The organism is Priestia sp. TRM10, from assembly GCF_057808375.1.
This window is the reverse complement of the sequence record NZ_JBJZOT010000013.1, coordinates 863018-920688: the sequence shown is the minus strand read 5'-3', so window position 1 is coordinate 920688 and position 57671 is coordinate 863018. Positions and strand designations below refer to the sequence as shown.

The following is a 57671-nucleotide window of genomic DNA, read 5'->3' as shown; positions in this document are numbered from 1 at the left end:
GCTGAAACTGGATACCAACATGGTTACAAAGTACATCGATCCTTCCATATTCTTCAATTGTTTCTTTCACGATATTAACGCACTGCTGTTTCTCTCTTAAGTCTCCTGGTAATAACAAACAACGCCTTCCAAGCTCTTCGATTCTGCTCTTTGTTCTGTTCGCATCCTCATGTTCGTCTAAATATGAAAGAGCTACATTAGCTCCTTCTTTAGCAAAAGCGATAGCAACCGCTGCCCCAATTCCACTGTCCCCTCCTGTAATCAAGGCAACCTTTTTTCTTAATTTTCCGCTTCCTTTATAATTTGGATTTTCAATGATTGGACGTGGAACCATCAGCTTTTCTACACCAGGTTGGCGAAGTTGACGTTGTTCTGGTACTGTAATTGGAATCTCTTCATAGCGTGTTATTTTCCCATAATTAGGGTGCATTGGATAACCTTCTTGTTCATCATGTGACATAAGCAATCCTCCTAATCAACAATCTTGTGGTTACTTTATGTTACAGAAGCCCAGATAGTGCAAGATTCTTATTTTTAAAATATGTAAGCTTAGTACGGGCTCAATGCTGGAAAAATTGAATATGGTAAAGGGAAGTAATGCTTTAAGGAGGTTCTGTATGCTATATTATGAATACAATCCCGAAGTAAAATTATTGTTAGTTAACCATTCAGATGAGAGAGTTCAACTGTTATATAATACAAATCCATATACTTGGTCAATGCCCAAAATAGGACCTAGACCTCCCTATTATTGTAATCCAAGGTATGAGCAATATTATCCTACTATTTAGTAAGTTCATTACATCAAAATCATTGAAAAAGCACCGTAGAAAACAATCCTACAGTGCTTTTTCCTATTGTTCTTCTATAACTCTTCCGTCACTATACACATAGTAGAAACCTACTGTTCCTGTGCCACCTTCATCAATAAACTCCTGACTTGCTACGTGAACACGATAATATGTTTGTCCATTTTGATCCCCTTTCGGTTTCCAATCTGAGCTAAAAACAAATCCTTCTCCAAATTCCGCTTTTGCATATGATATTGCTTGTTCTTTTGTGAAAGAGTAATCGATCGTTGCTTCATCTTGAGCAAGCATGTTCCATGTTTCTTCACCAACAATGCCATTAACCTTTAGACCGTGGCTCGCTTGAAACACTTCAACAGCTTGTTTTGTTCCGGCTTCAAACTCCCCGCTTACAACTGTTGGATATCCTACACGTGTTAATGTTTCTTGAAGTGTTTGAACCTCTTTTGAATGTGAAAGAATACCTTCATAAAGGACAGTGTTTGTAGTATTTTCTGTTGATGCTTTTATATTTGTAGTATGAGCTTCTGCGCTCGTTGCAAACGGAGCTGCAAATAGAGCTATTGCAGGTACAACGGCTAACCATTTCTTTTTCATTGTGAAACGTCTCCTTTATTTTCCGTCTTATATGTTACGTTACCTAATCGAAAGGATTTTAAACCTATTTAAAAAAAGAGAATCCTTAAAAATTAGGATTCTCTTCCTTATCTTATACTCATTCGTTTAGCCGTAAATCCACAGGACTCTCTTACAATAAGCTCATCTGTTAATACAAATTTTTTTCTCTTTAAAGGCTCGCCTTTCATTTGATGAACAAGAAGCTCCATTGCTTTTTTACCAATCTCATATTTTGGCTGATCAATCGTTGTAATGTGAGGTTCAATAATGGAGGACATTTGAAGATTATCAAAACCTACGATAGCTATGTCTTGAGGAACAGATAATCCGCTGTCTTTTGCCGCTTTGATAGCACCAATAGCCATTTCATCATTAAATACAAACACAGCTGTTGGAGGATCTGCAAGGGACAGGAGGCGGATCATTTGATGGTATCCCGACTCAAGATTTGATTCTCCTTCTTGAATATAAGAAGAGTGAATTTCTAAATCGTGACTTATCATAGCTTGTTTATAACCTTTTAAACGGTCACGACTCAAAATAACGTTCATTGCTCCTGCAATATGAGCAATTTTCGTATGTCCTAACTGAATTAAATGCTCCGTGACTTTTCGTGCCCCACCAATGTTATCAATAGACACTGTTGATACATCTAATCCATCAATATACTCACAGGCAAGAACAATAGGAAATTGTTTTGAAAGCTCTTCAATTTTCTCTTCTTCCATTCGAGCCGTTAATAAAATCATTCCATCGGCTTGTCTTTGGAACATAAGATCCACAAGTTCTCTTTCTTGTTCAACATCGTTTTCTGTATCTCCTAAAAGAACCCTGTACCCATGCTCTGCAGCTGTATGCTGAATCCCTTTTAAAACTTGGGAGAAAAAGGGTTGTGTAATATCTGGTACAACAACAAGAATTGTTTTTGTTTCTTTTGTTCTAAACTGTCTTGCAATCATATTTGGCTTATAGTTTAGCTCGTGGATTGCCTTTTGAACTTTCTCTCTTGTTTCATCACTCACTAAATGTGGGTGTCTTAAAACGCGGGAAACAGTCGCAGGCGCTACTTTAGCTAGCTTGGCCACATCACTCATTTTCGTCATACGTTCACTCACCTTTGTATTTGTAGCACATAGTTTTTTATAATGTTCACGTTCACTTTCAGCTATTCTATTTTAGCACGTTCATCAAGGACAAAAAACAAGGAAAGCTTTCTTTTCCCCAAAGATGCATGACGGATTAATGGCTTTTGGCTCTATATCCCTCTTCTTATTTTCAACAGAGAAAGCTATTTTGATATAAAAATTGGTGTGAAACATTATTCAAAAAAACGTTTCACACCAGTTGCTTTTAAAGATTAACTTTTTGAACTAAACGCTAGCTTTCCTGAAGCTCTTTCAAGCATATAGCGACTAGATCCATCTGCTCGATCTTCTTCAATATGGCTACTGTTGTGATTCCGTCAAACTCCATTTCACGAACCTTTGAGAAAAGAATGTTCTCATAGATCTCTTCTTTGCCAATTTTCATACGCTGACGAAAGTATTAGCAACAGAATATGTGTAAGCTTTCATTTTATAGTAGAAATATCTAATAAGATCTTTACAAGGATCATTTTAAGTTACCATATCATTTTTACACTATTAAACATAGCCTCGTTATTTTAGCTTTCTTCAAAACAGGTTGATGATACGCATACAAATCTAGCACATATTATATGCTTATGCTTCTCCTACGATGCTTAAATTACCCTTATAAAATTCAGGAATATCACCTGTTGCAATTGAAACAATTTCTCCTGAATTTCTTGCTTCAACACAAGCATCTGATACAACTGCGACAACATAACCATCCCATGCTGTTGGACCACTTACAATGCCTTTTTTCGTAGAATTAATCCAATCTTGAAGCTCTATGTCATAAGACTCAATGAAGCGATCTTTCCAGTCTACTAAGATTTCCGTTGAAAGCTTAGCTTCGCTTCGCATAATGACGCTAGAAGGCTCGGGTAAATTAGCTGTACCTGTTTCTCCCACAACTTGGCACTGAATATCGTAACCAAATTGGCAATTTACAAATACTTCAACATCAATTCGAATCCCTTTTTTCGTTTCTAATAGAACCATAATAGGATCTTTTAATCCGTTTTTAGCAAGAGACGAAGTTCTTGGGGTAACAATTTGCACAGAAGCGTAGTCGTCATTTAGCAACCAGCGTAGAACATCGATTTCATGAACAAGCGTATCTGTAATCGCCATGTCACCGATGTATGTATCAGGAACCGTTGGATTGCGGTGTGCGCAGTGAACCATTAGCGGTTCTCCAATTTTTTGATAATCAAGTACATTTTTTAGCGCCTGATACCCTTTGTCATAGCGACGCATATACCCAACTTGAACAAGTGGTTTTCCATAAGCCATTTCTGCATCTACAATCTTTTTGCATCCGTCTGCTGTTGTGGCAAGAGGTTTTTCACAGAAAACCGGCTTTCCTGCCTTAATCGCAGCAAGCACGAACTCTTCATGTGTTGGTCCCCATGATGTTACAATGATAGCGTCAACATCTTCTGATTGAATAAGCGCATGACCGTTCTCGTATACTTTAGCATTTAACTTTTCTACTTCTACAATTTGTTTCGCTTGTTCTTGATTTACATCTGTTACAGCAACAATTTCTCCCCCTGATAAAACATTCGTAATTCTGCGAATATGATCTTGTCCAATTGCTCCTGTACCAATTACACCAATTTTCAACGTCATATTTTTTCCTCCTTTAAGATAAAGCGCCCTTTGCTTTATTTAGCTCTAGAAACTTCATACGAAGATGTTTTCTTTCTCCATAAAACAACAGCTAATGTAGCCACTATCCCTAAACTTCCTGCAAAGTAAAACCCTGCTTCAATTCCTAGATATGAATTTAACAAGCCTGCAAAAAATGGACCGGCAAAGATCCCTATTGCATATAGAGCTTGATACGCTCCCATTGCTGTTGCTTTTTTCTGTTCTGGAATAGACTTAACACTCATTCCAAGCATAAGTGGAAAAATGATTCCTAATGAAAAGCCGTTAACACTTTGAATAATACACAACAAAAGCTTCGTATCAGTGAACGGAATAAAACATGTAAAGCATCCAGCGGTAAGGAAAGCTAGCTTTAAAACTGTCCATTCTCTAAACTTTGAAAGAAATACCTTTTCAATAACAAGCGGCGCAATAGCATGTGGAATCATAAAAGAAAAAACAATAAAAGTGAGTTCGTTTTCTGTTAGACCTATATTCAGCGCATAGTTTGGAGTAAAACCAAACATAGTTGAAAAGATAATGCTATGTGCCAAAATTGATAAAAATGATATTTTCAACAAAGTAGGATTTCGCATAACTGAAAGAAGTTCTTTCATTTTAATTGGTTCTCTTTCACTGCCCTGTTTATCTTCAAAAAGCATGAAAGACAATAGAAGTCCAATCAAACTTGAAACACTTCCAATCCAAAATGGTCCATGCCAGCCTAAATGACTTACAATATAGCCACTCAGCATCATTCCTAACAGCTGTGCTAGCACAACGATAAAGGAAATACTGTTCATTGCTCTATTTGATTTTTCTCCTTTAAAGTAGCTCCCGTAGAGAATTGTAAATGTCACCCACGTTGCAGCACCGAATCCAGCTAAACAGCGTGAAATGAAAACGAAAGTTAAGCTATCTGTAAAAGTGAACAAAAGGCAGCTTGTTGAACTTGCCAACATTCCCAAAATAATAAATGGTTTTCTTACACGCGTAAGATCTGAAAAAATTCCAAGCGGAAGCCGGAAAAACAGCTGCATCAGACCATAACTACTTAAAACAAGCCCAATAAAAGCGTAGTTGCCACCTAATGAACTCATATAAGGTGAAAATGTAGGAACATAGATAAACTGTGAAAACCAAAAAAGAAAAGATACAACAGAAAAAATGCCGATATCTCTGACACTATGAAAAGCCTTCAATCAATCACTTCCAATTATCTATTCACAGGTTTTATAAAGGTAAATTATATTTGTAATCGATTTCATTTTAATTTTTATTAAACCAGGAAAGGTTTCCCCTTCCTGGCTTTTATTTTAGTAGCGAGCTGTAACCATTTTCTTTCTTGTATAGAACTCGACGCCATCTGTACCATTTGCATGTAGATCACCATAGAAAGAGTCTTTCCAGCCAGAGAATGGGAAGAATGCCATTGGAGCTGGAACTCCTACATTAATACCTAACATGCCTGATTCAATCGTTTCGCGGAATGTACGAACGCTTGATGCACTGTCTGTGTATAGGCAAGCACCGTTTGCAAAGCGAGAGTTGTTTGCAATTTTAATTCCTTCTTCAAGCGTTTTAACACGAATGATAGAAAGTACAGGAGCAAAAATTTCATCCTGCCAAATTTTCATTTCTTGTGTTACGTTATCAAAGATTGTAGGTCCAACAAAATATCCGTTGCCTTCTACAGCTTCATCATTACGACCATCACGAACAAGTTTCGCACCTTCTTCAACGCCGTTTTGGATGTAGCCAAGCGTACGCTCTTTATGGTTTTCACGGATTACTGGTCCTAGGAATACATTTTCATCTAGTCCATTTCCAATAACCATGTTATTAGATTCTTCTACAAGTTTAGCGATAAGCTCGTCTGCTACGTCTTCTTGAACCGTTACAACAGATGCAGCCATACAACGCTCGCCAGCAGAACCAAAAGCAGCACCAATGATTTGTTTTGTTGCACCATCAAGATCTGCGTCATTTAACACGATAGAGTGGTTTTTCGCACCAGCTAGTGCTTGAACGCGTTTTAAGTTTTCAGTTCCTTTTTTGTATACATATTCAGCAACTGGCTGAGAACCTACGAATGAAATAGCTTTTACATCTTTATGCTCAAGAAGTCCGTTTACAACATCATGTGCACCGTTTACGATATTTAAAACGCCTTTTGGAAGACCAGCTTCTTCAAATAGCTCTACAAGACGAGCTGCTAAAAGCGGTGTTCTTTCAGATGGTTTTAACACGAATGTATTTCCGCAAGCAATGGCAAGTGGGAACATCCAGCATGGTACCATCATTGGGAAGTTAAACGGTGTAATTCCGCCAATAACTCCGATTGGATAACGATACATACCAGATTCAATATTTGTTGCGATATCTGGAAGTTGTTTTCCCATCATAAGTGTTGGAGCGCCTGCAGCAAACTCTACGCATTCGATTCCGCGCTGTACTTCACCACGAGCTTCGTTAAAGCTTTTTCCGTTTTCAATTGTAACAAGCTTTGCAAGCTCATCCCAGTTATCAACAAGAAGCTGCTGATATTTAAATAGAATACGAGCGCGTTTTGGAACCGCTGTTTTTGACCATGTTTTGAAAGCTTCGTTTGCTACTTGAACCGCTTGATCAACGTCTGATTTTGTAGAAAGAGGTACTTCTGCGATTACTTCGCCTGTTGCTGGATTGTAAACAGATTCTGTAAGTGTTGTAGATGATGCTACCCATTGTCCACCAATATAGTTTTGAACTTCTTTTACTGTTGTTTGTGCCATGAATATTCTCTCCTTTTGGTTGTTTTATACTTCGTGATTTTTATGCTTTTTGCAATACTTCTTCAGCCGTCTCCATAAATCCTTTAATTTCTTCTACGGTTGGCATTGCATCTGAACTACTGTGCTTAGAAATTACAATAGATGCGGAAGCTCCTCCAAAGCGCATCGCTTCTGCAACAGAGTAATCATGCATGAGTCCATAAATGAAAGCTGAAGCATATGAGTCACCAGCACCGAATGTTTTCAGCACTTTTGTTTTAAAGATGCCGCCGCGGTGAGATTTCCCGTCATTTGTATACGCAATAGATCCATCTCCACCATGTTTAATTACGACAATTTTGGCATTGTGGGAGAACCAACGCTCTGCTGTTACTTGATCATTTGACTCTTCTAGATTTAACAGTTTTTCCATCATGTCAAATTCTTCTCGTGTTCCAATAATTACATCTGATTTTTCCGCAGCTAAGTTGTAGTAAACAGCTGTTTCGGCTTCAGATGTCCATGTATATGGACGATAGTCAATATCAAAGAAAACTGGAACATTATTTTTTTGTGCATATTCAAGTGCCATAAACACTGCTTCACGCGAAGGACTTTTAGCAAGTGCTGTTCCAGAGATTAGAAGAGATTTTGATTGTTTAATATACTCTTCAGATACTTCTGTTGGTTCTAATTTTAAATCTGCTACATTGTCTCGATACATTAGGATACTGCACTCTTCAGGACTTTTGATTTCTGTAAAAGCAAGACCTGTTACAGCTCCCGTTTTATCTGTAATGACGCTATCTGTATTAATCTCGTGCTTTTCTAGGTAGCTTGTAATAAAGCGGCCCATTTGGTCATCGGCAATTTTACCAATAAAACCTGTTTTCATTCCTAAACGAGATAAGCCGATCGCGATATTTGCAGGAGAACCTCCAACATATTTTGTAAACGTCATTGTTTCTTCCATTGGACGATTGATTTCATTTGCATTCAAGTCGACACAAAGTCTGCCAATAGCCACTAAATCAAATTTCTTTTCAGAATCGAATGTTAAATAGCTCATGTTATCCTCCCTTTACTTTAGCGCTAGCTTATCTTCCATAATCCACTCATGGTCTTTGCTATTGTTAAATTTCCATGTGCGAACAGGTCCAGCCATAACGTTTAAATAATATACTTCATATCCTGGAGGAGCTGATACAGGATGATAGCCTTTTGGAACTAATACAGCATCTCCATCTTTAATAACCATTGTTTCATCAAGCGATTTGTCGTCTGTGTATACGCGCTGTACGGCAAATCCATGACCAGGATTCACGCGGTGGTAGTATGTTTCTTCCAAATATGACTCGTGCGGCAAGTTATTTTGATCATGCTTGTGAGGAGGATAGCTTGACCAGTTTCCTTCAGGTGTAAAAACTTCTACAACAAGAAGGCTATCAGCTGGCTTTTGTTCTGGAAGAATGTTTTGCACTTTTCTTGAAATATTGCCAGCTCCTCTATCTTCAACACCTACGTCCTCTGGGCCGATTAGACGAGCTTCGTATGTACCTTTACCAGGCGCTGCACATACGGCAATTTCTAAATCTGTTAGAGCCTCAACTTCGTACTCATCCTCATTTGGAATGTAAACAGAGTATGGAGGAATTTTTTCAAAAACACTCATTCTCTCTCCGATATTTTCAAATGTTTCTTTTTTAGTAGACACGTTCGCTTTACCTGTTAGTAACACAACGCATACTTCTTGATTTCCTGTTTCTTTTTTAAGTTTTTTTCCTTTTTCTAAAGCGAACACTTCAAATCCGATATATTCCCATCCTGCTGATTCTGGTGTAATACTTAATACTTTTCCTTCTTCATCAGGTGTTTGACTTGGTACAATTAAATCTGCCATACTTTGTCACGCTCCTAGTTAAGAATTTTAACGATATGCTTAATACTTTCTAGCCGTTTGTAATACGCTTTCTTTTCTTTCATAAGCATCTTGAATTGATTGCTTTTTAGACGTTTCTGCAACGCCAATGTTCCACCATGATTCAAAATCTCTTGTCATTGTTTTTGGCAATACTTTAATATCTAAAAGCGTTGAAACTTCCTGTTTTTTAGAATCTTCAAGCGCTTCTTTCAACTGTTCCATTGTTGTTACTTGATACGTTTTCACTCCGTATCCTTCAGCACTTTTTGCAAAATCAATTTTGATAAGATCGCCATCCATCTTGCCTGTTTCTTCATTGCGGTAGCGGAACTCTGTACCAAAGCTTCCCATTCCATTATTCATTTGTAAGTTATTAATGCATCCAAATGCCGCATTGTCGATAAGAACAATATTGATTTTTTTGCGTTCTTGAATACTTGTCACAAGTTCAGAGTGAAGCATAAGGTAACTTCCGTCTCCCGTCATTACATATACTTCTTTTTCAGGCTCAGCCAGCTTAACACCAAGCGCTCCTGAAACTTCATAACCCATACAAGAATAGCCATACTCCATGTGATACGTATTTGGTGTACGCGACTTCCACATTCTTTGTAAGTCACTTGGAAGACTTCCCGCAGCACCTACAACAATTGCATCATCTGCTACATGTTCATTTATAAATTCAAGCACTTCTGTTTGTGTAATCGTTGAGCCAAATTGCTCAGCAAACTCAGGTAATACGTGTGGAAGATGATCTCCTGCTTCCGGAATAAATTGATTTTCATCATATCGAATGCTGTATAAACGATCCACTTCTTTGTTCCATGCTTCTTTCGCTTTTTGAATTTCATCGCTATAGATTGACTTGTAGTTGATGTTTGAAAGTTCTTCTTCAAGTTTTTGTAGAGCTAACTTCGCATCACCTACAACTTTTGTTGCATCAAGTTTGTAAGCATGATATTCAGATGTATTAATAGATAAGAACTGAACATTTTCATTTTGGAAAAGCTGCTTAGACCCTGTTGTGAAATCTGAATAGCGAGTCCCAACACCAATCACAAGGTCAGCTTCTTTTGCCATTAAGTTAGAAGCGAGTGTTCCCGTAATTCCAACGCCTCCTAAGTTATGAGAGTGAGAGCTTTCAACGGCGCTTTTTCCAGCTTGTGTTTCTCCATAAGGGATATTAAATTTCTCTGAGAAGCTTTTAAGAGCTTCAGCAGCTTCTGAGTAACGTACCCCACCGCCACAAACGATGATCGGCTTTTTCTTTTCTTTAATAAGAGCCACCGCTTCTTTGATATCACTTTCTGTTGGAACACGGCGATCAATACGATGAACACGTTTCTTAAAGAAGTATTCTGGAAATTCATATGCTTCACCTTGCACATCTTGTGGAAGACAAACCGTAACAGCTCCAGTATTTGCAGGGTCTGTTAATACACGCATCGCGTTAATCATCGCTGTCATTAAATGTTCTGGACGAGTTACGCGGTCCCAATATTTACTTACTGCACGAAACGCGTCATTTGTTGTTACCGTTAAGTTATGATAGTGCTCAACTTGCTGCAGAACTGGATCTGGTTGACGTGTCGCAAATGTGTCTCCCGGAAGAAGCAAAAGCGGAATATTGTTTGCTGAAGCTGTTCCAGCTGCTGTTACCATATTCGCTGCTCCTGGCCCTACTGATGATGTACAAGCAATGATTTTTCTACGATGATTTTGCTTGGCATAAGCTGTTGCAGCAAGAGCCATTCCTTGTTCATTTCTCCCTTGATAAACTCTTAGATCGCCAGCATCTTCTTCAAGTGCTTGTCCTAGACCTAACACGTTTCCATGACCGAAGATTGTAAAAACTCCTTGTACAAACTTCTCTTCTTTACCATCGAACTCTACATATTGTTGATTCAAAAACTTTACTAATGCTTGAGCTGTTGTTAAACGTATTGTTTTCATAGCATTCCTACCTTATCTTTGTAGATTGCTGATCCCATTCTATACAAAATCTAATGGAATCGATTTCATTTAAAATTAAAAAATATAAATCTCTTTTCTTTTAATATACTATAAACCTTTACTATTAAGCTCTTTTTCATTTAAAAAGAAAACTAACAGATGAACTATTATCCTCTTTTTAAGAAATCGATTTCATTTAATGCTTCTTTTGTTCTCTATTCTACTCTTAACCTATCACTTTTCAGCATTTTTTGTTGAATGTTGTCGTATAAGTAACTTCACAACTTATAGAAAACTTGAAGGCTTCAGAGATAAAGTAGAAATTCTTTGAAATCGATTTCATTCACTTAATAATAAAACGCTTTCTTCTATGGTCTTAGTGTATAATATGAAAACGCTTTTGTAAACCTTTTTTTAAAAATTTTTAATATTAAAACATACTTTTTATGATCGAGCATCCATAAGAAATGGATGCCCTTTTTTCCTATCATTCTCTAATCATTTTGAGCAATTACAATATTTATGTTATTTCTTTCTGCGTAGTTTCCATAGCTTTCATTTGGTGAAGCATCTGTAATTAAATAATCTAGCTCCGCTAATTCACAATACGTAATAAGCGCATACTTATCAAACTTTGTCTGATCAATAAGTAAAAACACTTCAACACTTCTCCTTACAACAGCTTGTTTAATTTCACTTTCAACAGGAGAAGAGTTTGTAACCCCGTTGGAAATAGAAACACCTGTTGAAGCCATGAAAGCTTTGTTCACGTTATACGTTTTTAATAAGTCCATGTTCTTAAAACTTGAAAATGATTTTGTTTCACGTTCAAGTGCCCCACCCGTTGAAATGACTTTTAAATTTTCATAAGGAAGAGCATATACAATGAAATCCAGATTGTTTGTAATAACGGTTATACTTTTACTTTTCACAAACTCTAACATCTCAAGCGTTGTTGTACCTGAGTCGATGAAAATAACGTCTCCGTCCTCTACATAATTTGCCGCTTCTTTAGCAATTGTTTGCTTTGCAAGCTGGTTGCGAGTTTTTCGATCGTTAAATGATTCAAGCTGAGCATGATCAACCGCAACTCCACCATATACTTTTTTTACTACCCCTTGATCAACGAGCATTTGTACATCTCTTCGAATAGTATTTTTAGAAACGTCAAATACGGTTACAAGCTCATCTAAAGAGACGGACTGATGTTCAAGAACGTAGTCTTGAATTTGTTGAATTCGTTTAGCTTTTAACATTTCTATCTTCCTATTCTTTTATAATATTGAGTTCATAAACGTACACTTTCCCTTTTATGCTTTGCCGCTTGTTTTAAATTCTCTCATTTTTTCTTTTACTGTATTCATAACAGCTTCTTTTCCAGGAATTAAGAAATCATGTGGATTATACGTTTCTGTATTTTGTTCAAGAGCATTACGAACGGCTTTTGTCCATGACATGAGACATTCTGTATTTACATTGATTTTAGCATGGCCATAGTCAATAGCCTTTTGAATTTGATAATTTGGAATTCCAGAACCGCCATGTAATACGAGAGGAACGTTCGTTAAGTTTGAAATGATCTTCATTTCTTCAAACCCAAGCTTTGGCTCTCCTTTATATTGACCATGAACAGAGCCAAGCGCAGCAGCCAATGCATCTACTCCTGTCTCTTGTACAAGACACAAACATTCTTGAGGGTCTGCATACACTATATTACCAAAAAGTCCATCTTCCATACCACCAACAGTGCCCACTTCTGCTTCAACCGAAACCCCTCTTGCATGAGCATACTCGACTACTTTTTTAGTAACTGCAATATTTTCATCAATTGGAGAATGAGAACCATCAAACATAACAGAGCTAAATCCTGCATCAATAGCTTCTTTACACCGTTCAAAACTGCTTCCATGATCAAGATGTAAAACAACAGGAACAGTAATATTCATCTCTTCGACAAGGGCTCTCACCATTGCTGAGATTGTTTTAAATCCACCGAGATAATCTACAAGACGATCTGATGCAGCCGCAATAACAGGAGCTTGCTCTTCCTCTGCTGCCTGTAAAATAGCTTGGATCCATTGCAAACTATTAATGTTATATTGTCCAACTGCATATTTTTCTTCTTTTGCTTTTACTAGTATTTCTTTCATTGAAATTAGTTTTGTTTGCACTACCGTCATTATACAGCACCTCTTCTATTAAAGTATCAGATTTAAACCCATTTAAAAACAAATAATTTGTAAGCACTTTCATTGAAACTTTTAAAAATAAGAATTAATTTTTAAGATTATCACTTTATTATTAATTCTTGGTTATGTTTTGGTTATATCTATTCTTATCATAAGTATAAAAGCGTTATCAGTCAATATTTTTTTCCTTTCGAACAAAGAACTATCTTCTTTTGGTTAAGTTTATAGGAAGAAAATAAACAAAAAGAAAACTTTCTCTTCTTCGAAAAGAAAGTTCTCTTTTTATCCCTTTTTAGTTTCTGTTGATGTTCCATAGCCTTCAACTTCTACGTCAACCTTATAACGTACAGAACTTTCACTAAAGGTCTCATCCCAATTGTCTTTTACCTTATTCCATGTTTTAGGGGAGTGAATTCTTAACTGCTCCCCGAATCCCGCAATATCAACTTTATATTTCCCCTGCATCTTTTCAACAGATTTTTTTATTTTTTTTTCAATTTCTTTTTCAGTTAACGTTTCTACCTTTTTTAGAGCGTTCTTGGTAGAGACCGTATCAGATTTTGTCCATCTTTCAGACATCCGACCTTTAGAACTTACTTCAACATCGAAAGATATTTTTCCACCTTTGACATGCGGTTTAATTTTACTTTTCAGAGAGATAACCTCATATACAACTAGCTCTTCCCCTTTTTTATGAACGCTTTCAACTGTTCCTCCTTTTCCTTTTCCAGTCATCCATGTAATTCCTTCAAGGTCCTGTTCATCTAATATTCCTATCACTTTTTTTGTTTTGCCATCTACAATAGCTGCTCCTCCAAATTTCACTTTTCCTTTTTCTGCTTGAACATTTTGAAGCAGGAAACTACTGTTTGATTGCAGCTTACTTTCAATTTTCACAAGAGTCACAGGCGCCAGAATTTTTGTTGTACGATAGCTGTTGTCTACAATTCCTGCTAATCGAAAAGCTGGAGTTTCTCCCGGAACATTAGATTTCAACGTGTTACTTGCTCTTCCATTACTAATTAAAACAAGACAGCTTGGTCTAAATTCATTATCACGAAGTTCTTGATTTAACAGTTTTTCAAGACTATATTTTGAAGCAAGTTTTTGGCTAATAACAATCACTTTCATATGATAACTCATAATGGGCGTATCATTTTCTAATGAAATGTTTCGTACCATTTCATGAATAGAATCTCCTGTTTCACTCACATTAATATAAGACTTTTGAGTAGGATCTGCTTGAGTATTTGTAGAACGTGCAACTTGAGAAGTAATGATTTGATATGTTGACGTAATCATCTTTTTATTGTCTGTTCTATTTTCTTGCTCATCCAACTTTCTTTCGATTTCTGATTCTTTTGCTTTATCTAAAGCTAACCCTACTCCTAGGCTTTGTTCTTCAATTTCGTGACTGCTCCAGCACCCTGTCAGGATGACTAACATAAGCACAGAAACAATAGCCCATATTCTCCTTCCTCTATATTTATGATGATGGTTGTTCCTCATATTTCTTTCCTTTCATCTTTGAAATGACAAGTAAAATAAATGGTAGCCCCCCTACTAATAAAAGAGCCATATTTCCCACAAAATCACCGAGATGAAAAACATCATCAACATTTTTAGGAATCATAGCAATAACGTAAATAAGAGGTAGCGTAACATACGCAAAAAGCTTTCTATCCTTATGCGTTGTTTTCGCTAATCCGAGTGATGCTGCATAATGACTAATATTAAAAGAGGCGAACATTTGCATAATCCATACAACTAGAAATAAAGAATCAAACCGTTCGAAAATTAACCCCGTTATTTCATAGCTTCTAATAAGCGTAATAGTTGGCCACGTTCTTCCTAACACTCCATCAATAGACAATGCACCTAGGACAAGCATCACCGTGATAATATAGAGAACAACTGGAATGCCTATCCCAAACAGTACGGCTTTTTTAGCTTTTTTCCGATTTTTCATAAACACTCCGATAAACAGCAAAATTTCAAAACCCGTAAAGGAAAGTGAAGTTGTTCTAATACCTTGCAATACCGGAAATATGCCTGACCCTAAGAAAGGCCTAATATGATCTACTTCAAATAACTTTAAGCTCATGAATAGAACAAGCAGAAGTAAAATAACCGTAATTGGAAAAATAATTTCAAATACACGTGCAATTGGATTAATTCCTCCGACTGCTAGATAAACGCTCAGCCACATAAACGGCATCATAATAGCCCACGAAGGCGTTCCTTCTAACAAAAAATACGATGTAACCATTACTAAAGAACGTAAATGAAACCCACAAATAAGAAGAAAATAAGAAATAAAGAGAAAGTTAAAGATTTTCCCCATCCATTCCCCCATAATTTCTCCACTATATTCATAAAAGCTTTTTTCAGGAAACTGTTCATTCAGTTTTACGATAATAAGGCCAACTGCCATAGAAATTAATCCTGCTATAATAATAGTTAGCCAAATGTCAGGGGTTTTTACTTTCTCTAACGCGGTTCTTGGCAATGTTAATATACCCGTTCCAAGAATAAAATTCGTACAAATAATCACTGTTTGAGGGGTTGTCAAACGATCAATCGGCCTTAGCATCGCAAGCTGAACCTCCTTTCGTAAAAAGAGCTAGTTTTCACGCGTCGAATCTTTTGGGTTCATCATTTTTGGTCGCTTCTTCATAATCATAAGAGGCATTCTTATCATTAAATCTTTCCATTCACTTAACCGATAAGGAACAGCAGGGCTTAAATAAGGAACTCCAAAGCTTTTCAATTTTACAACATGACTGATTAGAAACAAAAAGAAAAGAATAACTCCATAAAGACCAAGAATTGCTGCACAAAGCATCGCTCCAAAACGAAGAATCCGCACTGGTATCCCTGCATTATATTGGGGAATAGTAAAAGAGGAAATTGCGGTCAAAGCTACAACAATAACTAATATAGGACTAACAATTCCAGCTTGCACAGCAGCTTCTCCAATAATAAGACCTCCAACGATGCCCATGGCAGGTCCAATTGGTTTTGGCAAGCGTAAGCCTGCTTCTCTTAATATTTCAATAGCAATTTCCAAAAATAACGCTTCAATAAGAGATGGAAAAGGTACTCCAGATCGAGTACTAATAATAGAAACCGCTAACTTTGTTGGAATCAAACCTGGATGAAAAGAAATAAATGCAATATATAAAGCAGGCGTAAAAAGAGCAAGAAATACGGCACAATATCGCAGTAAGCGAATAAAAGTACCTGCAATCCATCTTTCATAATAGTCTTCAGGAGATTGCAGCATCATGCTAAACGTTACAGGAGCAATTAAGGCAAACGGTGTTCCTTCTAATAAAATGGCGACCCTTCCTTCCATTAAAGCTGCAACAACTCTGTCAGGGCGCTCAGTGCTTTGAAGCTGCGGAAACGGGCTAAGATAATTATCTTCAATAAGTTGTTCAACGTATCCTGATTCTGGAACATTATCAATATCAATCTTTTTTATTCTTTTTTCAACCTCTTCTACAAGCTCACGATTGGTAATTTCCTCAACATATGCAACAACTAAGTTTCGCTTAGCACGTTTGCCGACTTGAAACGGTACAAAAGATAATTTTTCAATATGTTCGTATCCTCTCAGTATTGACGTATTGTCATCTAATGACTCTGTAAAGCCAATGCGAGGTCCTCGTACAACAGCTTCTGAGATCGGTTCCTCAATTGTTCTTGTTTTTAGCTTTTCCGTTCCTAATATAAGGACAGAAGGTAATCCGTGGATAAGAAGAACTGCTGAACCGGATAAAATTTTTGAAACTACTTCGTTTATAGAAGTTTCCTCTTTGACATCGCTAATTGATAAAACATTGTCTTTAATAAAAGACGGCAAAGCAACTTTTTCTACTTCATCAAGGTCAAAAAAACGCTTCATAAGCGATGGCATAATATATCTATCGATTAAATCTTTGTCAGCCAAACCTATTATATAAATAAGGGAAGCTTTAATATTTGTGCAGCCAAGAAAAAAATCTCTAAACTGAACATCTGAATTATGACCTATCTCTTCTTGAAGCAAGCCAACGTCTATTTTGCGCTTGTTTTTGCTAGCTTCTCTTTGTTGCTCCTTATTCTCCGTCTTTTGGCCTTTCTGTTGTTGAGCTTTCATACTTCACCTTCTTCTTTACGCTGAATCCATTCAAACACCTTATAAATACCGTACGGAACACTAAAGACAATAAATGCTTGAACAAAAGTCGTCCATTCTGGAATATAATTCACTACTGTTTTCCACATGCTCATCACCTTACAAATTGCTAGTTACATCCTTACTAGTTTCAATTAGTATAAGAAGCGAACGTACCTCTTATACAAAGCTATTCATTTTTCAATCTAAACAAAGCAAAAAGGTTTTCTGGAAGTTTCCAGAAAACCTTTTTCACTTATATTCCTCATTACTTCTTTTGAGAGACTTTATGATGGTTGACCTCACAATGAAATTAGAACTTTCAGCCCTCTTATTCGTTCCTCAAGATTAAAAACGATAGAATCTTCAGTTATTTATTTTGAGATAACTTCTTTGTCTGCTATAGCAGGAGCTTGTTTATAGTTTCTGAAGTTTTCCTCAATTTGCTCAAGCGTAAGGCCTTTTGTCTCAGGAAGAGCTTTTTTCACAAATGTAATAGCTGCAATTCCTAATACAACAAAAACGAAAAACGTTGTAGAAAGTCCAATAGCAGCAAGCAAAATTGGGAAAGTTAAGCCAACAAGGAAGTTGGCAATCCATAGACAAAATACGGTAATTCCCATTCCCATTCCACGCATGCGAAGCGGGAAAATTTCTGAAAGCATAAGCCATGTTACAGGTGAAACAGCTCCTTGCTGGAACGCTAGAAACGTAACTGTTAACGTTAGTACAATATACGGAAGAGCCGGTGACCCTTCAAGCGTTAAGGAAAGAATTCCAATTAAAAGAAGTGCTGATGTTGTACCAATAAGACCTGTAATAAGCATTGGACGACGCCCAACTTTACCAAGAAGCCAAATTCCGACAAATGTAGCTAGAACTGAGATGACACCATTGGCAATGTTCCCAACAAGAGCTGCCTCTGTTCCAAACCCTGAATCTTTTAGAATTTCAGTTCCATAGTACATAATCGAGTTAACACCTGTGATTTGCTGAACAACCCCAATCCCAATCCCAATAAAAATAAGGCGGCGAATCCAGGGAACAGAAAGATCTTTTAATGTTGCTTTCTTCATGTTCTCTTCTTGTTTAAACGCTGTTTCAATTTCTAATACTTCTTCTTTAGCTCGTTTTTTCTCACGCATTTTTTCTAAAACGGTTAATGCTTCTTGACTTCTTCCTTTTGAAATAAGCCATCTTGGGCTTTCAGGAACTTTTAACATACCGAAGAAAAGAATAACAGCTGGAACCGCAGCAATTGGAAGCATATAGCGCCAAACTTCTGGATTGTGGCCAAGTGTTGTACCAAGAATAGCATTAAACGTAAACGCTAAAAGCTGACCCGTTACAATCATAAGTTCATTTTGGGTTACGATTCGACCTCTTCTTTCAGATGGAGACACTTCTGCTAAATATGCAGGAACTGTTACAGAAGCTCCCCCTACAGCAAGTCCTAGTACAAAGCGAGAAATAATCATGACAGTAGCGTTTGGAGCAAATGTACATCCTAATGTTGAAATAAAGAATAAAACAGCAAGATATAAAATGTTTGTACGCCTACCATGATGATCTGAAAGCCTTCCACCAAAAATGGCACCAAATGCAGCACCAAAGAGTAGGGCACTTGTTACAAGACCTTGTGTAACAGAATTTAAATCAAGTTGGCCTTTTTCTGACATATAAGGCAATGCACCGTTAATAACTCCTGTATCATAACCAAAAAGAAGACCGCCAAACGTTGAAATAATAATGACCATACTCAATGAGGAATTTCGATTCATATCAACCTCTCCTATCTTTTTACGAGTGGATTGAGCTTCTCGTTAATATACTTTCTAGCTATTAAAGCATATTCTAAAGGATGTGCAACTGATGGATCTTGTTCTGCTTCGACAACAATCCACCCTGTGTAGTTGTATTCAAGGAGAGTTTGATAAACTTCGGTAAAATCAACGCATCCATCTCCAGGTACTGTAAACATGCCCATTAGAAACGACTGTTGAAACGATTTTCCTTCTTTTCTGCATCTCTCCATTATTTCTCTTCTAGCATCTTTAAAGTGAACATGTCGAATACGGTTGATATGCTTATGCAAAAGCGTCATATAATCTCCATCTGATACGTAAATATGACCTGTATCATAAAGAAGATGAACGACATTTGGATTCGTATTTTCCATTAAGCGATCAATCTCACTTAGCGTCTGAACTCCTGTTCCCATATGATGATGATAAACAAGCTTTAACCCGTACTCGCCAGAAATTTCTCCTAATCTGTTTAATCCAGAGCATAAAACATCCCACTCTTCATCTGTAAAATATGGTTTTTCATCAAAGACATTTTTATCTGTACCTTGAACACTATATGTTTGTTCTGATACAACAGCAACATCTGCTCGCACCTCTTGAAGGAATTTGCAATATTGATGAAAATCTTGTTCTACCTTCTCGATTCCATCACGAATAATGAAGCTGCTGAACCATTGACCCGCTATTTTTAAATTACGAAGTTCAAGCTCTTTATTTAGAATTTTGGCTTCAGGAAAAAAACCGCCAACTTCCGTACCTTGAAACCCCGCTACGACAATATCACTTAACAAGTGTTGCAATGTATTTTCTGCGCCAATTTCAGGAATATCATCATTTCTCCAACCTATTGGAGCAATCCCCCATAAAATATCCTCTGTTTTCATCTTTTCTCCCTCTTTCATGTAACATGTTTTCATTTCTATTTCTAACCTGAATACGCTTTCAGAGTTAACAAAACAAGATAAATACTAACTTTTTGTTATCTCTTTGTCACCTATTGGTTAACTTGTTTTTAATTTTAATATTAAAAGCGCTTTCAGTCAACAAAAAAATCAGAATTTTTCCATCAACTCCTATTTCCTTACACACCTATGAAATGTTAAATTTCATTAAATCTCTTTTCCTAAAAGTTTTCTAATCTACTAAAAAAGAAAAAGCTTGTTCATCTCCTGAACAAGCTTTTTCTCTTTCATTCTTTGTATATTGTTATTGATACTCTACCTATACTGCCTCTTCGTTAGCTGAGCGAACGCCATTTTCAATCTATTGAATTCCTTCAACACCTGATTTAATTCGAGAATACCAAATACCCGTGTATTCTCCTTCTGTCATCTGCTGCTTCCATTTCCTGCGCAAAGTGTGTATAAGACCATACTTTAAACAATCCTTCAAGATTTTCTCTACCAATTTGCTCTCAAGTTCTCCTTCTTCTCCTTCTACCATTGCCAAGCGCATTAGCTGTTTAAATATTAATCATCCGTATTTCCTCTTTTGTTAACTTTCCTTATGTTAATAACCAACGCTTGTTAAATAATCAACGCTTTGCTTTATATCTCGTAAACTTGTACTATAGTTTCTCGGGTCTCGCTCTTGTTCAATTGTGATATATCCGTGATAATCGATTTCTTTTAATAATTCATGAATTGATGAGTAATTAATGATTCCTTGTCCAATAGGGCACATGACGCCTTTTTTGCAAGCATCAAAAAAGCGAATTTCTTTGTTCATCACTTCTTTATATATGTCTAAATTAATATCTTTGAAATGAACGTAATCTAAGCGATCAGCACAGTTTTTGATCCATACATAAGGATCCATTTTAGAATAATATAAGTGTCCCGTATCTAAACATAAGCCAGCTGTTTTGTAAGGAATATCTTGCATAAGTTTTATTATTTCATCTTCAAACTCAATGTATCCACCAGCATGAGGATGAATAACAGGACGGACACCATACTTGTCTCGCGCATATTCAGAAAGGGTTCTAATGTTTTTCATCATGCCAGCCCATCCCTCTTCCGATAACCGTTCTGCTTTGTCAGAATGTCCTGCGCTATAATCTCTTTCATCATGTCCCCAATCAATAATGACAAGATATGGGGTTTTGAAATGCTGACCTTGTACTTGTGGCACTTGTGGTAATTGGGTAATAAGTGAACATATATCATCTACTTGATGCAATAAGTTTTCTACATTTTCTTTATCAACTAAATTATCAAAAATAGTTCCGGCAATAATCGTTAAATCCTGTTTTGCAAGTTCTTCTTTGACTTGCTTAATGTTCATTGGAATATATCCATAAGGTCCAAGCTCAATTCCTTTATATCCAGCTTGTGATGCCTCTTCTAAGACAAGCTCCCATGGAGGCAAGTATGGATTTTTAGGATCATCAACACCCCAACAACAAGGTGCTCCAGCTATTTTAATAGTCATATAAATTCCCTCCTCACATTATTATTTTGAAATAAAGTTATTTTGATTAATTTTTGGTTGGCTTTCCAGCATTTCTTCCTATGTTTTTAAAAATATTATGAAAACTTTCCTAAATGGATAAAGGGTTGCAAATGTATAAATCACCATAAAAGGAGCAACAAACACGTTTAATCCAGAATCTAATATATAGACATAGGCTAATATTTTAAGTTCAGCCTGATATGTAATCCAAACAACAAAAGAATAGGAAAAAGCTAAATTATATAGTTTTACGAAATTCTTCCAATGTGAGCTGTTACATCAGAAATCCATGCTGCAATCCCAACAGCAGGTCCCTACGCCGACTGTGTAGTAGGCATTATCTGTTCAACAAAACAAGAAGAAAGCCATCCTTGTTCTAATCCATCTCCGATCATAAAGATAACTATTCCTAAGTATTCCTACTGTATTCTAAACTCCTTTTCTAAAAGAAAGCGTATATAAACAATGGTCAAAAAAAGCGATTTACTTATTTTTTTATCTACTTATTTCGCTTATATTTAGTATAAAGAGAGGAAAACTTTAAATCCTCCACATTATTGCTAACATTCATTAAAAAACCCCTTATTTTGGACTTATATTTGCGAGAAAGTTTACTATCTTGTTCTATAATGAAATTTCTATATATATCAATTAAGAGTGACTGATGCTCCAAAGCTGACGATATTTTTTGGGTGACATTCCGACTATTTTAGAAAAAAGGGTTGTAAAATAGTTTGGATTATCATATCCAACTATGCCAGCAATCATCGTTACATTGTAATCAGTATTCATAAGCAATGATTGAGCTTCTCCAATTCTCCGTCGCATAACGTATTGAATAGGTGAAAATCCCGTTTCTTTCTTGAATAAATGAGCTAAATAATAGGAACTTATGGAAAGGTCTTTAGCAATGGATGCTAGTGTAAGCTCCTCTCTATAATATTTATCAATGTAACTTTTAATTTGACTAAATAAAATAGACTCTTCTTCTCTCGGCAAAGAAGCATTTTCTTGAGGAATTTGCAAAATGATTGAAATCAAAGCACTTAGCAGGTAATGACATGTTTCTTCATAGCCATCTTCACCTTTTTGAACTTGAGAAAACATAATTTGAAGAAGATTCTCGATTTCTTCTCTCTTTTCTCCACTGCTTAATACATACGATTGATTTTGAGATACAAGGTGATTTGCAGGCAACCCCTCTATATGTAGATTCGAAATTCCACAGCAGTAAACACTCATATTTTGATCCTGATTCGTATATTCATCGTGAAGAACATTGCTATTATAAATTAATATATCCCCTTTACGTACAGAATACTGCTTTTCTCCGATAAGATGGCATCCGCTTCCTTCTTTGATAAATACGATTTCCATTATATCTTCATGCATATGCAATACCCTAGGCCACATCGTATGTTTCGTTTCTACGTTGCACATATGTACAAGCTGAGGAGTTGCTCCATTTTTAAAATGCGATTTACTCATCGAATTAATAAAATACTGACCCATCTTTATTGCCCCCAGTTTTTCATTATATAAAGTTACTATAAGTTTAAAAGGTTCTTTAATAGATGAAAAGGTTAAAATGGCAAAAAAATAGTGCCTCGCTTATGAAGCGAGGCACCCGTTTTTTATTTTAATCCTTCTTCTACTTCCTTAGCCATCTCAGGCACTGAAAGCAGTCCTCCACCTGATAAGTACCAGTAGTTTGGATTAAGATAAATAATATGATTTTCTTTATATGCATTTGTTTTCTTTACAAGATCATTTTCAATTGTCTTTTTAGCTGAAACTTCTCCACCTACTACAGCACTGCGATCAATCACAAATAAGTAGTCTGGATTCTTTTCTACAATATACTCAAATGAAACACTTTGTCCATGTGTAGAAGCTTTAATATTAGGATCAGCAGGTGTTACGCCTAGCTCATCATGAATAATACCAAAACGAGAGTTTGGACCATAAGCGCTAATTTTACCTTCATTTGCTAATACAATTAATCCTGTTTTGTTCGATTTCTCTGCTTTTTCTTTCACTTCACTCATTTTTGCTTTTACATCAGCAATTTTCTTTTCTACTTCTTTCTCTTTACCAAAGATTTTTCCTAATGTTTCTTGATTTTGCTCAAATGAATCCATGTATTTTGTTGTATCAAGCTCAAGATCAATTGTTGGAGCGATTTTTGAAAACTCTTCATACTGGCTTGCTTGACGACCTGAAATAATAATTAAATCTGGATTAATTTCGCTGATTTTCTCGAAGTCTGGCTCTTTTAAGCCTCCAACATTCTCATACTTTTTATCTTCGTATTTTGATAAGTACGTTGGAATGCCGTCCTGTGGCACTCCTGCTACGTTTACACCTAGCTCATCTAAAGAATCTAGAGCACCAAAGTCAAATACAACAACTTTTTCAGGGTTTTTCGTAACTTTTGTTTCTCCAAGCTTATGTTTAACAGTAATTTCCTCTGTCTTACTGCTTTTTTCTTCGTCCGCTTTACTTGACGAACTTTCATTGTTTGAGCCACAAGCTGCAACTACTAGTGCAACAAGAGCTACTAAAAACATAGATAGAAACTTTCTCATGTCTTTCACCTCTAAAAAATTTTATATGAATAGCTGAGATGACCTTTTTATGAAAATCACCTCAACCATTTTCCTCATGATGAAATATTAGGCTGAAAAATAAACGCCAATTTTATTCCCATTAATGGTTTGTATCGGAATATGCATATCATAAATGTCTTCCAATACGTCTTCAGAAATGATTGCAGATGTTGCTCCTTCTTCAACAACCTTTCCATCCTTTAAAGCTACAATGTAGTCTGAATAGCAAGAAGCAAAGTTAATATCGTGAATAACGATAATCACCGTTTTCCCAAGTTCATCAACAAGTCTTCTTAATACTTTCATAATTTGAACAGAATGCTTCATATCCAAGTTATTGAGTGGTTCATCAAGTAAAATATATTCTGTATTTTGAGCAATTACCATTGCAATATAAGCGCGTTGACGCTGTCCACCGCTAAGTTGATCAATATATTTGTCCTGAATATTCTCAAGCTCCATATATTGAATGGCTTCATCTACATACTTCCAATCTTCTTTTGTGAGTTTTCCTTGGGAATAAGGAAATCTTCCGAAGGAAACAAGTTCTCGGATTGTAAGCCGCATTGTCAGGTGATTTGTTTGCTTCAAAATAGAAATCTTTTTAGCAAGCTCAGTGCTCTTCCACTCGCTCACTTCTTTTCCATCAATCTCAATCTCTCCTTCTTCTTTAGAAAGAATGCGGCTAATCATTGATAGAAGCGTACTTTTACCGGCTCCATTCGGACCAATAAAAGACGTAATCTTTCCTTTTTCAACGTTAATCGAAACGTTTTCTACGACTTTTTTTGAACCATATGTTTTAGAGACATTTTTCACTTCAATCATGATTTACTCCCCTTTAATAAAAGATAAAGAAAATAGGTTCCACCAATAAAGTTAATAATAACGCTTAGCGTTGTGGAAAATGTAAATACTCGTTCAACAAGCAACAATCCTCCCACGAGAACTACAATACTAATCAATGAAGAACCAACAAGTAAATAGGAATGTTTGTATGTTTTAAACATTTCATAAGCGATATTTACAACAAGCAACCCTAAAAATGTAATAGGCCCAACAAGCGCTGTAGCAATAGAGATAAAAATCGCCACAACGATAAGAAGTTGCTTCACAACACGATCGTAAGGAACCCCTAAATTGACTGCTTCGTCTCTTCCTAACCCAAGTACATCTAAATACTTAAAGAAACGGAATAGATAGAGAGAAAGTAAGATAACGAGAACACCTGCGAAAACAAGAAGCTCGACTTGCACATTATTAAAACTTGCAAACATCTTATCTTGAACAATTAAAAATTCGTTTGGATCAATTAATACTTGCATGAAAGAAGAAATACTCTGAAAAAACGTGCCGAAAATTAATCCAACAAGAAGCAGAAAATAGATGTTGTTATTTCCTTCTTTTTTGAACAATATCTTATAAAGGATGCTTGTAAAAAGCACCATAAAAACAATGGAAAGAATAAAATTAATGTTTGGGTTCATCACTGCTACGTGAATAGAACCAAAAATAAAGATAATTACCGTTTGTACAAGAAGATAAAGCGAATCTAACCCTAAGATACTTGGTGTTAAAATTCTATTATTTGTAATAGTTTGAAAGATAACGGTAGAAACCGCTATAGAATAACCGGTTAAAATAATCGCTAAGATCTTGGTAATCCTTCTTGGTAAAATATAATCCCAATTTCCACCTGTTTGATAAAATAAGAAAATAGAAATTAGTGTAATAGCTGCTATAGATAAAATAAGAAGTTTATTTCGATTACTCATATGCCTTTCTCCTAATTAACATGTACAGAAAAATTCCGCTTCCAATAACCCCTACCATTAAACCTATTGAAATCTCGTATGGATAAATAATGACTCTTCCTAAAATATCGCATAGGAGAACAAAAATGGCTCCAACTAATGCTGTATGAGAAAGTGTCTTTTTTAAGTTATCTCCAGCATAAATTGATACAATATTTGGAACAATAAGTCCTAAGAAAGGAATCATTCCAACCGTTAGTAAAACAACGGATGAGATTAAAGCAACGAGAATAAGACCAATGTTCACAACTTTTTTATAATTCAAACCTAAATTAACTGCAAAATCTTCACCCATTCCGGCGATTGTAAACTTATTTGCATAAATGTAGGCTAAGATCATAACAGGAACACTTATGTAGATGAGTTCATATTGCCCTGTAATAATAGTAGAAAAATCTCCTTGAAGCCATGATGCAATGTTTTGAATAAGATCATTTTTATAAGCGAAAAACGTTGTGATAGAGCTCACAATATTTCCAAACATAAGACCAACAAGTGGAATAAAAATTTTGTCTTTAAATTTTATTCTGTCTAAGATTTTCATAAAAATAAATGTGCCTAATAAAGCAAATAAAAAGGACACAAGCATTTTTACCATTGGGCCTGCTGTTGAAAACAGCATAAGAGAAATTAGAATACCAAAGCGGGCCGAGTCCATTGTTCCTGCTGTTGTTGGTGATACGAACTTATTTCGCGTAAGCTGCTGCATAATAAGTCCAGCAATACTCAAACTTACTCCCGCAATGATAATACTTATAAGCCGTGGTACTCGACTAATAAGGAGAATTTCTATTTCGTCTTTTGTCCAACTTTTAATATTAAAAGGGCTAATATTTGTAACCCCAACAAAAAGGGACACAAGAGATAGTACGATTAGTGCTGCAACGAGATACCTTTTCTTCACTGTCCAAACTCTTCCTTTATTTATGTTATTTTTTCAAAAATAATGTTTTCAATAAAGAGAATCATTCTCAATTGATGTTAAAAAATAAAATAATTCGTTTGAATTATTTTGGATGTTCTTCATCAAAACGGGACATTATCCCTACTCTGGAAGAAGACTTATAAAGTACAACTATGAATTTATATTATCGGAATTATCGGCTTTATGCAAGTGATTATTTACAAAATAGTGTTTTTTTATTCTCAAACCTAGCCAAACCATATTACTAGATCATGAAAATTTTCTTTATTATTTCTTCATTTAACAGAACTTGTTTCCTATAGCATTCTTCCTTTTGTTTTAGGGAGCTAACTAATTCTTATACTATGATCATAGCATAAATGTAATTAAACAATTTACATACATTCACTTTTAGAGTATAAATTTCAGTTAGAAAAAGTTTATTATAATAAGCATAATCAAGAAAAAGCAGCTCTTAATAAGAGCTGCTTTTTCTTTCTATATAACAATAATGAAGCATCTTTTTCATCGAAAATGTTTCCTTGTGCTTTTTTTAACATAAAAGGTCTACAAATAGTTATTGCTTTCTTTATTTCCGTTAAGAACATCTTCTGTCTTTTCTAGTACTTTAGGCTTCTTTCTGTTATAGTTACGAAACTTTTGTTCAAGTTGTTCAAGCGTCATTCCTTTTGTTTCAGGAACCCAAGTTTTAACGAAAAGAAGCGCGCATACACCTAGTACTGCAAAAATAAAGAATGTTGAGGATAGCCCGATTGCTCCTTTTAACATTGGGAATGTTAAGCCAACGAGAAAGTTGACCGTAAAGAGACAAAAGACTGTAATCCCCATTCCCATTCCTCTTAATCGTAGAGGAAATATTTCTGAAAGCATCAACCATGTTACTGGAGAAACAGCTCCTTGCTGGAATGCTAAAAATGTAACAGTTAAGGCTAAAACAACATAAGGTAAAGCAGCTGTTCCTTCTAAGAATAGTGAGCTTACTCCGATTAAAATAAGCGTCACTGTAATCCCCATAAGGCCTCCCATCAACATTTTGCGGCGGCCTACTCGCTGAAGAAGCCAAATACCAACAAAAGTGGCTAATACAGAAACAATTCCATTTGCAATATTTCCAATAAGAGCTGCTTCAGTACCTAATCCAGAATCTTTTAAGATTTCTGTTCCATAATACATAATCGAGTTGGCACCTGTAATTTGTTGAATAACAGCAATTCCGATTCCAATCAAAATTAGACGACGAATCCATGTAATTTTTAAATCTTTAAAAGATGCCTTTTTAATTTCTGATTCACGATTTATGGCCATTTCAATATCATGAAGTTCTGTTTTTGCACGATCATTTGTGCGCATCTTTTCTAAGACAGATAGCGCTTTTTCTCTTTTTCCTTTTGCTACAAGCCATCTCGGGCTTTCTGGAAGCCTTAGTCCTCCAAAGAATAAGATAACAGCTGGAATAGCAGCAATCGGCAACATAAAACGCCAAATATTTGGATATTGTCCAAGTGTATTACCGATAATGGCGTTAAACGTAAAAGCACAAAGCTGACCACTTACAATCATTAATTCGTTTTGGGTTACAATTCCGCCCCTGCGTTCGGCTGGAGAAACTTCTGCTAAGTATGCTGGTACGATTGTTGAAGCTGCTCCAACAGCAAGACCTAATAAGAAGCGGAAAGTAATCATAACAGCCGCGTTTGGAGCAAACGTGCATCCAAGCGTTGTAATAAAAAATAAAATAGCACTATATAAAAGGGTTGTACGGCGTCCATAGCGATCCGATAATTTCCCGCTAATTACGGCTCCAAACGCTGCACCTAGAAGTAAAGCACTTGTTACAAGTCCTTCAGTTAGTGAGGTAAGATTCAATTGATCTTCCCTAGACATGTAGGGTAAGGCTCCATTCACTACTCCTGTATCATAGCCATATAGAAGCCCACCGAACGTAGCAACGAGGATAATCATCCTCAGCGCTGATTTTTCATTTCCATTGTTACTCATGTTCACTGCTCCTATCTTTTTAATATCGACTAGTAAAATGTGTATCTTGTGTTTTTTACTATACCCACAAAATTTGATAGGAAAACAAAACATGTGAAAAGAATGCAATTTATAAGAAGTAGAGTATGATTTTTCGTAAAAATCACTTGTTACTGTAATAATGATTCACTTCCCAAAAAAATTTTAATATTTCACAAACCCCCTTAAAGAAAACGTTTTATACCCTTCTAATATAATATTTTTCTTCAATTTCAAAACATATCTCAGAGAATAAAATCCCTTATATTTTTAAAAATATAAATTTATTTTACTTTTATCTCTTTTCTTTCCTTGTAATTCCTCTTTCTTTCTGTTAAAGTTAAGAAGAATTATTTTTGTTCGGAAACAATCTAGAAGTTGAGTAATTTTCGTCTTAAGATTTGGACAAGGATAGTATTAACGTATGTGCACAATGCACGAGGAGGCAACAACTATGGAACAAGGTAAAGTAAAATGGTTTAATGCAGAAAAAGGTTTTGGATTCATCGAGCGTGAAGGTGGAGACGACGTATTCGTACACTTCTCTGCAATCCAAAGCGAAGGTTTCAAATCTTTAGACGAAGGTCAAGACGTAACGTTTGAAGTAGAACAAGGCCAACGTGGACCACAAGCAACTAACGTTGTAAAAGCATAATTATAAAAGCAGACTCCTCTGAGTCTGCTTTTTTTGTGCATTCATTCAAGTAAAAAACCCTATTCACAGTGAATAGGGTTCGTTAAAGCAAAAATAGTAATGTGTAAAGCAAATGGTATGCTTAAGTATAGCACAAAAATTCGCGCTGGTGTTTTATTTTTATAGATTTTATTTTTTACATATGACCTTTTATAAAAGGTGCCACAATAATATAGAGAGAGAACACAACTACAATCCAAAACATAGCAGACTTGATGAGTGTATTCCGCTTTTGAAATATTTGTCGAACTGCCGTATAAAGACAAAATAAAAGCAAAGAAACGCCAAGCCACACAACTCCCTCATGACCTCTATAAGAAATCCCTTCACTTTCATATATGTTTTTCAACATAGTTGTTGTTAGTAACCATCCAACGATAAGACAAAGAACAAGTTCAAAAATAGCTCTTATATACATTTTTTTGCGCATCAGCCAAAACCTCCTCTTACAAATTTACCATAAATGTTCGCTCCTTTCCTAATGAAGCAAAAACTCTCTATTTTTCAGAGCAAAAATGCTGTACGATAAAGAGGATGTGAAAAGGAGATGAAACGTTTTGGCTCTTATCTTAATTTTATTTGCTCTTATTGCCGGGATGGCTTTACCAACACAGTTTAGCATCAATGCTCAGCTTCGTCATGTTGTTGGGTCCCCTGTTGTTGCTTCCACAATTTCTTTTATTGTCGGAGCTCTAGCGCTGCTCATCATTTCCATAAGTGGAAAAGGGCTGCAAGCTAAAAAAGAATGGCTACATGCACCATGGTGGGTATGGACTGGAGGACTTCTTGGCGCTTTTTACGTTGTAGCAACCGTTATTCTTATTCCGCGAATTGGCGCAACTGCTACTGTTGCTTACATTTTAGGCGGGCAGATGATTGCTTCTGTACTTATTGATCATTATGGACTTCTTGGTGTTCATACTCATCAGTTAAGCCTTCCTCGGTTAGCAGGTGTAGGGCTCGTTGCTCTAGGGGTTATTATTATTCAAAAGTTTTAGGACAGGAAGAACTCTAAATATTTAGAGTTCTTCTCCGATTAGCTCTATAGCTTCTTCTACTTTCATCATTCCTTTATTTTCATTGCCTCGTTTTCTTACAGCGACAGCATTCTCATTCTTTTCTTTCTCTCCGATTACAAACATATACGGAATTTTCTTCATTTCCCCTTCTCTAATTTTTAGACCTACTTTTTCAACGCGGTCATCTATTTCAACTCTGTATCCTAATCCTTCTAGCTTTTCTTTTACCTTTTCTCCGTACTGAAGCTGAGCATCATTAATAAGTAAAATCTTCACTTGAACAGGCGCGAGCCAAAATGGAAAAGCACCGTTATAATGTTCAATCAAAATGGCCATAAAGCGTTCGATAGAGCCGTAAATTGCTCTGTGAATCATAACAGGATGATAAGATTTGTTATCTTCCCCAATATATGTGCATTGAAATTTCTCAGGCATTTGAAAATCAAGTTGAACTGTTCCACACTGCCAGCTTCGTCCTAAAGAGTCTAAAATATGAAAATCAATTTTAGGGCCGTAAAAAGCTCCATCTCCTTCATTTACGCTATATGACACACCTTTTTCTTTGAGTACACTCTTTAATGTTTCTTCTGCTTTTTCCCACATATTGATTTCACCCATAAAATCTTCTGGTCTTGTTGAAAGTTCAACTTTGTATTGAAAACCAAAATGAGTATAAAACTGATGAATCAAAGTTAAAATATCAGCTACTTCACGATGAATTCCCTCTTCTGCTACAAAGATATGTGCATCATCTTGTGTGAAAGAGCGTACACGTAAAAGGCCATTAAGCGAGCCTGACAGCTCGTGTCGATGTACAAGTCCAAGTTCTGCATAGCGAAGCGGTAGTTCACGATAACTTTTTCTTTTATGATTAAATGTTAACACTGCTCCTGGACAGCTCATTGGCTTAATTGCGTAATTTTGCTCATCAACACAAGTAAAATACATATTTTCTCCGTAGTGGTCCCAGTGTCCTGATTTTTCCCACATTTCTTGTTTCATCATAATAGGTGTTTTAATTTCTTGATAACCTGCTTTGTAATGTGCTTTTTTCCAATAATTTTCGAGCTCATTACGTACAATCATCCCATGTGGTAAAAAGAACGGCATTCCTGGTGCTTCTTCCATTGTTGTAAAAAGATCAAGCTCCATTCCTAGCTTTTGGTGACTTTTTCTTTCCTTTGCTTGTTGTTCCATCTCTATTCCTCCTTAAAAATAAAAAGACCGCACTCATCCCAATATAAGGGACGAGTGCGGTCGTGGTTCCACCCTAAGTTCCATAAAGCAGCTGCTGCTTTATGCTCAAAGATTTGATAACGGTTTATTCCGTTTGCAGATACTCTAATCATTTATTTCCCTGCAAAAGCTTAAAGGTGGTAAACGATTTCTTTTTCTTAAGAGCTCTCAGCAGATGCTCTTTTCTCTGTAAAGAAAAAATGATAATCATTCATGTCCTTTTCATCGCCTTTTATAAAATTTTATACAAAAAACCGCACTCATCCCAATACAAGGGACGAGTGCGGTCGTGGTTCCACCCTAAGTTCCATAAAGCAGCTGCTGCTTTATGCTCAAAGATTTGATAACGGTTTATTCCGTTTGCAGATACTCTAATCATTTATTTCCCCGCAAAAGCTCAAAGGTGGTAAATTGTTTTTCTTTCTTAAAGGCTCTCAGCCAAAGGCCCTTTTCTCTGAACAAGAAAGGTAAAAACAATTCGTGTCCTTTTCATCACTAAATCATTATTCGACGTTATGTTGTAGTGATTATAGCGAACATCTTTTTAAAAAGTCAAGTTTTTTTAGAATCAGCTACATCTTTTTATAAAGAAATGAGTTTTAGCACAACTTTCCTTTCTTATCTTACTCACTAGTTAGGATATGAAACCCCTTTTGTAATGATAAGACGCATTACCATCTAGGAGAGAATATTCAAATATTTCACTATTCAAAAGAGGATTTTATGGTAAAATATATCTAAAATGCTATGAAATGTATTATATTTTTTTAGAAGGCGTAGTTATGACTTCTTATTTCTTTATCGTCTTCTCTTCTTGGAAAATTTCCGGCTCCCTATTTTCTGCCGTTCTTTTTCCTAGTATATTTTATGTTGTTCTCTTTAAAAAGCAAACTAAAAAATAAAAAATGAGAAAGAAATGGAGAATATAAGATGGCAACTATTTCATTAGCTGAAGCTGTAAAATTAAAAAGCGTTCTATCTTCACGTATTCATGAACTAGAGGAAGAAATGGATCGTGTCGCTTTTGTAGAAATTGAAAAAGATCAAAAGCCACCTAAACAGTCTCGTACGCTAGAACACGTTGAAAATGATGTAGAAGAAGTAAGAAGAGATTTACGTTTACTTGATCGCCTTATGTATGAAGCAAACGTACAAAATAAAGTTATGTTTGATGAAACTTCACTTACAATTGTAGAAGCGATTGAGCTCGCTACTCAACTTAGAGCCAAAGCACGTAAATATAAAGCATATGCTTCATCTTCTATTGAAGAATACCAATACTATGGAGATGGAGTACAAATTGTTAAGCTTGCAATGTTTGATCCAGAGCAATATCGCCTAAAAGCTTTGGAAGCAGAAAAAAGAGCTAATCGTTTATCAAACAGCATTAATGCTAAAAATTACGCTGTTTATCTTCCATTTGATGGCGATAAATATTTTTAAACCTTGAAGCGGTGAGACTCCCTTCAAGGTATAGAAGGAGAAACCTCCCAAAATAAGTTTGGTTCATGTGATGGATTTAGCAAAACCAATGACTATTGACCAATCACACTTTTACCTTTTACAAATAACCAACTTTTGCAATTGTGGTCGATGACCGTTCCTTTTCGTTTTATCTCCTTCTATGAGAAAGAACTCCCCTTCCTTTGAAGGCGGAGTTCTTTTACAAAATAGGCGAAATCTTATTAACGTAAAACTTTGAATGTCTCTTCTCCTGTCTTAGAAGAAATTATAAATTGTATTTTTTCATCTTCCTGCCCTTTTCCTTGGAGAATAATCGTTGCTCGATAATCACCTTCCCATATGACAAGTACATTGCGTGAGGAAAGCGCATTTCCATTGTTGAAAACAGGACGTTTTATATAAACTAAGGAATGACCTCTAGCCTCTATCATTGAAGGACCAATAAACGCAGGCTTTCCCTTCTCAAAAACTTCTATTTTATTTATATTCCTTGGAGAATGACTTTCTACAATCAGTGTTTCTTGCAAATAATATTGATGTGAATAATAGCCCGTGAAAAGAATAAACGGAAGAAAGGCGAGGATACAGAAAAGAACGAGCACTTTTCTTTTCCTATTAACTCTCGCTTGACCTTTATCTCTCTTGTCATTGACCTCTTTAAAACGATTTTCTATGTATTTTCTTATCCACCATACAAGCGAGTGAATGAACCAAAAAAATAAGTATATATAAGCAAACATAAGCGTATATCCTAACAAAGAATGATCGTAAATATGATCTATGAGTCTTCCTATCTCTATGTGACCTTTCTCTAGTGCTCCTCTATCATGGCCAATCTTAATAAAGATAGCTGTCAAAACAGTCAAGAATGATGTTTTAACTCGGACTTTAAAAAAGAGTTGGATAAGGGCTATAACAAGAGAAAGCAACGGAAGAATTTGAATGGATAGCATCGTTACAGCAATCGATCCAAAGTAGGCCACAGAGCTGATATAATCTAACATTAAAAACGACCTCCCAAAATTTATGAGCGTTGAATATGTTCCTATACTAGTTTTTTAATTTAGCTCATCACTTTGGAATAAAACAAAATGGATTTCCGCTTCTTATTAGAATAGAAATCTATATCAATCTACATTTTTATTAAAAATAGCTTTTATTTAATACTTAAATTTTAACACAGTGAAATCCATTTCAACAAAGAATATTAGGTTAAACCATCCTTTTTTGTAAATATTTTTTTGTTGACACCGTATTATAAGAGTGTTATTTCTATCCTTTTCAGTTGTAAAAGTAAACAGAGTTCGTTACGATAAAAGAGAACAAAGAAACGGAGTGAATATAATGGCAAATATTTTAATGGTGAATTTTCCTGCTGAAGGACACGTAAATCCAACCCTTGGTATCGTAGAAGCTTTCAAAAAACGAGGAGATAACGTCCATTATGTTACAACCGAACGCTTTAGAACCCGTCTTGAAGGAGTCGGCGCTTCTGTACATACACATCCTGATTTAGTAACAGGTGTCTCAATTAAACCTTTCACACCTGAAGGTCTTAACGCATTTTTAAATATTCAAGTTAAAACATGCCTTCATGTTCTTGACATTGTTAGTACTTTAAAACAAAATATTCAATTTGACTTTGTTTTTTATGATAAGTTTGGTGCTGGCGAACTTGTACGTGATTATTTGAACATTCCTGGAGTTGTATCTTCTGCATCCTTCTTAATGCCTGAAGAGCGTTTAGAAGCCATCCCTCTCCATCCAAATAACGCTGCTAACTTTCTCCCTAGCGAGGAAGTTCAAAGCAATATTGATAAATTCGAGAGTGAATATGGCGTCAAACTAAAAAGCCTTCTTCAGCTGATGAACAATCAGGGAGAACTAACCGTTGTGTATACAAGCGAATTTTTCCAACCTACGAGAGAACTGTTTGACAGCACGTGTCACTTTATCGGACCAAGCTTCCCTAATCGAAATGTAGAACATTCTTTTCCACTTTGGAAGCTTGAAAATGAAAAAGTGATCTATATCTCAATGGGGACTGTATTAGATGATATCGAAGGATTTTTCAACAAGTGCATTGAAGCTTTTTCAGATTTCGATGGAAAAGTGGTCATCGCAGCTGGTGAAAGAACAGATTTTTCAAAACTAAAAGAAGCACCTGAAAACTTTCTTATTTTCAGCTACGTGCCACAGCTTGAGGTTTTGAAAAAAGCAGATGTTTTTATTACACACGGAGGAATGAATAGTGTTAATGAAGGCATTCATTTTGAAGTACCACTTGTTGTAATGCCTTTTGACAAAGATCAGCCAATGGTCGCACAGCGCCTTGTTGAGCTTGAGGCAGGATATCGAATCGAAAAAGAGACGGTCACTTCAGCTGTTTTAAGAAATGCTGTCGAAGAAGTATTAAAAGATGAAAAGTATAAAAGAGGAATTGAGGCTATCAAGCGAAGTTTTGAAAAAGCGCCAGGACCTGTTAGAGAAGCAGAAAGAATTATTGGTTATATGGAAGGAAAGCTTTCTGTTTCATCGTAAAATATGCAATAAAAAACCTCCAGCTGGGCTGGAGGTTTTTATTATAGCGATGCATGAAGAATAGAAAGTACGTCTTCCTTTGTCAGCTTTTTAAAGTTTCCAAATCCACCATATTCCATTTCACGAGCTGCAATTTCTGCAATTTCTTCTAGTCGATCATCGCCAATATTGTAGTCTGCTAATCGAGATGGCGCTCCTAGACTTGACCAAAATGCACTTAGCTTATCAATTCCTTCTAGTACAATTTCTTTATCTGTTTTTCCTTCTGTTTCCATTTCAAACACATTTGTCATAAGACGTTTCATACGGTCTACGTCTTGATCAATCGTATGTCTCATCCAGTTCGGGAATAGAATAGCAAGTCCACCTGCATGTGGAATATCATATACAGCAGATACCGCATGCTCAATTGTATGAGAAGCCCAATCTCCGAAGTACCCCATTTGAAGCGTACCGTTTAAAGCAATTGTGCCTGAGTATAAAATCGTTTCGCGATGCTCATAGCTTTCAAGATCTTCAAGCAATTTTGGAGCTGTTTCAATAACCGTTTGCAGTACAGAATAGCACATACGGTCTTGTAGCTTTGTATTTTTGACATTGTGGAAATATTGTTCAAAAACATGACTCATCATATCTACCATGCCATACACTGTTTGATCACGAGGAACAGAGAACGTGTTCACAGGGTCTAAAATAGAAAACTTTGGATGCGTTACTTCGCTACCCCATACATATTTCTCATTTGTTTCCCAGTTTGTGATAACAGAGTCGGGATTCATTTCAGAACCTGTTGCTGCTAAAGTTAGCACAGTGCCAAATGGCAATGCTTTTGTAGCTGTTACTTTCTTATTGATAATATCCCATACGTCACCATCATATACAGCTCCTGCTGCAATCGCTTTGGTGCAGTCAATTACGCTTCCTCCCCCAACAGCAAGCAGGAAATCAATTTTCTCATTTTGACAAATTTCAATTCCTTTTCTTACTGTCGATAAACGTGGGTTTGGTTCTACTCCAGCAAGTTCAAATATGCTAGCTTCCGCGTCATTTAGAAGGCTAATCACTTTGTCATATAAGCCATTTCGTTTAATACTGCCGCCTCCATAAACAAGCAAAACATTTTTTCCGTAGTTTTTTAGTTCCTCTGGTAAAACGTTAAGCTGATCTTTTCCGAAAATCAATTTTGTTGGGTTATGATACGTGAAATTTTCCATATGTATAATCTTCTCCATTTTATAAATTTGCAAGCACTGTTATAAATTGTGCACAGGTGTGCTATTATAAACATTCTACTGCAAGAATTCAAGGAGATTGTTTGAAGTTGTCCAAAACTTACATAATAAAAAAATAAGAAGGCTATTTTTGATAGCCTTCTCGGATAAAACTACTTATGGGTTATGACTTTTCCTTTTTCATAGTAAGAGTACCAAATATCTTCTGGTACCATGTTACCTCCTGTACTCCACGCAATATGGGTTGCTTTTTCTAACTGACCGGCAACAAGATGGTTTCCCTTATTCCTATGTAAAACGATCGGACCAGCTATTCCAGCTGCTGCAGATGGTTCTACTTTAATCGCTTCTTTATCTTTTAAGAGATGCAACAAAGAAAACAATTCATTATCTGATATTGTATATACACCACAAATTAGATGTTCTAAAAACTCTCCAATAAACCGAGAAGGCCTCCCAACTGCAAGACCATCTGCCTCTGTTTGGTTATCTAATCCAAAGTCTTGTACACATATATCACTATGTTGCTTCGTCATAAGTCCAAGTAACATACATGGAGAATGAGTAGGCTCAACAAAGAGACAATGAACGCTCTGTCCAAATACGGTCTTCAAACCAAATGTAATACCTCCAGGAGCGCCGCCTACTCCACAAGGTAAATAAACAAAAAGCGGATTTTCTTTACTAACTGTTATACCTTTTTCCTTTAACTGCTCTTTTAATCGTAATGCAGCAACAGCATATCCTAAAAATAAGTTTCTTGAATTTTCATCATCAACAAAATAGCTTTTCTCATCTTGAAGAGCCTGTTTTCTCCCTACTTCTACTGCTTTGCTATAATCATCACTATGTTCTACTACCTTCGCACCTTTACTTCTTAATAAATCTTTTTTCCACTGTTTGGCGTCTTTAGACATATGGATAACCACATTAAATCCTAATATAGCTCCCATAATTCCTATACTTAATCCTAAATTCCCTGTTGATCCACAGACAATAGAATAATTGGAAAAGAAAGATTTAAATTGAGAGTGAGAAAACCTCGTATAGTCATCATCATGCTGAATCATATTATTTTTTATTGCCAAATCTTCTGCTAGCTTTAAAACCTCATAAATGCCGCCTCTCGCTTTTACTGAACCTGATATGGGAAGTTTATTATCTTCCTTTAAAAACATCCCACCATGTATAGACACGTTATATCGGCTTTCTAGTTCTGATTTCATAGAAACTATATTCGTTAAAGGAGATTCAATTATTCCGCCCTTCTCTTCTGTCTCTGGAAACACTTTTGCAATGTATGGAGCAAAACGTTCTAGCCGCTGTTCGGCTTCTAGAATATCCTTTTCACTTAAAGATAGATTGATTGTTGCTTCATCATCCATAAAATAGTCGCCATTTAGCCATAACACTTCTTTATAATTCATAATTTGCTGTACAAGGAGATTTTTTCTCCAAGTCTCGGCTATATTTGTTGATGGCATCTTGCTCACTCCTTTCTACATATAAAACAATTATCTTACAAACTCTTTCTTTTCATAAGTGAATTCCTCATACAAAGATGAAATGGGTTGAAAACCTATTCCCTGCCCTTTTGGCACTTCAATCATACTATTTTGATTAATAACAACTTCAGGAGAAACAAAGTCTTTTTCCCAGTAACGGTTTGATGCAGGAATGTCACCTGGAAACTTAAAATTTGGTAGAGTTGCAACAGCAATATTATGAGCGCGACTAATACCTGTATCTAGCATTCCTCCACACCATACAGGAATGTTATGATCAGCACACAAGTCGTGAATTTTTTTTGTCTCTGTTAATCCTCCTACACGTGCTACTTTAATATTAATAGTCTTTGTGCTTCCTAACTCAATAGCTTTTTTCGCATCTTCTACAGAATGAATACTTTCATCTAAGCAAATTCTTGTTTTCATTTCCTTTTGTAGTTTTGCATGGTCCACAATATCATCATGTGCTAAAGGTTGTTCAATCATTAATAAGTTTAAATCATCTAGCTGTTTTAGTAGTTCTATATCCTTTAAAGAATAGGCAGAATTCGCGTCTGCCATTAACATAATATTTCCAAACTGTTTACGAACCTCTTCTAAATAGGAAAAATCTTGGCCTGGCTTAATTTTAACTTTTACACGGCGATACCCTTCTTCTAAGTGACCTTCTATAACGCGTAAGAGGTCATTTGGAGTTTGTTGTATTCCAATACTCACTCCTGTTTCAACTTGCAAACGCTCCCCACCTAGAGCTTTCCATAATGGCATATTGTTTTCTTTAGCATACAAATCCCATACAGCACAATCTAAGGCTGATTTTGCCATCTGATTTCGCCGGATATGAGAGAATAGTTTATTAATTTCCTCCGGATGATCAATCGTTCGCTTTTCAAAAAGAATAGGAATCAGATAGTCTTTAAGAATGTGCCAAGCCGTTTGATTTGTTTCTTCATTATAAAAAGGAAAAGGGAGAGCTGAACAGTCACCATATCCTACATAGTTTCCAGAATAAACTTCTGCCACAATAAAGTCTCTTTCTTTTATAACTGCAAAGCTAACCTTAAACGGCTTTTTCAATCTCATTTTCATTTTTCGCAAGACTACTTTTTCAATTTCCATTTTCGTCCTCCTAATGTTCATATCCTCTATCTGTTACTAAAAATAAACGTTTCTCTTATCGCAGAGAAAGTTTGACTATTATGAAACAGTAGGCGTTGGAGCATCGTCTATCTCGGTTGCCTTTCGCACTCTTTGAATCGTTAAACCTGAGATAATGGAGAGTCCTGCTGACGCAATAAGAAACCAAAAAGCTGCGTCATATGAGCCATTAAATGCGCTAATTAAAATTCCAATCATAAGCGGTGAGACAAATCCAGCAGATTGACCACCAAGATTGATCATTCCGCTTGCTGAACCAATAATACCTTTTGAAAACATTTTCTGAGGGAGAGCTGTAACTGTTGCAAAAACGAAAGATTTGAAGAAATAAACAAGAGCTTGAAAGGTGATAACCATTGCAACAGAAGAAGCATTATACATGAGGTATAGGAAGATAGCTGTTAAAGATGCGCTAGAAATTAACAAATATTTTTCCTTGCCGCTAAAATATTTGTCCATAATCCATCCACCCATTGTCATAGCAATTCCTGCTGCAACAAAAGGGAGCGGAGTTAAAATCCCAATTGCTTTTAGATCCAAATTACGTACATTCATCAAATACGTTGGCATCCAAGAATCTAGGCCCTTATTGACCATACTTAATCCAAACCAAGCAATAACAAGTTGCCACATAAGCGGCATTTTTAATAGTTGTTTTAAAGACGTTTTCTCTACTGTTTTTTCACTTTGTTTTTCTTCTTTCTGTACAGGAGACTTTATGAAAAGCCAATAAAATATCACGAAAACAACCCCTGCTGCTCCAATAATAAAAAATGTTTCTCTCCATCCTAACAATAAAATCATCGGAGCAATAATAAGGGGAGCAAAAGCACTTCCAACATAGTTAGAGGACATCAAAATAGAAGCCATTCTAGGTCTCTCTTTTTTAGGGAACGTTTCTGCGATCCCCTTTAAGCTAGCAGATGGATATGCTCCTTCACCAATTCCAAATAAGAAGCGTATAACAACTAGTGAAGCTAATGACCAAGACAGTCCAGTGAATATTGTAAAAATAGACCAAATTAAAATAGCACTGATAATAATCTTTTTTGAACCGAATTTATCAGCAAGCCACCCGCCTGGTAGCTGCATAATGGCATAACCAATAAAAAAACTGCTTAATACTACTCCAAGCACCGTTGTACTTAAATTAAACTCACTGCCAATGGCGGCAATCCCGATGTTAATTGCAGCTCGATCAATATAAGAAATACACCAACCAAGAAATAAAAAAGCTAAAACCGAGTATTTGCCGGACGATTTGGCAGGTGAGTTATGCATTAGAGCATTCCCCCTTTATCTGTTGAAATTGCGCCTTCCTTCTTAAGGTCTTTTTCATAATCTCCTAGCTTCTGAATGACGTAGCATGTACATTTTATTCCGTTAAGAAAATAATCAATTTCAATATTCTCATTTGGCGAATGATTTCCTTGATCGAAATTTGCATATGGAACAAGGATAGATGGCAATTGCAAAACCTCTGTCCATACATGGTCTGGCAAGCTACCTCCAAGACTTGGCTGTATAATAGGCTCTTCATTATAAGCCTCTCGCAATGCTTCTGTTACAACTTCAACACATTTCAATTCTGCTGACGTTCGAGAAGGTTTAAAAGAGCCAACTCTCTTAACATTAATATCTGGAGCATATTTTTTTACATGAGTACAAAATTTCTTATAGATATCATCAGGACTTTGATCAACAACAAGACGAATATCCATCTTTAATGTCGCTTTAGAAGGAATGATTGTTTTAGCTCCCTCTCCTGTATGCCCACTGTGAATACCACATATATTAAACGTTGGTTCCATTGTTAATTTACGATAGTACGTCTCTCCATCCATTTTCAAGTCAGGATAACCGATTTTTTTCCCTATTTCCTCTTGATCATAGGGAATAGATTTTAGTAGCTCTGTCTCTTTTGGGGATAGAGGTAAAATATTATCGTAAAATCCTTCAATTAATATTCGTCCAGAAGAATCTCTCATCGTTGATAGCAAATCGAAAAGTTTCCAGACTGGATTCGGTACAATATTCCCTTTGTTACCTGAATGATTATCCCACTCTCCTCCCTTAGCTGTAAGTTCGAGATAAAGCATTCCTCTCACACCAAGCAACATAAGCGGCGCATCACTTTCGTGAGAAGAGCCATCAGAACTATATACGAGATCTGCTTTTAAAAGCTTTTTATTCTCTTCTACAAATGAAAGAAGATTGACGCTCCCATTCTCTTCCTCTCCCTCAAAAACAAATTTAATATTAATCGGCAATTCCCCTACGGCATCTAAATATGTTTTAACAGCTAGCACATGAGCCATTAGTTGTCCTTTATTATCTCCTGCACCGCGACAATAAATTTTCCCATCTCTAACTGTCGGCTCAAATGGAGGAGAAACCCATTCATCAAGCGGATCTGGAGGCTGGACATCATAATGTCCATAAATTAAGAGAGTAAAATTATTTTTACTGTTCATTAGCTCTCCATATACAACAGGATGACCGTCTGTTTCAATAAGACGTGTATCAATACCTATTTGATTCATCATTCCTTTAAGTAAAACTGCACAATCCCTTATTCCTATATCTTGAGCACTTATACTTTTTTGGCGAAGTAAAGTAAACAATTGATTTAAATATTCTTCTTTTCTTTCTTTAATTATTGCTGAAACGTTTTTTAAGGTCATTGCACATCTCCCCTTTTTTTCGTTAAATGTAAAGTTTTCAATCAACCTTTACTAGATCGGAACTAACAACCTTTGATTTTAGGAATATAAAACCATTAATTTGACGTTATATTGTCGTTAAATGATCCGATAAAAGTATTATAAATAATTTTCAGAATATTTACAATATTATTTTTTAGTATGTTATTCGTAAACGCTTTTATTTTTCTTCCAAAATTTTATAATTTGTTTTATGATGACATTATTACATACTAACGTTGAGAAGGGGAAAATAATGATACGTATTGCTGTTATTGGTTCTGAACAACTTGTAAGACATGTGTTAAAGACTAAAAAAGATGATATCGAACTCGTACCATGCATATATAAAACTCCTGAGGAAGCCCCTACTCTCGTCAAAGAAGTAAAGAACGATATTCATGTGTTGTTTTTCGCAGGTCCCATTCCTTACTTTTTATCTCAGCAAGAAATTCAAAAAAGTAGTCTTCCCTCTGTATATATTCCATCAGATGAATATAGCATTATTTTATCCTTGTATCATATTCGTTATATTTTACAAGAAGAAACAAAGAGAATTTCTATTGATATATCAGACCAAGATTATGTATATAACGTGTTTGATGAGCTAGATATAAGTAAAGACTCATTATTTGTTAAAGAATATGAAGGAAACTATAACCTCGACTCACTTGTAGCCTTTCATTACAACCTTTGGAAACAAGGAAAAGTTGACTTTGTTCTTACAAGTGTTGAAGCTGTATATGTGAAATTAAACGAACTTGGCGTAAAAAGTATGCATATTATTAAACCCCAAAAAAACATTTCTGATGCTCTAGATCGCGCTATTGATCAAGGGAAAATTAGAAATAGTAAGAAAGCACAAATTGTTGTAGGTCTTGTTACAATTGAAGATTCTTCTTATTCTCTTCATAACGCTGAAAGTGAGCTTCATCATCTCCCATCGATGAAAGCCTACCAAATATTAAAAGAATTCGTAAAAAAGATTAATGCATCCCTTTTACAATTAGAGGAAAATCAATTTATTCTTTATGCAACAAGGGGCGCTATAGAGAGCATAACAAATGGTTATAGTGAGCTTCCTATCGTAGCTGAAATGGAAAAAAGCCTAGAGGTTTCAGTCAGCTTTGGGTTTGGATTTGGCTTAACAACAAAGGAAGCACAGGAAAATGCCAATATTGCTCTTTATCATTCAAAAAATTCAGTACAAGGAAAAGCTTATGTTGTGACAGATAAAAAGGTAGTCATTGGTCCTTTAGACAGTCAACCTCAGCAATATGCCTTAAGAAGCATGGATGAAGATATTCTTTCAATCTCTAAAAAAACAGGGATAAGCGTATCAAACGTAAGCAAAATTGTAGAGTTTCTAAATTTCCATAACTTTAATCATTTCTCAGCAAATGACCTTTCTGATTATTTACATTTAAGCAAACGAAGTGCTGAACGGATGCTTAAAAAACTTCTGGATCATCATTTAGCTCAAATTGTAGGAGAAGAACAACCTTACCAAAAAGGAAGACCTCGCTCTATCTATAAAGTGAATTTTTAAATAAAATTCTTGTAAACTCTAATTTCATTGCAAAAAAAAGGAAGGAGAAAATCTCCTTCCTTTTTCTATTCTTATGCTTTTGCAGGTACTTTAACACCAAATACAGATTTTGGCTCAAGGTATTCTTCAACTCCAAATACTCCCCATTCTCGGCCAATACCAGATTGTTTAAAGCCCCCAAATGGTGCGCTGCGATCTTGTTCAGCATCATTTACAACAATTTGACCTGCGCGAATGTTTTTAGACACATAATCAAGAGTTTCTTGATCTTTACCAACTACATAGCCTGCTAGACCATATATAGTATCATTCGCAATTTCTAATGCTTCATCAAGGTCTTTATACGTGATTACTGCTGTTACAGGTCCAAAAATCTCTTCTTGGGCAATAACCATGTCGTTTGATACATCTGTAAAGATTGTCGGTTTCACATAATAACCTTTTTCTAATCCATTAGGTTTTCCTGTACCACCTGTAAGAAGCGTTGCTCCCTCATCAATTCCTTTTTCAATATAGGATTGAACACGATCCCATTGCTTTTTAGCTACAAGAGGACCTGTTACAACATTTTTGTCTAATGGATCTCCGACTGGGAATGATGGAATAGCTTTTTTCATTGCTTCCTCAAAATCTTTCTTCATAGATTCTGGGATGATAATACGAGTTGCTGCTGTACAAACTTGTCCAGAGTTTAATGAAATATGAGACACGGCAATTTTTGCAGCTTCTTCAATATCAGCGTCATCCAGGACGATTAATGGAGATTTACCGCCAAGTTCTAATGCTACTTTTTTAATTGTTTTCGCTGCATTTTGCATAATTTTTTCACCAACACCTGCAGAACCTGTAAAGGATACAAAGTCAATATCAGGGTGTGAGCTAATGCCGTCTCCGATTGTTCTGCCTGTACCATTTACAAGGTTAAACGCTCCTTTTGGTACCCCAGCTTCATCAATAATCTCAGCAAGGATCATTGCCGCAAATGGTGTAAGCTCAGCAGGTTTTAATACCATTGGACTTCCTGCTGCGATGGCGCTCGCAATTTTTGTAGATGTTTGGTTTGTTGGAAAGTTCCATGGTGTAATAAGACCGCTAACACCGATTGTTTCTTTAATTAATTTGTAATTCCCACGATCTTCTTCAAATTTATAGTCTTTTAAAGCTTCCGCCGTTTTCTTGAAATGTGCAAGACCCATTTCATAATGAACTTCCCTAGAAATTTTAAGCGGGGCGCCAAGCTCGTCCGTCATTACTTGTATAAGCTCGTCTTTACGTTTCTCGTATCCTTTTGCAATATTCTCAAGCAGTTCAATTCGTTCTTCTCTTGATGTTCTTGAGAATTTTGGAAGAACTGCTTTTGCCGCTTGAACAGCTTTATCTAAATCCTCTTTTGTTCCTAGGCTAATTTGTCCGATCGATTCTTCTGTTGCTGGATTGATAACATCTTCTGTTTCGTTACCTGTTGATTCTACCCATTCACCATTAATAAAATGTTTTAAGTTTGTATACATAACTACATCTCTCCCTTTTCAAATTACTCTTTTCTATTTTCAAATGTTATCCTGTTATAATGTTGTCTAGTCTTTGTTTACCCGTCTTTATACATTTGAAACAAGAAAATTGGAAAAGAACTGCTTGATGTGCTCTTATACTAAGGCTAGTATCCTTTTAATAATAGGACGCAAAAGACAGAACATCCCCTATTGGTTAGAAGTTTGACATTTGATCTATGATTATAAAAATGCCTAGCAATAAGACATTAAGAATTACTAAAGTTCCATAAAAACCACCCAAATTCGAAAGAAATAAAGATAGAGTAATAAAAAGAATGGTTTCTATACCAAACAACATCACAAGAGCCCCTACTCTCTTTGCAAGTTTTTTTCGTTTCGAGGTTTGAAGATGACGTTATAGCCTGCAATGAAATCAACCTTTTCTCGTTTCCCAATCTTAACTCCTATATAAATGATAAAAATACTCATAAGAATAACGAAAAACAGCTTAATCATAAAAAAACACCCTCTTTACCCTTTAATTTTCATTTTAATCTTTATACGATTGTTCTCTTCTTTTTGTTTCCCCTGCTTTAACTTTCTTTTCTATTTAAATTTTTCAGAAATATCTTTCATTTTACACTTTATCGTAGTAAACTATTAGAGTGATAAAACAGTAAAGGTTGGATAACAAATATGAAAAAGATTTTTGTATTGGCAAGCAGTGGGGGCAATTTATATCATCTAGGTGGCAGCAGTCCAGATCAATTGATGAAAGAATTAAATACACAAGTAAAAGAAGCTGGTTTTGTAATTGAAGGGGCTCAATTTATCGCAACAGATGCTTCTATGGATTCCCTAAAAAAGAATACAAGAGCACGACTACTCGAGTGGAATCAAGAAAGTGAACAACTGACGCTCGTTTTAGAAGATAGTTTAGAAGCTGTTAATGAAAAGGCTAAAGAAATAGATCAAAAAGTTGCTAAAAATATTTATGCGGGAAATATTGACGGTGTTATCGCTATGAGTGCTGATCCAAAAGGGGCAAACAAATTAGCTGCTAAAGCGACAGCTGAAAAAAAGATTCCTCTTGTTGGAACAGGAGGAACATCAATGGCAGCCTTCGGATCACTCGGAGCTCGTATTATTTCCCAGTCAGGTACAACAGGTACTTCAAACAAGACAAGAGCAATTGGCTTTGTTACGTCCCTTTCTAAGCATTGGGGTGTAAAATATCGACCAGTGCTAAACGAAAAACAAAATAAGAATGATTTATCTTCTAGAAGCAAAAAGGTGAATTTTAGAAGCATTATGACCTCTTCACTTCCTGCTTTTATCTCTTTAGCTATTATTTTAGCATTAAGTAAAATTCCAGGCCTTGAGAAAGTTGAAGATATATTTGACTTATTAATTGCGGCTCTTCCTGTTGTAATTGCGGTTATTGCAGCTCGCCAAATAGCTGACTTAGATGAAATATCAATTGTGGCTGGTGTTGTGGCTGGAGTGATGGCAACAGATAGCGGCATCTTAGGTGGGTTACTTGCAGGAATTTGTGCAGGTTATCTTGTGCCAGCTCTGTTCTCCCTTTGTACAAAATGGCGCTTTCCTACCACAACTGTTAATATTGTCGCAGGTGGATTAGGAGGACTATTGCCTGGTCTTGCTGTCTACTTTATTCTTGGTCCTATTGCTCTCAAAGCCGGCAATCTTATCCGAAACACGATTGAAAGTATGATTGATTTTAATCCAATCGTAGCTGGAACTCTAGCAGGATTGCTCATTTGGCCGGCTATTTTAGCTGGTATCTATCATGCCGCTATTTTACCTATTGTTATTTTGGAAATGGAGAAAACAGGAAACAGTTTTTTAGGATCTGTCGATATGGTCGGACTCGTTATGGTTGCAGCTGGTATTAATCTTGCGAATATTATCTTCCCTAAAAAACGCGGGGAATCCGCAGCAGCAGCTCCCTCATTCCTTATCAACATTGGATTTGGAACGTTTGTCGAGTCTGCTTATCCATTTATGTTCGCAAGCAAACTAGTCTTTATCGGAGCACTCCTTTCGTCAGGGATTGGGGGGATGATTGTTGGGCTTTATGACTTACGTGGTACAGCTTACGTTCCTTCCGTTATTGCTCCGTTCCTATCCAATCATACATCAGGATTTATTATTGCTATGATTGTTTCTTTACTCGCTTCCTTTATTTTTACAGCAACTGCAAATAAGCTAGAAACTACACAATCAACTAAAAAAGCTAGCGCGTTTTTTTAAAAATGCGCTAGCTTTTTTAGTCTACTTCTATTTTCAAGTGACGGTGAGGTACGGGAGAAGCTAGAATAACGGACGTTGTTAACATGCCAAACGGCATAAGTCGATCAATTAACATCCTCATTTTTGCCATATCCGGAACAGCGGCTTTTATAATATAGCCTGACGTACCTGTTACGCGATGAGCTTCGATAATTCCCTCCTCTTTTTCAATAAACTTTTCAATCTCGGCTGGAGACTTTTTTAAATCCCCTATTTGGATAAAAAGCTGAATATCTAAACCAACCTTACTTAATGAAATGCGCGCACTAAATTCTTCAATAATTCCGCTATGTTGTAAACGATGAAGGCGCTCTGAAACGCTCGGTCTGCTAAGAGCTAACCTTTTGGAAAGTTCACTAACGGTCATGCGACTATTTCGCTGCAAAAGTTCTAAGAGTTTTACATCAATTATATCCATATGAACAACTCCTTCAAAATAAAAACAAAAATTCAAAATATATTTCAAAAGAGAAAGTATATACTTTTATTCCCTTCCTTTTGATATGCAATTCTTCTCTCTGTCATCATATCATTAAATTGTGAAGTATCAAACTATTCTTTTTGAAATAAAGAAAGCTTTTGAATGGAGGATATGATGAAAAAACTTTTTAACATTTTACTCGCTTGCCTTCTTACAGGAACCGGCGTTATTATTTTAAATCATTCACATGTTGTAACAGGAGGAACTGCAGGTTTGTCGTTGAGCTTGGCGTATCTTTCCGACGCCCCTTTTACGATTTTATTTTTTCTTATTAACATTCCCTTTTACATTTTTTCCTTTTTTAAAATGGGCATGAAGTTTACAGTTACAACGATTTGTGCTGTAACACTGTTATCTTTGATAACAGCTGTTAATCCCTTTCTCCCTTCTTTTGAAATTCCAAGCATCCTCGGGGCTGTAATTGGTGGAGCAGTAATTGGCCTCGGATTATCTTTTCTTTTTATAAACAGCGCTTCTCTTGGTGGATTTAATATTGTAACTCTTTATTTTCAAAAGCGATTTCAACTAAATCCAGGAAAAGTAAATTTTTCGCTTGATTTTACTGTTGTTTTATTGAGTATGTATAGCATTGGAATTTTCAAAGGGCTATGTTCCGTTGTTTCTATTGCTGTGACCTCTTTTATCATAGGCTATTTCAAACGTCAAATCGCAGCTAGTAGCAAAGAACAAGCTATACAACCTTCGATAAAAATGCCTTTTCAACATAAAGCAGAAGCTTAAAAAACCGAGCATAAAATCCGGCTCGGTTTTTTCTTATTTTTCGCAATATTTATGATAGCTTTTTTCAAACTGCTTGAGCTCTTTCTCGTTGAAAATGCGCTGCACATATAAATTCAAAAGTTCTTCATCTGTTAAGGGAGCATGAGATGATTTGGTGATTTGTTCTCCTGAATACTCATAGGAATGCGTTTTCCCTTCATATTCAAAAAGATCCCATCCTGTTCTCGTTGCGTATAGCTCCCGATTTTTTGTTAATACATCAAAACCACCGCGAATTTTTCCTTCTTCAACTTCCGCTTTAATCATAGGAACGCCAGCATAATCTTCATGATATGTTGTAGATAGCGAAGCAAAATTCTCTTGAACAGTTTCTCTCAATTTTTTTATATCTTGCAATTCTAACATGTCTTATCACCTCTGTTACAGCATTTCCCCTATTACATTTAACTTGAAACCTCGCAATGCGCTAGAGCTACTTTGCAAGGCTTCTCTTCCATGTAATAATGACTCTTAGAAGAAAACAGGTCTATATCAATAAGGTGAAGCTTTGAAAATGAGTTCTTTTATTCTGAAAATGTAAATTAGAAGTATTATCGGGTAAGGTTATACTGTTTTTCATATCGGAGAATCAAAATAAAAATGTCTCTATAATAAATAAAAGCGAAGGAAACGTATTTCCTTCGCTTTTAACCATAATTTTATAAAATTATGCTTTAACTACGTTAGTAGCTTGAGGTCCGCGGTTGCCTTCTTCAACGTCGAAAGTAACTTCTTGACCTTCTTCTAAAGTTTTGAAACCTTCGCCTTGGATAGCTGAGAAATGTACGAATACATCGTCTCCACCTTCAACTTCGATGAATCCAAAACCTTTGTCTGCGTTAAACCATTTTACTTTACCGTTTTGCATGAAAAAATCCTCCTAAATAACTGTACCTATATGTACAATATCCTATTATAACCATCTACTTATAATCATAGTCAATTAAAAAAGCTGCAACAGAATCTGGAGATTTAACCTTGCTATCCCCTCTTCAGTTACAGCTTATTTAAATCTCTATATTATTAAAAGTAAAATGGTTTAGATAAACTATAACACGTTAACCAAAAAAAAGCAAAAAATATCGCAAACTTTTTTTAAAAATGTAGAATTGTGCCTGTTTCTCTAAAGGTTCATGAGACAATCGTGCAAAAACATAAAATAGAATAACCAAGATCACGGAGGTGAATAAATGGGTGTTGTAAAAGCAACAAATGCACATATTGATCTTCTCGCCCGCTTGCTTAGAGCAGAAGCGGAAGGTGAAGGACAACAAGGAATGCTTCTCGTCGGAAATGTCGGGATTAATCGAATTCGTGCAAACTGCTCTGATTTTAAAGGGCTTCGGACAATTCCTCAAATGATTTATCAGCCACATGCTTTTGAAGCTGTAACACATGGCTATTTTTATCAAAGAGCACGTGAAAAAGAAAGAAGATTAGCTCGTCGCGTTATCGGTGGAGAATTTCTATGGCCTGCTCGGTACAGCCTTTGGTATTTCCGCCCTGAAGGAAATTGTCCTGCAACATGGTATGATCAGCCGCTTGTTGCTCGCTTTAAGAGTCATTGCTTTTATCAACCAACAGCTGAAACATGTGGAAGTGTGTTTAGTACATTTTAATAACAAACTAAAAAGCTCAAACTACTGTATTTGAGCTTTTTAGTTTTCTTCTATTCTTCTCTATATGTTTCTTGATTTGCTTGTTGAATAAATGAGCTAACAGGACCTCTTGAGAAAATACAAAGTTCGTGCATTGCCCTTGTACAAGCCGTATAAAACAGATTTCTTTCAAACTCTTTCTCATACTTATGAGAAGATGCATCGTAAACAATCACAGCATCAAATTCGATTCCTTTTGCTAAATAAACAGGTAAGATAATCGTTCCTTTTTGAAAAGAATAGGTTTCCTCATCCATAAGCTGAACGTGAAAAAGACTCTCTAATTCCTCATAAGCTTCACGACTTTCCCGAGCTGTTTTACAAATAATCGCGATTGTCTTATGCCCCTTATCAATAAACCCCTTTACATAATCAGCAATCTTCCTATGATGAGAAGAATCGTCAACTTTACTAATGACAGGCTTTGGTCCTCTTCTGTTAAAAGGCTCTATTTTCTCCCCTTCTTGAATTAACGGCTTTGTAAATTCCACAATTTCTCTTGTTGATCTATAGCTTTTTAAAAGCGTCATTTCTTCTCTTTCTTCCTCGTTATAAAGAGTCGGTGACAGCAATGTTTCTCCATTTATCGAATGAGCATAAATCGCCTGATTCTTATCTCCTAAAATTGTCATTTGGCATCGCGGAAAAAGCTTTTGAAACAGCATAAGCTGAAACGGCGAGTAGTCTTGTGCTTCATCAATGAATAAATGTTGAACAAGAAGGTTGCGTCTTTGTCCTTGAAGCTTTCCGAGGAAATATATATATGGAGCTGTATCTTCATACGGAAGATGCTTTTTACGCAAGTTTTTTAAAGTATAAGCTTTTATTTTCTCCCATTCACCTGGAACAGGAAGCCCATTCACTTTGAAAAGTTGCTTATAAAGAGCAACATCATCAATAAATTTCAATTTTTTCACTGCCGCTCTTAGCGGTTTGAAATACTTTTTAACAATCTTTCGAGAAAGTCTCTTTTGCTCTCGTTCAAAATCATTAAACGTATTTTCTGAGAACTCCGCTTCTCTTTGAAGCTGATCATAGACATTCACGTAATCTTCTGTTTCTAAAAGTTCACTTTCCTCTAGTGCCCATTCTTCTTCCCTTTCTTCTCTTTCTTTCTTTGAAAGCTCTGTTAAAAGCCACTCGACAACAAGGTTAATTCGATTTGGAATAGATATTGAAGAATCAAGAGAATAAAAGTAAGCTTTTATTTTAACAGCATGAATGAGCATTCTACCGCGAAAACGAATATGTTTAAAAATCATATCTTGTTCTTTAAGATGGTCAATGTAAGCATCAATAAGCTTTTGAAAAGAAAGCGTTGCTTTATATTGAATGCCTGCTAACTTTGCTTCATAAAAATCAGTTTCCTCATATGATAAAACATATTCAAGCTGTTTGAATGGATTTTCTATTTTAAAACGACCGCCAATCTCTTTTTCAACATATTCACGATATGTGGTCTGTTTAACATTATCTTCTCCAAGTTCTGGAAGTACCGTTCCGACATAGCTGCTAAAAAGCGGATTTGGGGAAAATAGCATAAGATTTTCAGCTGTTAAATGATGAAGATGACGATATAATAAATAAGCTACACGTTGAAGAGCAGCTGATGTTTTCCCGCTTCCCGCTGCACCTTGAACAATTAAATAGCGACTTTTTTCATTTCGAATGAGCGCATTCTGCTCTTTTTGAATTGTAGCCACAATCGTCTTCATATGTGTTGAAGCATTGTTTCCAAGTACTTCTTTCAACAATTCGTCCCCTATTGTTACTCCTGTATCAAACATACTTGTAATTCTACCGTTTTTTGTAATGAATTGTCGTTTCAACAACATAGAGCCTTCAATACTTCCCTCGACTGTTTCATACTTAGCATAGCCTGGTGAATAATCATAATAAAGACTCGAAATAGGAGCTCTCCAATCATAAATAAGAAAATTTTCTTGCTTTTCATCCATTAAAGAAGAAATGCCAAGATACACAATATCTTTGTCTTTCTCCCCGTCTTCGCGAAAATCAATTCGACCAAAATACGGAGCATCTTTTAATCTTGACAGAGTTTTAAATCTTTTATGTAACTGACCGTGAGTGCGCTCCCGCTCTGAAAGCATTTCAGCCTGTTGCTTTATACTTGCTAACGTTTCAACAGCATCTTCATCATTCTCAATGTTTACTGTTACATCATCCCAAAACGTTTTGCGCAAATGGACTACATCTGTTTTTAAATCTCCTGAATAAGAAGTAATCGTATTAAGCTGACGTTCAATTTCCTTTTTTACTTTCTCTATTCTCTTTTCTTCAAATTTACGTTCTTCACTTTTCTCCATTTTGTTCTCACGCCCTTAAAAAGTTTGACATTTAGATGAACTTATTATATAATTAAATTGGATAAGTTTATCTTTGTATATTTTTGGTGTATCCTTACCTATGATAACCTATTTAGACTATATTAACAATAAGCAAATGGCAGAACAGCGCTGTTCTGCCATTTTGATTTTCTTCTGCTAAATAATAAACTTGCGAATTAGTTTCTTATTTCCTCTTAATCTTCACATTATTTCCTCGCTTTCACTTAACGTAATCCCTAATACAGAAACTTTATCATCTTCAACTTAAAAATCTCGATTACTTGTTCAAACTCAAAGCCCGCATCTTGTAATCAAATCTTTCGCTATTGCTGCTAGCATCCCCTGATATTGAAGCGTTTTTAATATCTTCCTTGCTTTTTAACTATTCTCTTATAGAAAGACTCTAGGCTCCTTTTAATTCCTCAACTTTTAAAAAAAGGTACCGATACAGTCCCTTAAATGGTAAAATGTTGTGTAATAATAACGAAAATTCTAAAAAGTCGTTATTATCATTTTAGAAAGGAGCGTAGCAATGAATCCATCCGAAAATATGTCAACAAAACGTATTACAAGCAATATTTTTAAAGGCTCTGTCGGGAACTTAATTGAATGGTATGACTGGTATGTTTACTCAGCTTTTGCTATTTATTTTTCTTCTCAATTTTTCCCTCAAGGTAGCTCGACAAGTCAACTCTTAAACACAGCAGCCATCTTTGCTGTTGGGTTCCTTATGCGTCCGCTTGGAAGTTTAATTTTTGGACGCTATGCAGACAAGTATGGGAGACGAGCTGCATTAACGCTTTCCATCACAATTATGGCAAGTGGATCTTTGATTATCGCGTGTACACCGAGCTATGAAAGTATTGGAATATTTTCTCCTATTATTTTAGTATTGGCTCGTCTTCTTCAAGGACTTTCACTTGGAGGAGAATACGGAACATCTGCTACATATCTCTCTGAGATGGCAAGCAGCGGACGCCGTGGCTTCTATTCAAGTTTTCAATATGTAACTCTTGTTGGGGGGCAAATGACCGCACTTGGCGTGCAAATCATTCTTCAAAATACGCTTTCTGAAAGCGATATGCTTGCTTTCGGATGGCGAATTCCGTTCGTTATTGGTGCTATTGGTGCACTAAGTGTTCTTTGGCTCCGCCGGACAATGGATGAATCTGAACAGTTCACTAAAACAAAAGAGAAATCAAAACATCCTAAAGAAGCAGGAACGTTAAAACAACTAATGAAACATCCTAAAGCAGTCTTAACGGTTGTTGGACTAACGCTTGGTGGGACAGTTGCTTTTTATACGTATACAACATACTTACAAAAATTCATGATCAACACAACAGGATTAGAAAAAGATGTTGTTAGTATTATTAACTTTGTTGCTCTTCTCGTTTTCATGATTTTACAGCCGCTCGCGGGAGCACTCTCTGACAAAATTGGACGTCGCCCTCTGCTTATGTTTTTTGGAATCGCAGGAACAATTTTAACAGTACCACTTTTCTTTCTTCTCCAAAAGACAAACAGTCCTATCATAGCTTTTCTACTTATGATGGGAGGACTGATAATGGTCACAGGCTACACGTCCATTAATGCCATTGTAAAAGCGGAACTTTTCCCAACAGAAATCCGTGCATTAGGAGTTGGCTTTCCGTACGGAGTCACAGTTGCCGTCTTTGGTGGAACAGCAGAGTTCATTGCACTTGGATTAAAAAATGTTGGAGTTGAATCCCTTTTCTTCTTTTATGTTGCAGGATGTATCGCTATTAGTTTTCTTGTTTACTGGCGAATGGGTGAATCCTCTAAAAACTCCTACATCGAAAAAGAATGAACATAAAAAAGCTTTGAGCTCAATAGCTCAAAGCTTTTTTGCTAATACAGTCGCTTTTCATAGCCTTCTTGAAGACTTTTTTGAATGCTTTCTTCTGTTGTATTAGGAAGCTTAACATGATGTGCTAATATTTTAGCTGCTGATGGATATTTTTTAGGCCAATGTTCAGGTTTCCAAAGAGAAGATCTCTTAAAGGCTTTCGCACAATGAATAAAACATTCTTCAACTTCAACTAAAATACCGATAAGCGGAACTTTACCTTCCACCTCTAGTTGTTTCAGTAATTCTTCATCTTTTACTAAAGTTGCTTTTCCGTTTACACGTAGCGTTTCTCCCATTCCTGGGATAAGGAACAGGAGGCCAACGTAAGGATTTTTTAAAATGTTGCGAAGCGAATCCATTCGTTTATTTCCTCTTCGTTCAGGAATTAATAAATGATTGTTATCTAAAACAGAAACAAACCCAGGTGCATCACCTCGTGGAGAAGCGTCACAAACACTCCCATTTGAAGAAGATAAGATAAGAAACGGTGACTGCGCAATAAAATCACGACAGTGTTGATCAATACAATTAATCACTTTCTTACGAGCCATTTCATTTGGTTCACCTATAAGAGCTAAAAGCTCTCCTTCTGTTTTAACTTTTTGCGAGAAAAGTAACGTCACAAACACTCCCCCTTCACTTCCTCATTTTAACAAAAAAAGACCCTAAAAATTAGGATCTTTTTTGTTAATCTTGATTTGTTAATAAGATAGGACCTTCTTTTGTAATAGCAATGGTATGTTCATATTGAGCAGATAACTTGCCATCTACAGTTCGCGCTGTCCAACCATTATCGTCCATTTTCGCCTGCCATGTTCCTTCATTAATCATTGGCTCGATTGTAATAACCATGCCTTCTTTTAAGCGCGGACCTTTTCCTTTTGGACCGTAGTGAGCAACGTGAGGTGGTTCGTGAATTGTTGGCCCAATGCCATGACCTGTGAAATCTCTTACAACAGAAAAGCCTTCTCCCTCTGCATAAGACTGAATAGCATGACCAATGTCACCTAAACGATTCCCTGCTTGTGCTACTTCAATTCCTTTATATAAAGACTCTTTCGCAACTTCTAAAAGATGTTTTGTTTTTTCATCTGTATTTCCAACTTCATATGTCCAAGCAGAATCCGCTAGACTTCCGTTTAAATTTACAACCATATCAATTGTAACAATATCACCATCTTTTAATGGTTGTTTGCGCGGAAAACCGTGACAAATCTCATCATTAATAGATGCGCATGTTGCATATTTATAACCTTTGTAGCCTTTTTGTTCAGCTGTTGCACCATGCTTTTTTAAGAACCCTTCAACAAAACGTTCAATTTCTAACGTTGTTACGCCCGGTTTGATCATTTTTGCAATTTCTTTATGACAAGAAGCTAACAGCTTTCCCGCTTCATGCATTAAGTTGATTTCTCTTGCTGATTTTAAAGTAATCATTCTCATAACTCCTAACTCATGAATTAAATTCACATTTCTTTTGTAGCATTGCCTTACTTCATTCGTCCGTACGCAAAGATACATCTTTACTATATTAACATATGCTTTACAGAAACATAATACGTGAAGCCTTATATTTTGAGATTTTGTTTTTCTATGCTTTTTTGGTCTTTTATAGTATGAGTTAGAAAAAGAGACCGCAACCACTTATTTTATTCTTTTTTAATACAGTTTAAAATTGAAGTGAATTAAGTAAAGTTGTTAAAATATACATATAAAAGAAAATATGAAAATTCCTTCAAATAAACTCTAAAGAACAAAGGAGATGGAGAGCATGAGTGAGAAAACGTTCATTATTTCAGCTGGAAGAAGTGGGTCAACAGCTCTTTCTAATTGTATTAACATGCATCCACACCTGTTAAGCTTATCAGAATTTTTTATGTCGCTTCATTTTCATGGAAGTCAAGAAGATAAGTGGATTGGACTTTCAGATAAGGTATGGGATGGAAAAGAATTTTGGGCCTTTTTATCCGAAAAAGCACCGAGCCTTATTCCTTTCTATATGAAGAAAGGCGTTTCATTCAAAGAATTTCTGTACAACATAACCGAAACGTCAAAATTCAACGAAAAAACAGGCATACCTGGGATTATGTCAATGCCATTGCCACACATTACAAATGATCCTGATTCTCTTTTTGAGGAAATGGAAACCGTTGTTAAGCATTTTCCTAAAGATCATCTTTCAAATCAATATAACCGGTTATTTTCTTGGCTTTTAAACAAATTTCAAAAAGAGGTTTGGGTTGAACGCTCTGGTTTATCGATTCTCTTTGTAGATCGACTTCTTAAAATGTTTCCAGATGCAAAGTTTGTTTTTCTGTATCGAGACGTCAGAGAAAATATTATGGCATTTAATCGTTTTCAAGGATTTAAGCTTGGCATGGCATTTAAACAAGCTTATGAAGAAACAGGCTTAAAGCCGTCAGATCATAACACCCGACCTGAGGATTTCGGGGACCTTTCATGGCTTCATCCAGATCAGTTTAGTGTTGAAAAATTAAATGCATTTGAGATTCCTTTTCAAACGTTCGGTGCTGAGCTCGCTTCTGCTGTTCTTCACACAGAGGAAACAATTTCTAATCTCCCTTCCCATCAAGTGCATCGCCTGTGCTACGAAAAACTTGTAAAAAACCCCAAAGACAACTTAAAACAACTTATTACATTTATAAATAACGGCTGGGATGAGAAAACAGACGATATTTGGGTCGAAAAAGCAGCACCAACATTCCAAGCCAAGCCTGATACATGGCCAACTCTATCAGAAGAAAAGAAAAAAGAACTACAAAATATTTGTGAACCAGCGTTAAAAAAACT

General features: G+C 35.9%; 51 protein-coding genes, 1 pseudogene and 2 other annotated features (2 of these 54 running past the window's edge). Of the genes and pseudogenes, 10 read left to right on the top strand and 42 right to left on the bottom strand.

The genetic code is table 11. The annotated features are described in order from the left end of the window. The 26 genes and pseudogenes from ACK3CR_RS15825 to ACK3CR_RS15700 all read right to left on the bottom strand — a co-directional run. On the bottom strand, positions 1–460 hold the 5' portion of the coding sequence (locus ACK3CR_RS15825) for an SDR family oxidoreductase (protein WP_488975731.1). The gene continues 455 nt to the left of window position 1, outside the view; the window shows 460 of its 915 coding nt (coding positions 1–460); it begins with the start codon at positions 458–460; its stop codon lies beyond the left edge, outside the window. 394 nt (positions 461–854) lie between these two features. Continuing rightward, the gene (locus tag ACK3CR_RS15820) at positions 855–1406 is read right to left on the bottom strand and encodes a peptidoglycan-binding domain-containing protein (RefSeq protein WP_488975730.1); all 552 of its coding nucleotides are present in this window, start codon (positions 1404–1406) and stop codon (positions 855–857) included. Between the two features lie 107 nt (positions 1407–1513). Continuing rightward, positions 1514–2530, bottom strand: coding sequence for a LacI family DNA-binding transcriptional regulator (locus ACK3CR_RS15815; RefSeq protein ID WP_061805114.1), 1017 nt, complete (start codon positions 2528–2530; stop codon positions 1514–1516). A 618-nt stretch (positions 2531–3148) separates the two neighbouring features. Further along, positions 3149–4186 carry a bifunctional inositol 2-dehydrogenase/D-chiro-inositol 1-dehydrogenase gene (gene iolG, locus ACK3CR_RS15810; RefSeq protein WP_328124810.1) on the bottom strand — a complete coding sequence of 346 codons (1038 nt, stop codon included), beginning with the start codon at positions 4184–4186 and terminating at the stop codon, positions 3149–3151. A gap of 35 nt (positions 4187–4221) precedes the next feature. Next, a complete protein-coding gene (locus ACK3CR_RS15805) occupies positions 4222–5409 on the bottom strand; it encodes an MFS transporter (RefSeq protein WP_488975729.1) in 1188 nt (395 codons plus the stop codon). 114 nt (positions 5410–5523) lie between these two features. Next, positions 5524–6981 (bottom strand): CoA-acylating methylmalonate-semialdehyde dehydrogenase, encoded by a 1458-nt coding sequence (locus ACK3CR_RS15800; RefSeq protein WP_488975728.1) that lies wholly within the window; start codon positions 6979–6981, stop codon positions 5524–5526. Between the two features lie 40 nt (positions 6982–7021). Further along, positions 7022–8029 carry a 5-dehydro-2-deoxygluconokinase gene (gene iolC / locus ACK3CR_RS15795; protein WP_243511272.1) on the bottom strand — a complete coding sequence of 336 codons (1008 nt, stop codon included), beginning with the start codon at positions 8027–8029 and terminating at the stop codon, positions 7022–7024. 12 nt (positions 8030–8041) lie between these two features. Then, positions 8042–8860: a 5-deoxy-glucuronate isomerase gene (iolB, locus tag ACK3CR_RS15790; RefSeq protein ID WP_243511275.1), complete on the bottom strand. Its 819-nt coding sequence runs from the start codon at positions 8858–8860 to the stop codon at positions 8042–8044. A 39-nt stretch (positions 8861–8899) separates the two neighbouring features. Then, on the bottom strand, positions 8900–10834 hold the full coding sequence (gene iolD, locus ACK3CR_RS15785) for a 3D-(3,5/4)-trihydroxycyclohexane-1,2-dione acylhydrolase (decyclizing) (RefSeq protein ID WP_488975727.1): 1935 nt from the start codon (positions 10832–10834) through the stop codon (positions 8900–8902). Positions 10835–11328: 494 nt separating this feature from the next. Beyond that, the gene (locus ACK3CR_RS15780) at positions 11329–12090 is read right to left on the bottom strand and encodes a DeoR/GlpR family DNA-binding transcription regulator (protein ID WP_243511294.1); all 762 of its coding nucleotides are present in this window, start codon (positions 12088–12090) and stop codon (positions 11329–11331) included. Between the two features lie 54 nt (positions 12091–12144). Further along, on the bottom strand, positions 12145–13014 hold the full coding sequence (gene fba, locus ACK3CR_RS15775; RefSeq protein ID WP_243511297.1) for a class II fructose-1,6-bisphosphate aldolase: 870 nt from the start codon (positions 13012–13014) through the stop codon (positions 12145–12147). A gap of 291 nt (positions 13015–13305) precedes the next feature. Continuing rightward, complete coding sequence (locus tag ACK3CR_RS15770) at positions 13306–14532, bottom strand: Ger(x)C family spore germination protein (RefSeq protein WP_488975726.1); 1227 nt, start codon at positions 14530–14532, stop codon at positions 13306–13308. Beyond that, the gene (locus ACK3CR_RS15765; RefSeq protein WP_243511315.1) at positions 14510–15616 is read right to left on the bottom strand and encodes a GerAB/ArcD/ProY family transporter; all 1107 of its coding nucleotides are present in this window, start codon (positions 15614–15616) and stop codon (positions 14510–14512) included. Before ACK3CR_RS15765 ends, ACK3CR_RS15770 begins: the two co-directional genes overlap by 23 nt. Before the next feature lie 30 nt (positions 15617–15646). Beyond that, positions 15647–17167 (bottom strand): spore germination protein, encoded by a 1521-nt coding sequence (locus ACK3CR_RS15760; protein ID WP_488975725.1) that lies wholly within the window; start codon positions 17165–17167, stop codon positions 15647–15649. Beyond that, on the bottom strand, positions 17164–17295 hold the full coding sequence (locus ACK3CR_RS15755; RefSeq protein WP_488975724.1) for a hypothetical protein: 132 nt from the start codon (positions 17293–17295) through the stop codon (positions 17164–17166). Before ACK3CR_RS15755 ends, ACK3CR_RS15760 begins: the two co-directional genes overlap by 4 nt. A 264-nt stretch (positions 17296–17559) precedes the next feature. Then, the gene (locus ACK3CR_RS15750; protein ID WP_243511321.1) at positions 17560–18966 is read right to left on the bottom strand and encodes a sugar porter family MFS transporter; all 1407 of its coding nucleotides are present in this window, start codon (positions 18964–18966) and stop codon (positions 17560–17562) included. Positions 18967–18977: 11 nt separating this feature from the next. Beyond that, positions 18978–19877, bottom strand: coding sequence for a myo-inosose-2 dehydratase (gene iolE, locus ACK3CR_RS15745; RefSeq protein ID WP_243511335.1), 900 nt, complete (start codon positions 19875–19877; stop codon positions 18978–18980). Between the two features lie 379 nt (positions 19878–20256). Next, positions 20257–20442 carry a hypothetical protein gene (locus ACK3CR_RS15740; protein ID WP_488975723.1) on the bottom strand — a complete coding sequence of 62 codons (186 nt, stop codon included), beginning with the start codon at positions 20440–20442 and terminating at the stop codon, positions 20257–20259. A gap of 60 nt (positions 20443–20502) precedes the next feature. Continuing rightward, positions 20503–21426: a sugar phosphate isomerase/epimerase family protein gene (locus tag ACK3CR_RS15735; RefSeq protein ID WP_488975722.1), complete on the bottom strand. Its 924-nt coding sequence runs from the start codon at positions 21424–21426 to the stop codon at positions 20503–20505. A gap of 338 nt (positions 21427–21764) precedes the next feature. Further along, positions 21765–21863 (bottom strand): annotated as a pseudogene (locus ACK3CR_RS15730) (hypothetical protein); the annotation flags it as partial. 235 nt (positions 21864–22098) lie between these two features. Beyond that, positions 22099–22959, bottom strand: coding sequence for an AraC family transcriptional regulator (locus ACK3CR_RS15725; protein ID WP_243511341.1), 861 nt, complete (start codon positions 22957–22959; stop codon positions 22099–22101). 122 nt (positions 22960–23081) lie between these two features. Next, complete coding sequence (locus ACK3CR_RS15720) at positions 23082–24035, bottom strand: siderophore ABC transporter substrate-binding protein (protein ID WP_243511344.1); 954 nt, start codon at positions 24033–24035, stop codon at positions 23082–23084. 87 nt (positions 24036–24122) lie between these two features. Beyond that, positions 24123–24884, bottom strand: a complete 762-nt coding sequence (locus ACK3CR_RS15715; RefSeq protein WP_243511347.1) for an iron ABC transporter ATP-binding protein — start codon at positions 24882–24884, stop codon at positions 24123–24125. Then, complete coding sequence (locus ACK3CR_RS15710; protein WP_243511350.1) at positions 24881–25831, bottom strand: iron chelate uptake ABC transporter family permease subunit; 951 nt, start codon at positions 25829–25831, stop codon at positions 24881–24883. Before ACK3CR_RS15710 ends, ACK3CR_RS15715 begins: the two co-directional genes overlap by 4 nt. Continuing rightward, positions 25824–26774, bottom strand: a complete 951-nt coding sequence (locus ACK3CR_RS15705; RefSeq protein WP_243511354.1) for an ABC transporter permease — start codon at positions 26772–26774, stop codon at positions 25824–25826. Before ACK3CR_RS15705 ends, ACK3CR_RS15710 begins: the two co-directional genes overlap by 8 nt. A 567-nt stretch (positions 26775–27341) precedes the next feature. Then, the gene (locus ACK3CR_RS15700; RefSeq protein WP_488975721.1) at positions 27342–28793 is read right to left on the bottom strand and encodes a sugar porter family MFS transporter; all 1452 of its coding nucleotides are present in this window, start codon (positions 28791–28793) and stop codon (positions 27342–27344) included. Positions 28794–29265: 472 nt separating this feature from the next. Between ACK3CR_RS15700 and ACK3CR_RS15695 the strand changes: the two genes are divergently transcribed. After that, positions 29266–29466: a cold-shock protein gene (locus ACK3CR_RS15695; protein WP_019395379.1), complete on the top strand. Its 201-nt coding sequence runs from the start codon at positions 29266–29268 to the stop codon at positions 29464–29466. Positions 29467–29641: 175 nt separating this feature from the next. On the opposite strand, the gene ACK3CR_RS15690 is transcribed toward ACK3CR_RS15695, so the two are convergent. After that, complete coding sequence (locus tag ACK3CR_RS15690; protein ID WP_243511373.1) at positions 29642–29935, bottom strand: hypothetical protein; 294 nt, start codon at positions 29933–29935, stop codon at positions 29642–29644. Between the two features lie 127 nt (positions 29936–30062). Between ACK3CR_RS15690 and ACK3CR_RS15685 the strand changes: the two genes are divergently transcribed. Next, positions 30063–30503: a DMT family transporter gene (locus ACK3CR_RS15685; protein ID WP_040057914.1), complete on the top strand. Its 441-nt coding sequence runs from the start codon at positions 30063–30065 to the stop codon at positions 30501–30503. Between the two features lie 21 nt (positions 30504–30524). Here the strand turns inward: ACK3CR_RS15685 and thrS are convergent, their stop codons facing one another. Then, positions 30525–31721: a threonine--tRNA ligase gene (gene thrS, locus ACK3CR_RS15680; RefSeq protein WP_488975720.1), complete on the bottom strand. Its 1197-nt coding sequence runs from the start codon at positions 31719–31721 to the stop codon at positions 30525–30527. A gap of 43 nt (positions 31722–31764) precedes the next feature. After that, positions 31765–31995: a binding site (T-box leader), on the bottom strand. Between the two features lie 35 nt (positions 31996–32030). After that, positions 32031–32262: a binding site (T-box leader), on the bottom strand. Between the two features lie 428 nt (positions 32263–32690). Here thrS and ACK3CR_RS15675 point away from each other — a divergent pair. Then, positions 32691–33203: a DIP1984 family protein gene (locus ACK3CR_RS15675; RefSeq protein WP_243511380.1), complete on the top strand. Its 513-nt coding sequence runs from the start codon at positions 32691–32693 to the stop codon at positions 33201–33203. Between the two features lie 242 nt (positions 33204–33445). Here ACK3CR_RS15675 and ACK3CR_RS15670 read toward each other — a convergent pair whose 3' ends face one another. Beyond that, a complete protein-coding gene (locus ACK3CR_RS15670; RefSeq protein ID WP_243511383.1) occupies positions 33446–34228 on the bottom strand; it encodes a hypothetical protein in 783 nt (260 codons plus the stop codon). 340 nt (positions 34229–34568) lie between these two features. Here ACK3CR_RS15670 and ACK3CR_RS15665 point away from each other — a divergent pair, with 340 nt between their 5' ends. Next, complete coding sequence (locus ACK3CR_RS15665) at positions 34569–35765, top strand: macrolide family glycosyltransferase (protein ID WP_243511386.1); 1197 nt, start codon at positions 34569–34571, stop codon at positions 35763–35765. Between the two features lie 41 nt (positions 35766–35806). Here ACK3CR_RS15665 and ACK3CR_RS15660 read toward each other — a convergent pair whose 3' ends face one another. The 5 genes from ACK3CR_RS15660 to ACK3CR_RS15640 all read right to left on the bottom strand — a co-directional run bounded on the left by ACK3CR_RS15660 (position 35807) and on the right by ACK3CR_RS15640 (position 42347). Continuing rightward, positions 35807–36979 carry an iron-containing alcohol dehydrogenase gene (locus ACK3CR_RS15660; RefSeq protein WP_488975719.1) on the bottom strand — a complete coding sequence of 391 codons (1173 nt, stop codon included), beginning with the start codon at positions 36977–36979 and terminating at the stop codon, positions 35807–35809. A 170-nt stretch (positions 36980–37149) separates the two neighbouring features. Further along, positions 37150–38481 carry a D-serine ammonia-lyase gene (gene dsdA / locus ACK3CR_RS15655; protein WP_488975718.1) on the bottom strand — a complete coding sequence of 444 codons (1332 nt, stop codon included), beginning with the start codon at positions 38479–38481 and terminating at the stop codon, positions 37150–37152. Between the two features lie 30 nt (positions 38482–38511). Then, positions 38512–39624 (bottom strand): o-succinylbenzoate synthase, encoded by a 1113-nt coding sequence (menC, locus tag ACK3CR_RS15650; RefSeq protein WP_328124829.1) that lies wholly within the window; start codon positions 39622–39624, stop codon positions 38512–38514. Between the two features lie 78 nt (positions 39625–39702). Then, entirely contained in the window at positions 39703–40944 is a 1242-nt protein-coding gene (locus ACK3CR_RS15645; RefSeq protein ID WP_488975717.1) for an MFS transporter, read from the bottom strand. Next, complete coding sequence (locus ACK3CR_RS15640) at positions 40944–42347, bottom strand: M20/M25/M40 family metallo-hydrolase (protein ID WP_328124833.1); 1404 nt, start codon at positions 42345–42347, stop codon at positions 40944–40946. Before ACK3CR_RS15640 ends, ACK3CR_RS15645 begins: the two co-directional genes overlap by 1 nt. 274 nt (positions 42348–42621) lie before the next feature. Between ACK3CR_RS15640 and ACK3CR_RS15635 the strand changes: the two genes are divergently transcribed. After that, positions 42622–43914, top strand: a complete 1293-nt coding sequence (locus tag ACK3CR_RS15635) for a transcriptional regulator (RefSeq protein WP_243511448.1) — start codon at positions 42622–42624, stop codon at positions 43912–43914. 71 nt (positions 43915–43985) lie between these two features. Here the strand turns inward: ACK3CR_RS15635 and ACK3CR_RS15630 are convergent, their stop codons facing one another. Together ACK3CR_RS15630 and ACK3CR_RS15625 are read right to left on the bottom strand one after the other, a co-directional pair. Continuing rightward, a complete protein-coding gene (locus ACK3CR_RS15630; protein ID WP_488975716.1) occupies positions 43986–45425 on the bottom strand; it encodes an aldehyde dehydrogenase family protein in 1440 nt (479 codons plus the stop codon). A 351-nt stretch (positions 45426–45776) separates the two neighbouring features. Then, entirely contained in the window at positions 45777–45923 is a 147-nt protein-coding gene (locus ACK3CR_RS15625) for a hypothetical protein (protein WP_243511456.1), read from the bottom strand. A 180-nt stretch (positions 45924–46103) separates the two neighbouring features. Between ACK3CR_RS15625 and ACK3CR_RS15620 the strand changes: the two genes are divergently transcribed. Further along, on the top strand, positions 46104–47681 hold the full coding sequence (locus ACK3CR_RS15620; RefSeq protein WP_488975715.1) for a PTS sugar transporter: 1578 nt from the start codon (positions 46104–46106) through the stop codon (positions 47679–47681). 16 nt (positions 47682–47697) lie between these two features. Here the strand turns inward: ACK3CR_RS15620 and ACK3CR_RS15615 are convergent, their stop codons facing one another. Continuing rightward, entirely contained in the window at positions 47698–48138 is a 441-nt protein-coding gene (locus tag ACK3CR_RS15615) for an Lrp/AsnC family transcriptional regulator (protein WP_243511461.1), read from the bottom strand. A 174-nt stretch (positions 48139–48312) separates the two neighbouring features. On the opposite strand from ACK3CR_RS15615, the gene ACK3CR_RS15610 reads away from it, so the two are divergent. Continuing rightward, entirely contained in the window at positions 48313–48942 is a 630-nt protein-coding gene (locus ACK3CR_RS15610) for a YitT family protein (protein ID WP_328124838.1), read from the top strand. 33 nt (positions 48943–48975) lie between these two features. Here ACK3CR_RS15610 and ACK3CR_RS15605 read toward each other — a convergent pair whose 3' ends face one another. Beyond that, positions 48976–49347, bottom strand: coding sequence for a hypothetical protein (locus ACK3CR_RS15605; protein ID WP_488975714.1), 372 nt, complete (start codon positions 49345–49347; stop codon positions 48976–48978). A 301-nt stretch (positions 49348–49648) separates the two neighbouring features. After that, entirely contained in the window at positions 49649–49849 is a 201-nt protein-coding gene (gene cspD / locus ACK3CR_RS15600) for a cold-shock protein CspD (protein ID WP_019395360.1), read from the bottom strand. A gap of 322 nt (positions 49850–50171) precedes the next feature. On the opposite strand from cspD, the gene ACK3CR_RS15595 reads away from it, so the two are divergent. Next, the gene (locus tag ACK3CR_RS15595) at positions 50172–50600 is read left to right on the top strand and encodes a cell wall hydrolase (RefSeq protein WP_488975713.1); all 429 of its coding nucleotides are present in this window, start codon (positions 50172–50174) and stop codon (positions 50598–50600) included. 50 nt (positions 50601–50650) lie between these two features. On the opposite strand, the gene helD is transcribed toward ACK3CR_RS15595, so the two are convergent. Next, positions 50651–52966 carry an RNA polymerase recycling motor HelD gene (gene helD, locus ACK3CR_RS15590; protein WP_243511486.1) on the bottom strand — a complete coding sequence of 772 codons (2316 nt, stop codon included), beginning with the start codon at positions 52964–52966 and terminating at the stop codon, positions 50651–50653. 553 nt (positions 52967–53519) lie between these two features. On the opposite strand from helD, the gene ACK3CR_RS15585 reads away from it, so the two are divergent. Further along, positions 53520–54818: an MFS transporter gene (locus ACK3CR_RS15585; protein ID WP_113765948.1), complete on the top strand. Its 1299-nt coding sequence runs from the start codon at positions 53520–53522 to the stop codon at positions 54816–54818. Between the two features lie 41 nt (positions 54819–54859). On the opposite strand, the gene ACK3CR_RS15580 is transcribed toward ACK3CR_RS15585, so the two are convergent. Further along, positions 54860–55483, bottom strand: coding sequence for a pyridoxamine 5'-phosphate oxidase family protein (locus ACK3CR_RS15580; protein WP_488975712.1), 624 nt, complete (start codon positions 55481–55483; stop codon positions 54860–54862). A 64-nt stretch (positions 55484–55547) separates the two neighbouring features. Further along, positions 55548–56297, bottom strand: coding sequence for a type I methionyl aminopeptidase (map, locus tag ACK3CR_RS15575; protein WP_019395355.1), 750 nt, complete (start codon positions 56295–56297; stop codon positions 55548–55550). 334 nt (positions 56298–56631) lie between these two features. Here map and ACK3CR_RS15570 point away from each other — a divergent pair, with 334 nt between their 5' ends. Next, on the top strand, positions 56632–57671 hold the 5' portion of the coding sequence (locus ACK3CR_RS15570) for a sulfotransferase (RefSeq protein ID WP_488975711.1). The gene runs 13 nt beyond the window's last position; 1040 of the gene's 1053 nt are visible here — the first part of the coding sequence; it begins with the start codon at positions 56632–56634; its stop codon lies off the right edge, out of view.

Excerpts from the sequence above, each read along its gene's own strand:
- ACK3CR_RS15640 (WP_328124833.1), bottom strand. The coding sequence starts at position 42,347 with ATGACCTTAAAAAACGTTTCAGCAATAATTAAAGAAAGAAAAGAAGAA.
- cspD (WP_019395360.1), bottom strand. The coding sequence starts at position 49,849 with ATGCAAAACGGTAAAGTAAAATGGTTTAACGCAGACAAAGGTTTTGGA.
- iolE (WP_243511335.1), bottom strand. The coding sequence starts at position 19,877 with ATGAAAACAGAGGATATTTTATGGGGGATTGCTCCAATAGGTTGGAGA.
- iolD (WP_488975727.1), bottom strand. The coding sequence starts at position 10,834 with ATGAAAACAATACGTTTAACAACAGCTCAAGCATTAGTAAAGTTTTTG.
- ACK3CR_RS15625 (WP_243511456.1), bottom strand. The coding sequence starts at position 45,923 with ATGATTAAGCTGTTTTTCGTTATTCTTATGAGTATTTTTATCATTTAT.
- ACK3CR_RS15735 (WP_488975722.1), bottom strand. The coding sequence starts at position 21,426 with ATGACTATTAAAATAGCTGGAGCACCTTGTTGTTGGGGTGTTGATGAT.
- ACK3CR_RS15815 (WP_061805114.1), bottom strand. The coding sequence starts at position 2,530 with ATGACGAAAATGAGTGATGTGGCCAAGCTAGCTAAAGTAGCGCCTGCG.
- ACK3CR_RS15615 (WP_243511461.1), bottom strand. The coding sequence starts at position 48,138 with ATGGATATAATTGATGTAAAACTCTTAGAACTTTTGCAGCGAAATAGT.
- thrS (WP_488975720.1), bottom strand. The coding sequence starts at position 31,721 with ATGGAACAACAAGCAAAGGAAAGAAAAAGTCACCAAAAGCTAGGAATG.
- ACK3CR_RS15595 (WP_488975713.1), top strand. The coding sequence starts at position 50,172 with ATGGGTGTTGTAAAAGCAACAAATGCACATATTGATCTTCTCGCCCGC.
- ACK3CR_RS15635 (WP_243511448.1), top strand. The coding sequence starts at position 42,622 with ATGATACGTATTGCTGTTATTGGTTCTGAACAACTTGTAAGACATGTG.
- map (WP_019395355.1), bottom strand. The coding sequence starts at position 56,297 with ATGATTACTTTAAAATCAGCAAGAGAAATCAACTTAATGCATGAAGCG.
- ACK3CR_RS15760 (WP_488975725.1), bottom strand. The coding sequence starts at position 17,167 with ATGAAAGCTCAACAACAGAAAGGCCAAAAGACGGAGAATAAGGAGCAA.
- ACK3CR_RS15670 (WP_243511383.1), bottom strand. The coding sequence starts at position 34,228 with ATGTTAGATTATATCAGCTCTGTGGCCTACTTTGGATCGATTGCTGTA.
- ACK3CR_RS15800 (WP_488975728.1), bottom strand. The coding sequence starts at position 6,981 with ATGGCACAAACAACAGTAAAAGAAGTTCAAAACTATATTGGTGGACAA.
- ACK3CR_RS15765 (WP_243511315.1), bottom strand. The coding sequence starts at position 15,616 with ATGCTAAGGCCGATTGATCGTTTGACAACCCCTCAAACAGTGATTATT.
- ACK3CR_RS15610 (WP_328124838.1), top strand. The coding sequence starts at position 48,313 with ATGATGAAAAAACTTTTTAACATTTTACTCGCTTGCCTTCTTACAGGA.
- ACK3CR_RS15690 (WP_243511373.1), bottom strand. The coding sequence starts at position 29,935 with ATGCGCAAAAAAATGTATATAAGAGCTATTTTTGAACTTGTTCTTTGT.
- menC (WP_328124829.1), bottom strand. The coding sequence starts at position 39,624 with ATGGAAATTGAAAAAGTAGTCTTGCGAAAAATGAAAATGAGATTGAAA.
- ACK3CR_RS15715 (WP_243511347.1), bottom strand. The coding sequence starts at position 24,884 with ATGATTGAAGTGAAAAATGTCTCTAAAACATATGGTTCAAAAAAAGTC.
- ACK3CR_RS15645 (WP_488975717.1), bottom strand. The coding sequence starts at position 40,944 with ATGCATAACTCACCTGCCAAATCGTCCGGCAAATACTCGGTTTTAGCT.
- ACK3CR_RS15695 (WP_019395379.1), top strand. The coding sequence starts at position 29,266 with ATGGAACAAGGTAAAGTAAAATGGTTTAATGCAGAAAAAGGTTTTGGA.
- ACK3CR_RS15660 (WP_488975719.1), bottom strand. The coding sequence starts at position 36,979 with ATGGAAAATTTCACGTATCATAACCCAACAAAATTGATTTTCGGAAAA.
- iolB (WP_243511275.1), bottom strand. The coding sequence starts at position 8,860 with ATGGCAGATTTAATTGTACCAAGTCAAACACCTGATGAAGAAGGAAAA.
- iolG (WP_328124810.1), bottom strand. The coding sequence starts at position 4,186 with ATGACGTTGAAAATTGGTGTAATTGGTACAGGAGCAATTGGACAAGAT.
- ACK3CR_RS15665 (WP_243511386.1), top strand. The coding sequence starts at position 34,569 with ATGGCAAATATTTTAATGGTGAATTTTCCTGCTGAAGGACACGTAAAT.
- ACK3CR_RS15780 (WP_243511294.1), bottom strand. The coding sequence starts at position 12,090 with ATGTTAAAAGCTAAACGAATTCAACAAATTCAAGACTACGTTCTTGAA.
- ACK3CR_RS15770 (WP_488975726.1), bottom strand. The coding sequence starts at position 14,532 with ATGAGGAACAACCATCATCATAAATATAGAGGAAGGAGAATATGGGCT.
- ACK3CR_RS15630 (WP_488975716.1), bottom strand. The coding sequence starts at position 45,425 with ATGTATACAAACTTAAAACATTTTATTAATGGTGAATGGGTAGAATCA.
- ACK3CR_RS15605 (WP_488975714.1), bottom strand. The coding sequence starts at position 49,347 with ATGTTAGAATTGCAAGATATAAAAAAATTGAGAGAAACTGTTCAAGAG.
- helD (WP_243511486.1), bottom strand. The coding sequence starts at position 52,966 with ATGGAGAAAAGTGAAGAACGTAAATTTGAAGAAAAGAGAATAGAGAAA.
- ACK3CR_RS15725 (WP_243511341.1), bottom strand. The coding sequence starts at position 22,959 with ATGGGTCAGTATTTTATTAATTCGATGAGTAAATCGCATTTTAAAAAT.
- fba (WP_243511297.1), bottom strand. The coding sequence starts at position 13,014 with ATGACGGTAGTGCAAACAAAACTAATTTCAATGAAAGAAATACTAGTA.
- ACK3CR_RS15585 (WP_113765948.1), top strand. The coding sequence starts at position 53,520 with ATGAATCCATCCGAAAATATGTCAACAAAACGTATTACAAGCAATATT.
- ACK3CR_RS15700 (WP_488975721.1), bottom strand. The coding sequence starts at position 28,793 with ATGAGTAACAATGGAAATGAAAAATCAGCGCTGAGGATGATTATCCTC.
- ACK3CR_RS15720 (WP_243511344.1), bottom strand. The coding sequence starts at position 24,035 with ATGAGAAAGTTTCTATCTATGTTTTTAGTAGCTCTTGTTGCACTAGTA.
- ACK3CR_RS15750 (WP_243511321.1), bottom strand. The coding sequence starts at position 18,966 with ATGAATCGAAATTCCTCATTGAGTATGGTCATTATTATTTCAACGTTT.
- iolC (WP_243511272.1), bottom strand. The coding sequence starts at position 8,029 with ATGAGCTATTTAACATTCGATTCTGAAAAGAAATTTGATTTAGTGGCT.
- dsdA (WP_488975718.1), bottom strand. The coding sequence starts at position 38,481 with ATGCCATCAACAAATATAGCCGAGACTTGGAGAAAAAATCTCCTTGTA.
- ACK3CR_RS15620 (WP_488975715.1), top strand. The coding sequence starts at position 46,104 with ATGAAAAAGATTTTTGTATTGGCAAGCAGTGGGGGCAATTTATATCAT.
- ACK3CR_RS15820 (WP_488975730.1), bottom strand. The coding sequence starts at position 1,406 with ATGAAAAAGAAATGGTTAGCCGTTGTACCTGCAATAGCTCTATTTGCA.
- ACK3CR_RS15675 (WP_243511380.1), top strand. The coding sequence starts at position 32,691 with ATGGCAACTATTTCATTAGCTGAAGCTGTAAAATTAAAAAGCGTTCTA.
- ACK3CR_RS15755 (WP_488975724.1), bottom strand. The coding sequence starts at position 17,295 with ATGTGGAAAACAGTAGTGAATTATATTCCAGAATGGACGACTTTTGTT.
- ACK3CR_RS15710 (WP_243511350.1), bottom strand. The coding sequence starts at position 25,831 with ATGAGTAATCGAAATAAACTTCTTATTTTATCTATAGCAGCTATTACA.